Below are 57,025 nucleotides of genomic sequence, written 5' to 3'. Positions count from 1 at the left end.
GATACAATTCAAAAGAAGGCCCCTGTAACATTCCATCTTTGGCAATGTCGGTACAGATCACATATTGCACTCCATTTTCAGAATACTTCTGAATAAATGGCAGCAAATCTTCTTTCGAGTCTTCCAGCCAACCACTCACGGCCACTTTTTCGTCCTTTGCATCTGCCCCTAAAATGATCTTTTCGCTTCCGTACTTTTCCAACCAGGACAAAAATGTCTCGCGATCCTTTACGGCTATACTTCCACCAGTGATTTGAGAAGCTCCACTATTGAAGGCAATCTCAAGATCTTTATCCGATTTTAATCCGCCGCCAAAGTCGATCTGAAGCTCAGTTCCTGAAGCAATTTGCTCAAGAACTTTATAATTCACGATATGTTTCGATTTGGCACCATCTAAATCTACTAGGTGCAGATATTGAATCCCGTGATCCTGGAACTGCTTCGCCACCTCCAACGGATTCTCATTATAAATCTTTTTTGAATTGTAATCACCCTGTGAAAGCCTTACGCATTTCCCGTCAATGATGTCTATGGCAGGTATTATTTTCATAGTAGTTAGTATTTAGTAGTGAGTATTGAGAACAAACCTGTGTCACCTCGAGCGCCCGCCTGCTGGCCGGCCGGGAGTCGAGAGGCCCTCATCTTCAAATTTTTAAAAAGTTCTTCAGAATTTTCTCTCCTGCTTCGCTACTTTTTTCCGGGTGAAACTGTACTCCGTAAAAGTTATTTTTTTGTAGTGCAGAAGAATAATTCACTCCGTAGTCGCATTTGGCAATAGTTTCAGAACAAACGGGAGCGTAGAAGCTGTGCACCAGATAAACGAACTCCTGTTCTGCTATCCCCTCAAAAATATCACTTTTGAGCTCCTTTATCCGGTTCCAGCCTATGTGCGGCACCTTCAGGGTTTTCTCGAAGTGGATCACATCCACATCAAAAATCCCCAGACCCTCCGTATCACCTTCTTCAGACCAGTTGCACATTAACTGCATTCCCAGGCAAATACCCAGTACCGGTTGTTTTAGCTGCGGAATTAATGTATCCAATCCAGTACTTTTCAGCTTTTTCATGGCTGAACTCGCCTCTCCCACTCCCGGAAAAATGACCTTATCTGCCGACTTAATTTCTTCAGCATCGCTGCTCAACACTCCGGTGTAACCGAGTCTTTCCAAAGCAAACTTTATACTCTGAATATTACCAGCGCCGTAGTCAATGATCACAATTTTTTCTGAAGCCTTACTTTTCTCAATACTCATATCTAAAATCTCAATTCTAATTAAAGCATTCCCTTTGTTGACGGCAGGATCATTTTATCGGGATCTCTTTTTACCGCTACCTTAATTGCTTTGGCAAAAGCCTTAAAAATAGCTTCTATTTTGTGGTGTTCATTAGTGCCCTCAGCTTTGATGTTTAGGTTTGCCTTTGCTCCATCGGTAAAGGATTTGAAAAAATGGTAGAACATTTCTGTGGGCATGGCCCCTATCATTTCTCTTTTAAATTCAGTTTCCCAAACCAGCCAGTTTCTTCCGCCAAAGTCAATCGCAACCTGCGCCAGGCAGTCATCCATGGGCAGTGCAAAACCATAGCGTTCTATTCCCAGCTTGTTACCTAAAGCCTTCGAAAAGACCTCACCCAATGCAATCGCCGTGTCTTCTATGGTGTGGTGCTCATCTACCTCAAGATCACCTTTTACAGTAATTTCCAGATCCATTTGCCCATGTCGCGAAATCTGGTCGAGCATGTGATCAAAGAATTTGATTCCGGTATCTATGTTGCTTTGTCCGGTACCGTCGAGGTTCAGATTGATAAAAATATCGGTTTCATTGGTTTTCCTGCTGATGGAAGCAGTGCGAGCCTCCAGTTTTAAAAACTCATAAATGGCCCTCCATGAATTCGTTTCTAACCGGATATCTTTTTGAAGCTCTTCCTTTTTAACTGAAATTTCTCCGCTCCCCAATTCTTCATGACCTGTTATAAAAATCCCTTTTGCACCCAGGTTTTTTGCCAGTTCCATATCTGTAAGGCGATCTCCAAGAACAAATGAGTTTTTTAGATCGTATTTTTCAGTATCAAAATAGGCCTTTAAAAGTCCGGTACCGGGTTTTCTTGTCGGCGCTTTATCTTCAGGAAAAGTGCGATCAATCACTATTTCTGAAAATTTCACACCTTCATTCTCAAAAGCCTTCAGAATAAAATTTTGAACCGGCCAAAAAGTATCTTCAGGAAAGGAATCTGTACCCAAACCATCCTGATTCGTCACCATTACCAGTTCATAATCCAGCTCTTTTGCTATTTTTGACAGGTATTGAAATGCTTCGGGATAAAACTCCAGCTTGGCATAATTGTCCAATTGAAAATCATTGGGTTCTAAAACAATAGTACCGTCGCGGTCTATAAATAATACTTTTTTCATGCTTCAAGTTGCGTTAATTTCTTAATTAATTCCCTGTTTTCTTCAGGCGTTCCCACCGTAAACCTCAGGGTGTTCTCACATAGTTCCTGGTTGCTTCGGTTGCGCACCACCACCCCGGCTTTGAGCAACTGCTCATATTTCCCGGCAGCATCATCTACTCTGGCCAGTAAAAAATTAGCATCTGACGGAAAAATGTCCTTCACAAATGCCATTTTTGAGAGGTTAGTACGCAGCGACTCTCTCTCCTGAAGAATCGCCTCAACCTCCCGGCTCACCTCTTCGGGCCTGGACAATCGATCGTGTGCTCGTTTTTGAGTAAGCTCGTTCACATTATAAGGCGGCTTAATTTTATTTAGTATTCCTATAATTTCTTCGGAAGCATAGCAGATCCCCAACCTTATTCCGGCAAGCCCATAAGCTTTGGATAATGTTTGCGTGATCACCAGGTTCGGAAATTCTTCTAACCGCTGAAGCCAACTTTTTTCGGCTGAAAAATCTATATAAGCTTCATCAATGACCACCAATCCATTAAAATTTTTGAGGATCTTTTCTACGGAAGCTTCCGAAAATGAATTGCCGGTGGGATTGTTCGGAGAGCAAAGGAAAATAAGCTTCGTCTGCCCATCCACTCTTTCAAGAATAGTTTCAACATTGGGCTGAAAGTCGGTTTTAAGAACCACCTCCCTGTCTTCAACTTCATTCAGGCCTGCCAAAACTTTATACATTCCGTAAGTTGGTGGCAGGGTGATCACATTATCTACCTGGGGCTGGCAAAAGGTTCTGAAAATAAGATCCAGCACTTCATCGCTTCCATTCCCTAACAAAATTTTATTCCCAGAAACACCTTTTTGAGAGGCAAGCAGCTGCTTCAGCTTTCCCTGCTGCGGATCGGGATAACGGTTTACGCCATTCTCAAAAGGATTTTCATTGGCATCCAAAAATGTCATTTTTCGGCCGTCAGTTTTGTACTCGTCCCTTGCCGAAGAATAAGGTTTCATTTTCAGGACATTTGCCCGCACCAAACTGTTGAGATCAAAACTATTACTCATTACCCGAAGCTTTTAATTTCTTTAACCTTAGAGTCACAGCATTTTTGTGCGCCTGTAAACCTTCAGCCTCTGCCATTAATTCGATGGAAGGCCCAATCTTCTGGATTCCTTCCGAAGAGATCTTCTGAAAAGTAATGGCTTTGGTGAAACTGTCCAGATTTACACCACTGTACTGTTTCGCATATCCATTGGTTGGAAGCGTGTGATTTGTGCCCGAAGCATAATCTCCGGCACTTTCGGGCGTATAGTTTCCAATAAATACAGAACCTGCATTATTTATACCTTCCACAAATAAATCGGGATTTGAGGTGCAGATAATCAAATGTTCGGGAGCATACTCATCAATAAGTTCGAGTGCTTTCTCTTCAGAATTCATATAAATAAACCTGGAGTGTGCTATTGCTGCCTGTGCAGTCTCCTTCCGCGGAAGTTCTTCGAGCTGCTTTTCAATTTCAGAAGCTACCTCTTCCAGAAGTGCTTTTGAAAGAGATACAAGCACCACCTGACTATCGGTTCCGTGTTCGGCCTGTGAGAGTAAATCGGAAGCTACAAAAGCTGCATCGGCAGACGCATCGGCTACCACAAGTAATTCCGAAGGGCCGGCAGGCATATCTATCGCCACATTATACTTGGTAGCCATTTGTTTAGCGACGGTAACATACTGGTTTCCCGGGCCAAAGATCTTGTAGACCTTATCAATACTCTGTGTGCCAAAGGTCATGGCTGCAACAGCCTGAATTCCTCCCACTTTATAAATCTTCTTTATCCCGCAAAGTTGTGCGGTGTAAAGGATCGCGGGGTTCACAGAACCATCTTTTGCAGGCGGCGTACAAAGAACCACCTCTTTACAGCCTGCAATTTGCGCAGGTACGGCAAGCATCAATATCGTAGAAAACAAAGGCGCTGTACCACCCGGAATATACAAGCCCACTTTCTGGATAGGCCGTTTCTCCTGCCAGCACGCTACCCCCGAAACCGTTTCAACTGAAACAGGTGATGTTTTCTGAGCGGCATGAAACTTCCGGATATTTTCTTTGGCCAGATCTATAGCGGCTTTAAGTTCTTCGGAAACTGCAGCTGATGCTTTCTTTATTTCTTCAGAAGTAACTTCAAAAGCATCAGATTTATACCCGTCAAAAAGTTCGGAATAATTTTTAACGGCTGCGTCACCTCCGGCTTTTACTTCCCTGAAAATCTGTTCGACAATTTGTTCAATATCTGCGACAGTTTTGGTTGGTCGCTCGAGTATTGCTTCCCATTCCTGTCTTTGCGGATTAAAAAATTTCTTCATTATTTCAGATTTAGAGTACCATTTTTTCGATGGGTGCAACAAGAATTCCCTCGGCACCATTTTGCTTTAGCTCATCTATCACTTCCCAGAACCTTTCTTCTGAAATTACTGTGTGCAGTGAACTCCAGCCCTCTTCGGCTAAAGGCAGTACCGTAGGACTTCTCATTCCCGGAAGCAATTTAACTACAGCGTCAAGTTTGCTATTTGGAACGTTCATAAGAATATACTTCGAACTACGGGCGCGTAAAACAGCTTTGATCCTGAACTGCAACTTTTCAAGAACCTCTTTTCTTTCTGAAGAAATTTCGGGCGAAACTGCCAAAACTGCTTCACTTTTCAGCATTACTTCTACTTCCTTCAAGTTGTTCTTAAAGAGCGTGCTCCCACTGGAAACAATATCACAAATAGCATCGGCCAGGCCAATATTTGGTGCAATCTCTACCGAGCCATTAATAATGTGAAGATCGGCTGTAACTCCCTTTTTTGAGAGGTAATCTCTTACCGTGTTAGGATATGAAGTTGCGATCCTGGCGCCCTGTAGATCTTCTACACCCGAATATTTAGCCGATTTAGGTACGGCAAGGGAAACCCGGCATTTTGAGAAACCAAGTTTTTCGGCCACTATAATATCTTCCCCTTTTTCAACAAGTACATTCTCGCCAATAATGGCAGCGTCAACCACCCCATCCCGTAGATATTGCGGAATGTCTCCATTGCGTAAATAAAACACTTCGAGAGGAAAGTTGCCTGAAGTTGCCTTGAGTTGTTCTCTCCCGTTATCAATAGAAATTCCGGCGTCTTTTAAGAGCTTAAGGGAATCATCGTGTAATCTACCCGACTTTTGTACTGCAATTCTAATTCTGTTCATTTTAGTTGATTTTATGTTCAGGCAGACCAAGGGGAATAAAAAAACCCGTTTGAGCTGCTCAAACGGGTTTTTGAAATATGGATTATACACATATCAATCTCACCTCGCAAGAGCGAATGAATGAGAATGATGATGATGTAGTTGTTGTGCTTTCATTGTGTGATACAAAAATATATTTTTATTTCAATTTCAGGAAGCAATTCTTTAAAAAATTTAGTTATCTCCTAAAATCAATGGCATACCGTCGTCTCCCGAACCAATCACCACTACTTTTGCATTAGGCGATTTAGCCAGTTCTACAGTAGCCTGAATACCTTTTTCACGCAATACTAACGGAGTTAAAGATGCATTAAGAATCTCGTTGGCACGAGCCTTACCTTCGGCATCAATACGCTGTCTTTCGGCTTCCTGCTCGGCTTTTGTCAGACGGAACTCATACTCAAGAGATTCCTGTTCCTGGCGTAGCTTTCGCTCAATTGCCTCTTTAATAGTGGCAGGCAGAGAAACATCACGCACTAATACTTCGTTTACCTGCACATATTGGTCCTTAAGTAGTTTTTGAGTTTCTTCAAAAATTTCCTGTTGTATGGCTTCTCTCTTACTGGCGTAAAGCTGCTCCGGATTATATCTACCCACTACAGCCCGTGCTGCAGATCGCACCGCAGGTTGCAATACCCTTTGAACGTAAGCTTCACCCCGTTCTTTATGCAACAATCCAAGATCTTCATAATCTGGCTCAAACCAAATTGAGGCATCCAGTTTTATTTCGAGACCATTTGAAGAAAGTACCTGCATTTTTTCATCAAGAGATTGTTGACGCACCTCATAAACAAAAACCTTGTTCCAGGGTGCTACAAAGTGAAAACCTTCACCAAGCGGGGGTTCATCTGTCACCACACCACCACCAAAAGTCTGGTAAAGCACTCCTGCTTCTCCCGAATTTATAGTGATTGTAGATTTAGCAATTAGAATAACTAAGATAATTCCTGCAAAGAGAATTGGCAGGCCAATTTTGGGCAATCTGTCCATAACTAATAAATAATAAGAATTTATATAAGGCCGTAATATTTTCTTAAGAACCACTCAGCACCAAGGGCTAAAACAATGATTCCCAGTAAATATTTCCAGTCAATCAAAGATACGTTCTTTTCACGGCTTTTCTGGACTGTAGCGTAAGAATCGTTGGATAATAAATCGTTCTTGAGCTGCTGAAATTCCTGCAGAAAATAAACCTGCCCTCCTCTTTGATCTGCAATTTGCTGAAGCCCCTCTATATTCGCTCTTCCAAATTGCTTTTCTACATCAAAATCGAGTATCCTAAAACTGCCCGACTGTGATAAACCTTCACCTGCCGCACTTACCCTGAAGTTGTAATCTCCGGCTGGCAGGCTGCTCAAATCTACTTTGTAAGAGCTACCATTGAGCAATAAGGGAATTTGCCGCTGTTCTCCTGTTTCCGAATTTTCTACCTGAATTTCAAGCCTTGCCCGCCGGTCAAAAATGTAACTTTGATCAAAATAATCTGCTGCAATAATGACTTCTTCGGTGCCACTATAAAGCGGTTCATATTGAACCAGTAACCTGTCCTGCCTGCCTTTTGAAGCGAGGAACTGCACTAATTTTCCAATGAGGTCATCAAATTCCTCAAACGATCCGGTTTCTCTAAAAACCACACTCCGCCAGCGCCAAATATCTGCCCCAAACAAAAATGCAACTTTTGAATCTCCTGCTGTGGTCACCCCCATCAAAGGTGTACCGGTATTCACCCCCTGTACTTCCCTGCCAAGTAAGACGTCCAGATTTTCGGGAGCTTTAAAATCTCCGAAGCTTCCTTCAAGTGGCGGAAAATCAGAAAACCCGATATCTTCTGTCTGAAAAGCTTTAAAATTTTCATTCCAAACCGGGAAAAATTCTTCGGACTGGTTTGTAAGCTCCTGCTTAAAAATATCCTGCTGCCGATTAAGAAAATTCCAATCGGTTTTTGGTCCTGTTATGAGAAAATAATTCTGATTTTGTTCCTGAAGTCCGTCCATCAAAGACTTAAACCTGGAATCGGGTTGATACAGTATTACAAGCTGATAACTTTTGGTATCTGTAACCTGATTTATGGATTGAAGCTCTACTTCCCTTTGCTGATTAGCTTCTATAGCATTTTGAAGTGCTCCAAGATCAGGATGTAAAACGGAATAGGCAATAAGCACTTTTGTACGCTCATCAATGACTTCTACCGCAAATTCGCGGGTATTGTTGAGCAGGTTCTTTTCGGTATCAAGTTTTTCGAGGCGCACCAGGTAATTATGAACTCCCACTGCCCCTGCGGGAAGTTCAACCCTTATTACTTCGGAATTATTTTGGGAAGAAAATGAAAGCTGCTCTGAATGCACCACTGAATTCCCTTCTAAAATCTCCAGCTTTGTTTCTACGGAAGAATTCCCGGAATAATTCAGCATGATCTCCACCGGAAAACGATTGTTCAAAAAGGCATATTTATTAACGTTGATCCTGGAGATATTTAAATCCTGATATTTCACAGTATCTCCCACCACTACCGGAAGTACCGGTTGCCGATAACGTTCAGCAGCAAAGGTAAATTCTTCCCCTATGGTCTGGTTTCCGTCTGTAATAAGCACTGTTGGTGCCACCTGATCTTCGTAGAGGGAAGCAAGACGGTTAAAAACGGCAGGAAGGTTTGTTTGAGGAGCTTCAAAATTCAGGGAATCATGCTGTTCAAGATCTTTTCCGAAGGAAAATATCTTTATATCAAAATTTTCCTTCAACTGCTGGTCCTGACGGATGGCTTCAGCAAAATTTATCACTTCTTCTCCTGCTCCAAATTCCTCAATAGACGAAGAATTGTCTACAGCCAGCACTAAAGCTGGTTTTTGGGTATAATACCGGGTACTGCTAATTTTGGGATTGATAAGTAATACCAGAAGGGCGAATATTGCCAAAAAACGTAAGGTGGCAAAAATGGCATTTTTAGAACCCCGCCTTTTTGTTTTATAAAAATACTGGAACAACGCCACTATCAAAGCAAGCACAAAAGAGAGGAAAATAAGTAAAAATGTTGAAACCGGCATTTAATAGTTTAGAGAAAGAAAAGTACGCAAATAATGCCAAGAGAAAAAGGCTGCTTAAAAGTTCATTTCCAAAAATGCCCTTTTAAGCAGCCTTAATATTAAATATTAAATAGTCAATAGTCAATATTCAATATAAAATTTAGGTAAGCATACCTCCATCTACGTTGATCACCTGCCCGGTGATGTAAGCACTTAGGTCACTGGCAAGGAAAACGCAGGTATTGGCAATATCTTCGGGCGTACCGCCTCTTTTCAACGGAATTGCCTCTCTCCAGCCTTCAACAGTCTTTTCATCGAGCTTTCCGGTCATTTCGGTTTCGATAAAACCAGGAGCTATAACATTGGTCCTGATGTTACGAGATCCCAATTCCAGGGCCATAGATTTAGAGAAGCCTATCATTCCGGCTTTTGAAGCAGCATAGTTTGCCTGGCCGGCATTTCCTTTAACGCCAACCACGCTACTCATATTGATAATGCTTCCCTGGCGCTGCTTTAACATGGTTCTTTGCACTGCTTTGGTCATGTTGAATACCGACTTCAGGTTCACTTCAATTACCTTATCAAAATCTTCCTCGCTCATTCGCATAAGGAGATTATCTTTGGTAATACCGGCATTATTGACCAGAATATCAATACTTCCGAAGTCCTGAAGCACATTTTTCACAAGTTCTTCAGCTTCTTTGAAATCGGCAGCATTAGATTTATATCCTTTTGCTTTAATTCCGAGTTCCTGAAGTTCCTTTTCAAGCTGGTTGGCAGCTTCAGCAGACGAGCTGTAGCTAAAGGCAACATTGGCCCCGTGTTTCGCAAAAACTTCGGCTATTCCTTTCCCAATACCTCTACTGGCACCGGTAATGATAGCATTTTTTCCTTCTAGTAATTTCATGATAAAATATCTGTTTTCCTGGTGTGGATTAATTTCTTCCAAATATAATAAAAGAACCGGTCAAGACTGAAAAACCTCCGAAAACTGCCATTTTTGACAAGTCACGGAGGTTCTTACTTTTTTGACCCGGAATATTGATTATCCCAGAACTTCTTTTACTTTTTTACCAATTTCGGCAGGAGAATCAACAACGTGAATTCCGTTCTCCTTTAAAATGGCTTTTTTAGCCTGGGCTGTATCTTCGCTTCCACCAACAATGGCTCCTGCATGACCCATGGTCCTACCTTTTGGTGCAGTTTCACCGGCGATAAATCCAATTACCGGCTTCTTATTACCATTTTCTTTCACCCACTTCGCTGCATCGGCTTCAAGCTGACCTCCAATTTCACCAATCATTACGATACATTCGGTTTCATCGTCGTTCATCAACAATTCAACAGCCTCTTTGGTAGTGGTACCAATAATTGGATCTCCTCCAATCCCAATGGCAGTAGTAATACCAAGTCCCTGCTTCACAACCTGATCGGCTGCTTCATAGGTAAGGGTACCGGATTTTGAAACGATCCCAACTTTTCCTTTTTTGAAGACAAAACCTGGCATGATACCCACCTTTGCTTCTCCGGGAGTAATCACTCCAGGACAGTTAGGGCCAACAAGACGACAATCTTTATCTTTAATATAATCGGCAGCTTTAATCATATCGGCAACAGGGATACCTTCAGTAATTGCAATAATCACCTTGATACCTGCGTCTGCTGCTTCCATAATAGCATCGGCTGCAAAAGCCGGTGGTACAAAAATAATTGAAACGTCGGCTCCTGTTTCTTTAACAGCATCAGAAACGGTGTTAAAAACAGGCTTTTCAAGATGTTTTTGTCCTCCTTTACCCGGAGTTACACCACCTACCACATTCGTTCCGTACTCGATCATTTGACCAGCGTGAAAAGTACCTTCACTTCCGGTAAATCCTTGTACAATTATTTTTGAATCTTTATTGACTAAAACGCTCATAGTTGATTTTTTGATTTTTCAGTTGCAAAATTAGGTTTTTATAAAAGAAACCTAAAGGGTTTTATTAATTAATTGGAAGGAAAGAATCCAGATTTTCAGGACTGTCATCGGCCTGCTGACTTATTTGATGGCCTTTATACATTTTCCCGTCCTTACATTCCCAAATAGATATAAAATGTGCCATGGGCAGCTCTTCATCGGGGTTCTCTACAGTTCTTACATAGTAAGTGAAGCGAATGGTAACTGTATCCCCATCGCTTAACAAATGACTAATATCGGCCCGCAAATGTTCAAAAGACTGAGAAAGTTCTTTAGACATGCCGGCAATTTCTGAATAGCCTAGCTTGTGAAATCCGCCGCTACTGTTCCAAAACAGCTGTGCGTCGGGGTGTAAATAGTCTTTTACAGAATCAGGATTTCGGTAAAAATCTGAAGAATAGAATTTGGCAACGCAATCTTTAGGTGTTAAGCTCATAATCAACCGTTTATTTTGTCCATCAATTTAGGCAATCGGCGCAAAAGTGCCAACTCTTTAAGCCACTCGCGCGACTCCATTGCCGGATTTCCCGAATATACGGTATTTTCTTTAGTTGATTTTGTAATCCCTGCCTGCCCCATTACCACAGTACCTTTTTTGACCACTATCCCACTGCGGAATCCCGCCTGCCCCCATATAGTCACATCATCTTCAATAACCACTGCACCTGCAATACCTACCTGCGAAGCAATAAGGCAATTTTCTCCAATGACCGTATCGTGGCCCACCTGGATAAGGTTATCCAATTTGGTTCCCTTACCAATGGTGGTATCACCGGTCACGCCTTTGTCTATGGTACAATTAGCGCCAATATCTACATTGTCTTTGATCACCACTCTTCCTCCGGAGATCAACTTGTCATAACCTTCGGGGCGTTTCTTGTAGTAAAAGGCATCACCTCCTAAAACTGAACCTGAATGAATGGTAACATTATCTCCAATTATTGTGTTATCGTAAATACTTACGTTAGCATGAATAAGACAATTCTTACCAATTTTTACATTGTTCCCCACAAAAGCGGTTGGTTGCACTACCGTTCCTTCTCCAATTTCTGCGGAAGAAGCCAGATTTGAAGTAGCCTTTTCAAAAGGCTTAAAGTACCTGGTGAGCTTATTGAAATCCCTGAAGGGATCATCTGAAATTAATAAGGCTTTTCCTTCAGGACATTCTACTTCTTTGTTGATAAGAATAATAGTCGCTGCCGAATTCAAAGCCTTGTCATAATACTTCGGATGATCTACAAATACAATATCTCCCGAAGTCACCACATGGATCTCATTCATTCCCAAAACAGGGAAATCGGCCGGACCTACATATTCCGAAGAAATTATTGTAGCGATCTGCTCGAGGGTATGTTGCTGCGGGAACTTCATGTTAAATATGAGATATTAGATGTGAGATTTGAGATTTTCTAATCTCTAATCACTATTCTTTAATTCTTTCCTTGTAAGTACCTTTATCGGTTTCTATCTTGATCTTATCACCTTCGTTGATAAAAAGAGGAACGTTCACTTCGGCCCCTGTTTCTACTGTTGCAGGTTTGGTAGCATTAGTTGCTGTATTCCCTTTAACTCCCGGTTCTGTATGGGTTACCTCAAGAATCACACTTGCAGGCATCTCAACAGATAGCGGCATTTGATCTTCGGTATTAATTAGAATAGTAACCACTTCTCCCTCTTTTAGAAGTCCCGGTGCATCAAGCGCGTTTTCGGTAAGTCTAATCTGGGTATAATCTTCAGTGTTCATGAAGTGGTAAAATTCGCCATCATTATACAGGAACTGGAACTTATGAGTTTCAACCCTTACGTCTTCGATCTTGTGCCCTGCAGAAAAGGTGTTATCAATCACTTTTCCTGTAGTTACACTTTTCAATTTTGTTCTAACGAAAGCAGGACCTTTTCCCGGCTTCACGTGGAGAAATTCTACAACTTTAAATATGTCATGGTTGTATCTTATACACAATCCATTTCTAATATCACTTGTACTTGCCATTTTTGCGCCTTATTAATTTGTACTTAAATATCCTTTCATGATTCCGCGTTGGGAATTCTTGATAAACTCTAAAATATCATCTCTTTCGGAAGTGGCTTCCATTTCAGCTTCAATGATGGCCACAGCCTGTGTGTTGTTGTAGTTCTTCTGATAGAGAATCCTGTAAATATCCTGGATTTCCCTGATCTTATCCGTAGAAAAACCACGACGTCTTAGTCCGATTGAATTCACTCCTACGTAAGATAAAGGCTCCCTTCCGGCTTTTACGAAAGGAGGAACATCTTTACGTACCAAAGAACCACCGGTTACAAAAGCGTGACTCCCAATACTACAAAACTGTTGAATAGCAGCCATACCTGCAAGCACAACATAGTCTCCTACATTAATATGACCTGCCAGAGTACTGTTATTTGAAAAGATACAATTATCACCCACCACACAATCGTGCGCGATGTGACAATAGGCCATGATCCAGCAGTTCTTACCAATTTTGGTCTTCATCCTGTCGGTAGTTCCACGGTTAATGGTCACACATTCCCTAATTGTAGTATTATCCCCAATTTCGGTAAGTGTATCTTCGTCATTAAATTTTTTGTCCTGAGGAACAGCAGAAATAACGGCACCGGGAAAAATATTACAGTTCTTTCCGATCCTCGCCCCTTCCATGATAGTAACATTCGATCCTATCCAGGTGCCTTCTCCAATCACCACATTGTTATGTATAGTGGTAAAGGGTTCAATCACTACATTTTTTGCAATCTTGGCTCCGGGATGAACGTATGCTAAGGGTTGATTCATAGTTTTTATTTTTGTTTTACAATTTGAGCCATTAAAATGGCTTCAGTCACGAGCTTGCCGTTAGCATAAGCATATCCCTGCATTTGGCATATTCCTCTTCTTATTGGCGCCAGTAGCTCCAATTTAAAAATTAGTGTATCCCCGGGCACCACCTGTCTTTTAAACTTGACATTATCAATCTTCATAAAGAAGGTAAGATAATTTTCGGGGTCGGGCACAGATTTAAGCGCAAGTATACCACCGGTTTGAGCCATAGCTTCTACCTGAAGTACACCCGGCATAACCGGTTTTCCAGGGAAATGTCCTACAAAAAAAGGTTCGTTCATAGTGACATTTTTGACACCCACTACAGTATCACTGGTCAACTCAATGATCTTGTCGACCAAAATAAAAGGAGGCCGGTGAGGCAGAATGTTCATGATCTCATTAACATCCATTAAAGGCTCCTTATCAAGATCATATTTTGGGACATTATTTCGCTTTTCAGCTTTAATGATCTTAGAAAGTTTTTTAGCAAACTGCGTGTTTACATAATGCCCCGGCTTGTTTGCAATTACTTTTCCACGAATGCGGGTTCCCACCAAAGCAAGGTCTCCAATCACATCCAGCAGTTTATGCCTGGCTGCTTCGTTTGGGTAATGTAGCGTGAGGTTATCAAGAATCCCGTTAGGCTTAACTGCAATATTGTCTTTTTTGAAGGCTACCCTGAGTTTATCCATAGTCTCGGGGCTAAGCTCCTTATCTACATAAACAATAGCATTATTAAGGTCTCCCCCTTTTATGAGGCCGTGTTCCAAAAGCGTTTCAATTTCATGTAGGAAACTAAATGTACGTGCATTTGAAATCTCAGTATTAAAATCTGAAATTTTTTGTAGGGATGCATTTTGTGTGCCCAACACCTTTGTACCAAAATCTACCATAGTAGTCACCTGATACTCATCGGCAGGCATCACCAGGATTTCACTGCCCGATTTTTCGTCGTGATAGCGAATAACATCTGTTACCACGTATTCTTCCCTGTCACACTCCTGTTCTTCAATATCTGCCTGCTGAAGCGCTTCTACAAAAAACTTTGAAGACCCGTCCATAATAGGAGGTTCAGCAGCATTAAGCTCAATAATTATATTGTCAATTTCAAGACCAACACAGGCTGCAAGTACGTGCTCTGATGTTTGAATAGTAACGCCATCTTTTTCAAGGTTTGTACCTCTTTGGGTGTTGACTACATAGTTAACATCGGCTTCCACCATAGGATTTCCTTCAATATCTGTTCTTACAAAACAGTAACCGGTATTGTTTGGAGCCGGTTTAAATGTAAGAGTGACTTCATTACCGGTGTGAAGCCCCACTCCCTGTAAAGAAACTTCTTTACTTATGGTGCGTTGTTTAGCCATTATCTGATTGTTTTTTTTCTAGTTTGGTTAAGCGGTCTTCTATTTTGGGTAAATTCTTAAAATGTACGTAAGCTTTATTATATTCACTATAGCCAATGGCAGGAGAACCCTGAATCATTTCTCCATCTTTAATATTACGACCTATTCCTGACTGAGCCTGAATTTTCACTCCGTTACCAATGTGAATATGTCCCGCAATACCAACCTGTCCTCCTATAAGGCAGTTTTTACCTATTTTGGATGAGCCGGCAATTCCAGTCTGGGCGGCAATAGCTGTATTCTCTCCTACTTCAACATTATGTGCTATCTGGATTTGGTTATCCAACTTCACTCCTTTTCTTATAATTGTAGATCCAAGAGTAGCCCTGTCTATTGTAGTACCGGCACCAATATCAACATTATCTTCTATAATAACGTTGCCAATTTGTGGTACTTTTGAATACACACCATCGGCATCTGGTGAAAAGCCGAAACCATCGGCACCAATAACTACCCCGCCGTGCAGTACACAATTATTCCCTATTATGGTTTCAGAATAAACCTTAGCGCCCGAAAAGATCGTAACATTATCTCCAATCTGAACATTATCCCCAATATATGAGTTGGGAAATATTTTGACGTTATTTCCAATTTTTACCTGCTCTCCCAGGTATGAGAAAGCGCCCAGATAAAGGTTCTCCCCATAAGAAACCGATTCAGAAATAAAACTTGGCTGCTCTATCCCAGATTTGTTCAGTTTCACCTGATTGTAGTATTCCAAAAGCTTTGAAAACGCCGTATATGGATCTTTTACCTTTATAAGGGTAGTAGACAGATCATCTTCTGCCTGAAAATTTTCACCTACTATAGTAATAGTAGCTTTGGTGGAATATATAAAAGAGGTATATTTAGGATTAGCCAAAAATGTGATGGAACCGGCAGTCCCTTCCTCAATTTTGGCAAGCCTGTCAACCTCGGCCCCGGGATCTCCTACTACCTCTCCCCCGAGTATTCCTGCTATTTGAGTTGCTGTAAACTTCATTCTGGCAAAAGTAAAAAAAATGAGTTAATCTTTTGGTTTTGGATAACAGATATAAAATTTGGTCACCGGTCTGGAAAGTGCTTTGAGATTAAAATGGTCTGAAGCCTTTATTACATCGGTTATTTTCCCACTTTTAAAGAGGATATGAATTTTTTCATCTTCTCTTTTATAGGCGAGGTTACTTATGTCTCCGCTAAACACAAAATATGCTGCTTCTTCCCTGCTTATACCAAACCGCGAGATCACTTTTTGAAGCTGGCGCTCCATTTTTTCTTCTGAAACAGGTTTTTTCTTCAGCTTAATTTTTAAAAGATCCCTGTTAATGATCATTTGACACAAGCTGCTCAACACAAAATCTTCATCATTCGCCCATTCTTTCATTGCTGAAAGAATATCGTAATCATCAAGTCGCGCAAAGATTTGTAAAGTTTCTTCGGAAAAACTCTCGGCCGTGATCTGTTGTTTTAAAAAGTAAGTGAGCGCAGTGCTCGCAAATAAAGTGCGCCCAGATTGAACAAGTTCCTTGGCACGCTGAAGCACTCTAATTAAAAGCTGCTCTGCCACCACACCGGTTTTGTGCAGGTAAACCTGCCAGTACATGAGGCGGCGGGCAAGCAAAAACTTTTCAATAGAATAGATCCCCTTTTCTTCTACCATCAATTCATTATCTACTACTGTGAGCATACTAATAAGCCTTTCGCTATTGATATTCCCTTCGGCCACCCCGGTATAAAAGCTATCGCGTTTTAAGTAGTCAAGACGATCCATGTCCATTTGACTCGAAATTAACTGGCAAAGAAACTTTCGGGGGTATTTTCCGCGGAAAATTTCTATAGCCATAGTTAATCTTTGGTTAAACTTCCGGTTCATTTCTTCCATAAAAAGGAAAGAAATGGTCTCATGGCTCACCCCTTCAACTATGCTGTGCTCCATAGCATGCGAGAATGGCCCGTGGCCTACATCGTGAAGCAATATGGCAATTTGAAGGGCCTCTTCCTCTTCCGCAGAAATCTCTACACCTTTAAGCCTCAATACCCTCACGGCTTTTTGCATTAAGTGAAGACAACCCAAAGCGTGGTGAAAACGCGTGTGATGCGCACCGGGATAAACCAGGTATGACAAACCCATTTGAGAAATACGCCTTAGTCTTTGAAAGTATTTGTGCTCCATGATATCAAAAAGGAGCTCATTAGGTATAGTAATAAATCCGTAAATTGGATCGTTTAAAATTTTGAGTTTGTTTCCTGGAAGCAAATCTTGTCCTTTAATATTAATCTCAACAAAGATACATATATGAACGATATCAAAATATTATGGGTAGACGACGAGATCGACCTGCTTAAGCCTCACATTCTATTCCTTGAAAGTAAAAATTATAAAGTTTACACCTGCCAAAGCGGGACCGAAGCTTTAGAAGAAATAGAAAAGGAGAATTTTGATATAGTCTTTCTGGATGAGAACATGCCGGGCTTATCTGGACTGGAAACGCTTTCAGAAATCAAGGAAAAACAGGCAAACGTGCCGGTGGTAATGATCACCAAAAGCGAAGAAGAATATATTATGGAGGAAGCTATAGGGTCAAAAATAGCAGATTACCTCATTAAACCTGTCAACCCAAATCAAATTCTTTTGAGTATCAAAAAGAACCTTGATCATTCCCGGCTTATTTCTGAAAAAACAACTTCGAGCTATCAGCAGGAGTTTAGAAAGATCGCGATGGATATGGCCCAGATCAATTCTTTTGAAGGATGGGCAGAACTTTATCAAAAGCTTATTTACTGGGAACTGGAACTCGAAAATATTGAAGACACGGGCATGTTTGAGATTCTTGAATCCCAAAAAACGGAAGCAAATTCACAGTTTTGCAAATTCATAGATAAGAATTATCCTGCATGGTTTGAGAAGAATGCCGATGCCCCCACCATGTCACATACTTTGTTCAGGGAAAAGATACTTCCCGAATTAAGCAAAGAACAGCCTACGCTGCTGGTGGTAATAGATAATTTAAGATATGATCAATGGCGGGCATTTGAACCGGTAGTGAACAACTACTATAAGAAGGAGCTCGAAATCCCCTTTTACAGTATCCTGCCTACAGCAACGCAATACGCCAGAAATGCTATTTTCTCGGGACTTATGCCAAGTGATATGGAAAAGCTCCACCCCAACTTATGGAAGAATGACACAGACGAAGGCGGAAAAAACCTTCATGAAGCCGAATTTCTACAGGCACAGCTAAAGAGACTGGGCAGCGATATTAAACACGAGTATCACAAGATAAGTAGTCTCAAAGCCGGTAAAAAACTGGTTGAAAACTTTAAGAGCCAAAAAGAAAATGATCTTACCGTAGTGGTCTACAACTTTGTTGACATGCTTTCTCACTCTAAGACAGAAATGGAAGTGATCAAAGAACTTGCATCTACTAATAAGTCTTACCGGTCCCTTACCCAAAGCTGGTTTAAGAATTCCCCGCTGCTCGAGATTATCCAGCAAGCTCAAAACCTCGGATTCAAACTTATAGTGACTACAGATCACGGAACTATTAATGTAAAGAATCCCTCAAAAGTGATAGGTGATAAACAAACCAGTCTTAACCTGCGTTACAAAACAGGAAAGAGCCTCACTTACGAGGAAAAAGACGTTTTGGCAGCACCTAATCCAAAGACTATACACCTTCCTGCCATTAACATGAGCAGTTCCTTCATTTTTGCAAAAGGAGACCTCTTCTTTGCATACCCTAATAATTACAACCATTATGTTAGCTACTATAGAAATACTTTTCAGCACGGAGGAGTATCAATGGAAGAAATGATCATCCCTTTTAGCGTCTTATCACCTAGGTAACAAGATTTTAACTATCTTTACAGTCCCAAATCATAATACTTTTGAATGGAAGTAACCTACCTTCTATCTGAAATTGAAACTGTTGCCCGGAAACTTCTGGAAAAATCTGGAAGTAAAACCCTATTGTTCTATGGAGAAATGGGAGCGGGTAAAACAACTTTAATAAAGGCCCTCTTAAAGGCCTTAGGTGCCGTAGATACTGGCAGTAGCCCAACTTTTTCCCTTGTAAACGTTTACGAAACTGAAAATGGAACAGTAAATCACTTTGATTTTTACAGAATCAATGATGAATCTGAAGCCTGGGACATGGGTTTTGAAGAATATCTTGAATCTGGCAACTGGAATTTTATTGAATGGCCTCAAAAAATTCAAAATTTTATTGAAGAAGGGGATCAAAAAGTGGAAATTTTAATACTTGAAAATGATTTAAGGAAGTTAAAGTTTTGTTAATTTAGCGCCAAATTTTTAATAGCAAGTTGAAAATTTTCTGTGAGAATTTTCTTTCATATTTTGCATTTTATTAACATATATGTATTATCTCAGGGTCATTAACCGAATTAATAATTATTTTAACTGTATTAATTAAAATATGATATTTTAAAAGTTTAAAAATAATTTCTCCAAAAAGGCGGCAAAAGTACGAATAATGCACTAATTATTAGCGGGTTAGTTTTTTATAGGTTTGTATCAACAAATCGAAATATACACAACCTTAAAAAACTATATCATGAAAATTAAAGCCCTTTTCTTAGCCGTATCTATCTTTGGAGCAACTTTATTTGTAACTTCTAACACAGATAATGACAATAAAAATGAAGTTAAGAAAACAGCCGTCGATAGAAGGCTCATCCGCGTTCCTACTAACGGGTAGTTTAATCGCATTATTTATAGGGTTTTCCCCATATTTATTTTATTTATATGAAATTTTCCCAAGCAGTCCTGTTTGGGAAAATTCATTTTTTACTTATGAGAGTAAGTATTACCAAGATGTATTGACTGCTGCATGGACTTATTTTAGTAAATTAATTCCATTTCTTTTATTGATAATATGGTTTTTCACCTGCAAACATTGGTGGTATCACGTTATATTAGTTCCAGCATTAATGTATCTTTATCAAATGATCTCTGCTTTCTATGAAGATGCTTACTTAGATGTAATTGATCTAGATAGTGGCGATCTAATTTACTTAGCTCCATTTTTTATCCTGATTCTTTCTATTGTTTACCTCATTAGGATTAAAGTATTTGATCGTATCTATGGTATAGATCTCTCCGAAATTGAACGTGAAAACATCTCCCCCTTCTCCCCGTTTTCCGATAAAGAATATAAAGAGATCAAATCGTTTAGAGAAGATACTTCCCGAGATGGGGAAATTCAGGAAGAGTACTACGTTAAACTCTAATTCTTTCACTCCATAAAAATGTCGTAATTTTATCTTTGTGACCAACAGATTATGACAGAGCAGCTATCTCCCTTTACCAGGGAACAATTAATTCCGCAGGAAGAAACCCTGGAAGTCTATAAACATAAAGGCCAGTTATTTATTGGTATCCCTAAAGAAAACGCTTATCAGGAAAAGAGGGTTTGTCTTAGTCCCGATGCGGTAGCTGCCATGACAGCACATGGCCATCGAGTACTTATAGAATCCAATGCCGGGGAAGGCGCCAAATTCAGTGACAAAGATTATTCTGAGGCAGGAGCCGAAATCACTAAAGATACCAGGAAGGTCTTTTCCTGCCCCATGATCCTTAAGGTAGAACCTCCTACCCTCGAGGAACTTGATATGGTGAATCCGCAGACAACCATTATATCAGCACTTCAGCTAAAAACACAAAAGAAAGCCTATTTTCAAAAGCTGGCTTCCAAGAGAATTACGGCCCTGGCTTTTGAATTTATAAAAGATGACGATGGTTCCTACCCGGCGGTTAGGGCTCTTAGTGAGATTGCCGGTACAGCCTCTATACTTATTGCCTCTGAGATTATGAGCAATAATCCTGCCGGGAACGGACTCATGTTTGGAAACATTAGCGGAGTTCCTCCCATTGAAGTTACCATTCTTGGTGCCGGCACAGTAGGTGAATTTGCCGCCCGCTCTGCACTTGGCCTGGGTGCAAATGTCAAGATTTTTGATAATTCTCTTACCAGATTAAGGGCAGTGCAGGCGAACCTTGGGAGGCCTTTGCATACATCTACAATTCAGCCAAAGAATCTCATCAAAGCTTTAAAAAGAAGTGATGTGGTGATAGGAGCAGTTCGTGGAAAGAACCGTTCCCCTATCCTCGTTACCGAGACCATGGTAGAACACATGAAGAAAGGTGCTGTGGTTATAGATGTGAGTATAGATATGGGAGGTTGCTTTGAGACCAGTGAGATTACCACACACGATAAGCCCACGTTTGTAAAGAACGGAGTGGTTCATTATTGCGTCCCTAACATCCCGTCCCGATATGCCAGAACTGCTTCCCTTTCTATAAGCAACATTTTTACACCCTATCTACTACACATCGCAGAACAGGGTGGCCTTGAAAATACCTTAAGATTTGACAGAGGTCTGCGAAATGGTTTGTACTTTTACCACGGAATTTTAACCAACAAATCTATTGCTGAATGGTTTGATCTTTCTTATAGAGATATCAACCTGCTTATTTTTTAATGCTCCATGAAATTTATTCACAGACTCGGCTATTACCTTGGAGGTTTTGCCATAGGATTGATCATACTTGCGTTTTTTCTTAGCGGAAAAAAAACTTCCTGCGCTTACGGCCCCGATGCACGCGTACTTAAGAATATTAGGAAAAAGGAAAGAGCATATTCCCACGAAGCCATTTCTGAGATTGAGAGGCTGCAAATAGATACAGCCTCTATTACCAGAGTTCTGCATAAAGGAGATGTAGATTTCAGCCGCAGCAATACAGATCCCGATTCCTGTAAAGTTTATATGGTGACAGGAGATTCAGATTCAGGAGAACTGGAAATGCTTTTCGAGAACTGTGATTCTCTTGCCACCCTTCAGAAGATCTGGAAGAAAGAATAACATTCATAATATTATTCCTTATCCATTTAATTTAATCCTTTAAAGGATTTGCCCCGCGTGCTCTTTAGTCTTTACTTTTGAAATCACATCAGCAATTACACCCTGCTCATCAATAACAAAAGTGGTGCGGTGAATTCCGTCGTATTCTTTTCCCATAAATTTCTTTGGACCCCATACCTTAAAGGCATTGATCACTTCTTTGTCTTCATCGGCCAACAATGGAAAAGGCAGGTTATTCTTCTCTTTAAAGTTCTGCTGCCGCTTTGGTGAATCGGCACTTACTCCTAAAATTTCATAACCTTTAGCCTGAAAAGCTTCATAATTGTCTCTCAAATTGCAAGCCTCGGCAGTACAACCTAGAGTACTCGCTTTAGGGTAAAAGAAGATGACTAATTTTTTTCCTTTATAATCTTCCAGAGTATGTTTTTTCCCTTCCTGATCTGTGGCTGAAAAATTGGGCGCTTTATCGCCTGGTTGAAGTGTTGTCATAATTAGTACTTTTGTTTCAAAGTTACACATTAATGACCAAGCAGGAAAAAGTTCAATTTGTCATAGACACTTTAGCAGATATTTACCCAAACGTCCCTATTCCATTAGATCATAAAGATCCTTACACCCTGTTGATTGCCGTGCTGCTTTCAGCGCAAAGTACAGATGTTAGGGTCAATCAAATCACTCCTTTACTCTTCGCGAGGGCAGACAATCCTTATGCGATGGTAAAACTTTCCGAAGAAGAGATCAGGGAGATAATAAAACCTGTAGGCTTATCTCCTATGAAAGCTAAAGGCATCTACGGCCTTTCAAAAATACTTATTGAAAAATACCACGGCGAGGTACCAGAAGATATTGATGCACTCGAAGAGCTTCCTGCCGTTGGGCATAAAACCGCCAGCGTGGTAATGTCTCAGGCATTCAACATCCCGGCATTTCCCGTAGATACACATATCCACCGGCTCATGTACAGATGGAATCTCTCTAACGGGAAAAATGTGGTACAGACAGAGAAGGACGCAAAACGCCTTTTTCCGAAGGAATTATGGAATGAGCTTCACCTTCAAATCATTTGGTACGGCAGGGAATATTCCCCCGCAAGAGGATGGAACCTGGAGAAGGATATCATCACCAAAACCATAGGCCGCAAAACAGTTTTGGAAGAATATCACAAAAAAAAGATCCGCCGTTAGCAGATCTTTTTTTTGTTCAATTAGTTTAAAATTGATTCAAATTCCAGCTTCTTGTAAGTGTTTATTCTTAAAGCTTTAGAATAGCTTAAAAGGAAGCTTATGGTTTCCTTTTTTGGGTTCATGGGTTGCAATTTTTTTCGAGAGTAGAGTTTCGCCATTATTGAACTTTTAAAGTTGTAACATAATAACGGCCAGACGCTAATCTTATTGTGCTAATTAGTTAAAACTAAATTGTGCTTTTCAATAACTTTTCGAAGATTGATCAAAGCATACCTCATTCTCCCCAATGCTGTGTTAATACTTACGCCGGTTCTTTCTGAAATTTCTTTAAAACTCATGTCTTTATAGATCCTCATAACCAGCACTTCCAGTTGATCTTCAGGTAATTCTTTAATTAGCTCCTGAACATCTGCCTCAATCTGATCTTTGATGATCTGTTTTTCGGCATTTAAACCTGAATCGCACAACACAGAAAAAATGTTAAAGTCGCCACTGTTCTCAAACTTGGGCATCCTTTTGTTTTTTCTGAAGTGATCTATCACCAGGTTATGAGCAATACGCATCACCCACGGAAGAAACTTCCCTTCTTCGTTGTATTTTCCTCTTTTCAGGGTTTTGATCACTTTAATGAAGGTATCCTGAAAGATATCTTCAGCAACATCTTTATCAAAGACCTTCGAAAAGATAAAACTGTAAATTCGTTGTTGATGACGGTTGATAAGAATAGAAAGTGACTGCTCGTCTCCTTCCATATAGCTCTTTACGAGCAAAGCATCATTTGCCTCGGCGTTATCCATAAGAGTTACTTTTGCAGGCTGTTGGGGTGGCCTGGGGGTTAGTTATTACAAGTTCAAAGTAACTTTATGCAATAGGCAAAAATGATTTTAGATTATATCAGCAAATATAAAAGGAAAAAATTCACTAATGCAAATAAAAGGTTAATGTTTTTAACATGTTAGCACAGAAACAGTTATTATACCACACACCTTACTCAAAAATTTGAAGTTTGAGTACCTTTGCTGTTACAACACAAAATAAAGTATGCAAGTAGATATCTCAGGAGTAGATCCAAAAGAGAACATAATAATAAAAGGAGCACGCCTTCATAACCTAAAGAATATAAACGTAGTAATTCCCCGGAATAAGCTGGTGGTTCTAACCGGGCTTTCGGGATCGGGAAAATCATCTTTGGCTTTCGATACCTTGTACGCCGAAGGCCAACGCCGGTACGTTGAAAGTTTATCATCTTATGCCCGACAGTTCCTGGGAAGGCTGAACAAGCCACAGGTAGACTCTATAAAAGGGATTGCCCCGGCTATTGCAATCGAACAAAAGGTAAATTCCACCAATCCACGTTCAACCGTTGGAACTTCTACGGAAATATACGATTACCTGAAACTCCTTTTTGCCCGAATTGGAAGAACCTACTCCCCTGTTTCGGGAGAGGAAGTGAAAAAAGACACTGTTACCGATGTAGTGAATTATGTACAATCTTTTCCTGAGGGGTCAAAAATGCTACTTTTGGCACCTGTTCATGTAGAACAAAGTCGCACGCCACAGGAAAAACTGAAAGTTTTGCTACAACAGGGATACAGCCGTATAAAGTACAAAGGTGATGTACTGCGGATCGATGAAGCTGACCTTTCAAAAATAGCAGAAAAAGACCTGTTTCTTGTAGTAGACAGGATTGTGGTGAAAGATGATGAAGATTTTCTAAATCGGCTTGGAGACGCTACTCAAACTGCCTTTTTTGAAGGAAAAGGGGAATTATTCATTGAAAGTTTATCAGACAGTAAGATCAGGCAGTTCAGTAATAAGTTTGAGCTTGACGGCATGACTTTTCTGGAGCCTAACGTGCATTTGTTCAGCTTCAATAATCCTTATGGTGCCTGCCCAAAATGCGAAGGTTATGGAGATGTGATTGGTATTGACGAAGATCTTGTCATTCCCAATACCGGTTTATCGGTGTACGAAAATGCCATTTTTCCGTGGCGTGGTGACAGCATGAGCTGGTACAGGGATCAATTGGTAAATAACAGCCACAAATTCAATTTCCCAATTCACAAGCCTTATTTTGAACTCACACAGGAGCAAAAAGATCTTATCTGGAATGGGAACCAGTATTTTGAAGGATTAAATCAATTCTTTGCTTTCCTGGAATCCAAGGCTTACAAAATTCAGAACCGTGTAATGCTTTCCCGCTATCGCGGAAAAACAAAATGTTCTGTATGTAAAGGAAAAAGGTTGCGCCCCGAAGCTAATTATGTAAAGGTAGGAGGAGCTACAATTACCCAACTGGTAGAAATGCCGGTCAATAAAGTAGCCGACTTCTTTGCAAACTTAGATTTAAATGAATCAGATGCCGCCATTGCAAAAAGGCTGCTTACCGAAATAAACAACAGGCTTGGATTTCTTTTAAAAGTAGGCCTCAATTATTTGACTTTAAACAGAAAATCGAACACCCTCTCGGGAGGAGAATCTCAGCGAATTAACCTCGCCACTTCCCTCGGCAGTAGCCTTGTGGGTTCTATGTATATTCTTGATGAACCTTCTATTGGATTGCATCCCCGCGATACGTTAAAGCTCATTGAAGTCCTTAAATCTCTTCGTGATCTTGGTAATACTGTAATTGTCGTAGAACATGATGAAGATATCATGAAAGCTGCAGACGAGATTATTGACATTGGTCCTGAAGCCGGCACCAACGGCGGAGAAGTCGTTGCTGCCGGGACCTATGCTGATATTCTTATTTCAGATTCTCTCACCGCACAATACCTCAACAACGTTCTTGAGATCAAAGTTCCTTCTAAAAGACGGGATTATAAATACTTTGTTGACATTATAGGCGCCAGGGAGAACAACCTTAAAAATTTGGATGTAAGATTTCCGCTGGGTGTTTTTACAGCAGTAACGGGGGTTTCAGGAAGTGGAAAAAGTACTCTGATCAAAAAAATACTTTATCCTGCCCTGCGCAAGGAAATTGGGGGCTATGGAGAAAAAGCCGGACAGTTTACCCGAATTGAAGGGAAGTTTGGAAATGTTACCACAATTGAATTTGTAGATCAGAATCCTATTGGCCGTTCCTCACGCTCCAACCCCGTGACCTACATTAAAGCCTATGACGATATTAGGAACCTGTTCTCCAATCAAAAGCTAAGTGATATTCGCGGTTACAAACCCAAACATTTTTCGTTCAATGTAGATGGTGGGCGTTGTGAAACCTGTAAAGGCGAAGGAGAAGTAACTATTGAAATGCAGTTCATGGCCGACGTTCACCTGCTTTGTGAAACCTGTAATGGCAAGCGTTTTAAAAAGGAAGTTTTAGAAGTGAACTTCGCCGGAAAAAATATTGATGATGTGCTTAGCATGACCATTGATGATGCCGTTAATTTTTTCAGCGAAAACGGGGAAGACAAGATCACTGCAAAGCTAAAACCACTGCAGGATGTGGGTCTTGGCTATGTCCAACTCGGGCAAAGCTCTTCTACCCTGTCGGGCGGGGAAGCCCAAAGGATTAAACTTGCGTCTTTCCTGGTAAAAGGAAGTTCAAAAGAAAAAGCGTTGTTTATTTTTGATGAACCCACCACAGGTTTACATTTTCACGATATTCAAAAGCTACTCAAATCATTTAATGCACTTTTAGCAAAAGGGCATTCGGTAATTGTAATTGAGCACAATATGGATCTTGTAAAATGTGCCGATCATGTTATTGACCTGGGACCTGAAGGTGGTGACACAGGCGGCCAACTTATTGCTGCGGGAACCCCTGAAGAAGTAGCAAAGAACAAAAAATCCTATACGGCTCCTTTTCTCAAGGAAAAATTATAGAAGCATATATTCCAGCTTAGAATTTAACACTATAAAAGATCAAATTTAGAATCTTGGCACAGCCTTTGAATCAGAATTAATAATTGCAAGAGTAATGTTTACATAATTAGATTGTAATTAATAATTTTTGGTTGGTTAGTTTGGAAACCCCGTTGAGCTTAATGTTCGCGGGGTTTTCTAATTTGTGGCACGTAGTTTGAATATAAGTTAATGTACTTTTTTTAACGAGTACACAGGTCTTAACCTCAAATCCATTTATCATGAAAAAAATTTACCTCTTATTGACAATGATGCTTGTAGGTGTTACCTCCAATGCCTCTCCTGAAGCACAGGGAAATTTTGATCGCAGGGCTGATGAAGAAGCTTTCATTTTTGTGGAAAGAGGGGTTGAATTTGCCGTTTTTCCAGATGGGCAGTTTGATTTCTTCTTTCATCCACAGGCAAATTTCCAGAGGGTTTCTCCTCATATTAATTACAGCTATAATTCCGGTTATAACTACGGTCCCTTTGTACAGTATGACGATTACGGTGCTGTAATTCAAATTGAGAATGTCCCGGTTTATTATGATTACTACGGAAGAATTGTTCAGGCCGGACGGGTTCAGATAAGGTATAATGCTTTTGGAATGGTGAACAGGGTTGGGAACCTCTTTGTGCATTACGATCCTTACCACAGGTATAGTCATACTTCAGGTTTTATAAACAATAGAAATGTAAATTACGTTTATAGGCCATGGCATGATTACTACATGAGGCCTACAAACTTCTCTGTGGTTTACAATCAGCCTTACCGCCTGCATTATGAACCTTACAGAATGAAGTACAACAGCTATAAAAAGTACTATTATAATAATCATTTTGACAGGAACTCTTTTCAGAAGAGCTACTACAAACCGGGCGACAGGGTTACCTCCTATCACCGTGGAAGAAGGACAGAAGCACAGAAGCAGGAAAGAATTGAAAATGCTACTGCTACAAATGCCCCAGTATCTGTGCCGCAGGCAAGAAATAATTACAGGGATTCTCAGCAGATGTTACCTTCAAGAGAAAAAGCAGTACAAAGAACAAGGACTTCAAGAGCTCAAACTCCTGCAGTTCACCAACAGGAAGCCCGACAAAGCCGCACAGAAAATCGTTCTGTACGGAATGAACAACGAAGTACAAATAGAAATAACACTTCAATAAACACTTTCCCGCAAAGAAGCGTACAGGCAGAGAGCAGAACAAGAAGGTCGGCAGAGACGGTTAATCCCGCTACCAAAACTTCAACTCCTGCAAGAGAGACCAGAAGTTCTCGAGGAAGAGATTAAATAATTAGTTTGGTTGGTTAGTTGGTAAATCTCCGGTTGCATTAGCGCCGGAGATTTTTATTTTAATACCCCTGCTGCCTTAAAATCTATCTCTGCGGAAGTCTCAAGGTCTTTTCAATGATCTTGTTTATTTCGGGAGATAATTTTAGCACATAGATCACCAGGACGTATAGCACTCCGATGATGCCCGATTTAAGCACTATATTGATCACCGGGTGCCATGAAAATTCCCAAAAGTAAAATCCTAATCCAAATATCAGGATGAGAAGCAGACTGTAAGCTGTCTCTTTTGAAAATGGATGAATTTTAAATTTCCTGAGCACAATGATCAACTTTACTGTATTGTAACAGGCAAACGCTAAAAAGGTTGCCAGCGCCGCTCCTAAAAGTCCGAGAACGGGAATAAGCAAAATATTGAGAACAAACGCCAGCACAGCCAGAAAAACACCAATGGCCAGCACCAGGCGGTAATAATCTGAATTAAAAAGAATACTATTGTTGTTCCCCAGCAGGTTATCGTAAAGCTTCACAGCACTAATCAAAATTACAATCACATAGCTAATCTGGTATTCGTCGGGAATGAGGGCGTAAAGCTGGGAAATATTAGTAATGATCACTAAAAAGATAAGTCCGCTTATTATCAGTAAATTCAGGGAACTTTTTTCATAGAGCTCTAAAAGTCCTTTTTTATCTTTTTTATTGAGCAGCGTAGCCGTCATTGGATACGTTATTTGGTGCATCGCCCGCGAAGGAACAGCGATTACAGAAGAAATATAAACCGCAATCCCATACACCGCAACCATTTCAATAGGAAGAAACCTTTCAATCATCACTTTATCAAGATCGAGTAAAACCATTGCTACTGAACCTGCTATGAGAATTAAAGCAGAATACTTCAGGATAAAACTTTTATTCTTCGGAAATGAAAAACTAAGTTTCGGAAAGTACAAATTGAAGGCATAAAACATCATTAGAACCAGTCTTAACACAAAAACTGCACCCACGGCATAAACAAATTCTTCCACCGAAAGATATCCGAAGTAAACCGCAAGAAGAAGCAGAGAAATACATCCCCTGTGAAAAACTTCCTTCATAAAATTTCCGAAGACACTTTTATAGGCCACCTTTGCCCACGAAAAGAAAATCTCAAAATATGAAGTCGCCAGGGCAATGACAAAAATGAGCCAGATATAAGGTTTTACAAGCCCCTCCCCGTCTGAAAAATAATCGAGTAGCAAGTCATATGAGAAGTAACCGATCAACCCTAAAATCAGGGAAATTCCCAGCGGCAAAAGCAGGATTACACTCAGCAGCCTGTCTTTTTCTTCTTTGGAATCGTAAAAAGTATAAAACTTCACCAGGGTATTGTGCACTCCAAAAGCCATTAACGGCCAAATAAGACTAGCAGCCGATAATAGAAAACCAACGAGCCCATAATACTCGGGCGTAAGAAAATTGGTGTAGAGAAATAAAGTATTGATGGCACCAATTCCAAAACCAACATAAGTGGTAGCAAGGTTTTTGGCCGATTGGCTTACAATAATTCCCATTACAACTGCTTTATAAGATTTGCCAATCTCTTTGCAAGGGCACTCCTGCTGTACTGCTGCAAACCTATGGGATACGACCTCAATTCGCCTTTTTTGAAGAGTTCATACTTCTCTAAAATGTAAGCCTTAATTTCCCCTTTTTGAGGGTACAGAAAATAAGACCCTGTATTGGTTTCTCTAATGATCTTTTCAATATCGGCATCTACAGGCCCTACCGCAAGAATGGGACGTTCACTCACCATATACTCAAACAATTTCCCAGGAATTATTCCCTTTGTTTCCTCACTATCTATTTCAATTAGCAGGAGCAACTGCGAACTTTTCTGCAATTGTAAAGCTTCTGAATGAGACACGTAATTCTTTAAAACCAACCACTCTTCCAAATGCCATTTTTGAATACTCTCCAAAACCGGATCTCCCACTGCTCCCACAAGCTTAAGCTGAAAATCTTTTGCAAAATCTTCATTTTCGGTAATTAACTCTGAAATCGCCTGCCATAGATTCTCCGGATTTCTTCCTGAAAGCAACGAGCCTATATGCGAAATACTAAACTTTTCGTCCATTGGAAGTTTTTCTACCTTCTCAACATCATATCCGTTAGTAATTACTTCAACAGGCCTCTTCGTTTTTGAAAGAAATTCCGCTTTAGTGGTAAAACTGGTGGTTATAATTTTTTCGGCGCTCTGCAGCACCTCTTTTTCCAGTTCCTGGTGTTTTTTACGGGAAGCGGGAAGCAGTTTTAACTTGCTGTGGTACCCAATCTGCGTCCAGGGATCGCGAAAATCGGCCAGCCACTTTACACCCATTGTTTTTTTAAGCTCCATACCAATAAGGTGCATACTGTGGGGCGGCCCTGTAGTAATTATCGTATCAATTTCATGCTCCTTCAGGTAGCTTGTAAGATATTTTACTGAAGGTTTTATCCAGAACTTCCGCGCATCGGGAATAAAGAAGTTACCCCGAATGAAAAGCATGAACTTCTGCAAAAAGCCCTGCTTTTGTTCCTTCGGAATAATTCCGGAGCTAATCTTTTCCGTATCCTTTTTTGACAGCATTCCGGCGACAGCATAGGGTTCAAAAATGGCATTTTTAAGCACCTTTATTTCTGAAGGAATTTCGGCTTCAAGACTGGTATCTTTCAGAGGGTAATGAGGATTTTCGGGGGTATAAACTATAGGTTCTATTCCATTTTCAGGAAGATATTTTACAAATTTAAGCCACCGCTGCACCCCGGGGCCACCGGCCGGGGGCCAGTAATAAGTAACTATAAGTACTTTTTTCATAGCCCTGCTTAAAATGTCAAATTACTTACGTCGTATCTTCCAGAAAAGACCACCAATCAACAAGAGCCCTAAAACTATAGAACTGGCTAACGCAATTGAACTTCCCGTCTTTACTACTTCTGGCTCAAACCTAAAGGTGATCTCGTGTTCTCCTACAGGCACCATCATTGCCCGCAGCACGTAATTTGCTCTAAAATGCGGAACTTTCTCACCGTCAATATAAGCTTGCCACCCGTGCGGGTAATAAATTTCGGAAAAAACCGCCATACGATCGCTTTCTGCAGAAGCACGGTAAATCAATTCATTCGGCTGATAAGAAACTAATTCAATACTCGCTGTACTATCGGCTTCAAACTGCTTTTTTGGAAGGAATTCAGCAAAATCATCGTCTACAACCGCCACTCTTTTGGTGTTGATACCATCGAGCGCCTGAATAGCTTCATTCGCGTTCTCTACCATTTTCACTTCCTGAATGAACCATGCATTGCCATTAGTTTCAGGATTTGCCTGAGCTACAGCACCCTCTTCCGTAGGAATAATGAAGTATTTGGTGTTGAGCATATTGAGCACCTGCAGATTGTTTTGTGACAAATAGAAGTCATAAAGCTCCTGCATCCTGCCCGGCTTTGCGGCATGGTAACCTCCTATAGAATTGTGGAAAAATGATGTGCGGGCCGTATTAAAAGGACTGCCGGTAAGGTCAAAAACCCTGTAGTGGCTCTCATCCCTAATAATCTCCCTATCGGCTTCAGTAGCCTGGAAAGGCCTGTTCACCACACTTGATCTTACAAAATCTTCGCTATCAACGTATCTTTTATCAACGCCAACTAAATCAACAAGAATGAGCAACCCAAGTCCCAAAAATGTCAAATTCCGGTTAAGTTTTTGTTTCACAAAAAACCAGAGTACTGCGGCAGTGAGCAGCACATACACCAGGGAACGAATGGCGTCAGCCGTAAAGACGGCTTTGCGATCTTCCTTTAATGCCCTCACAAACTCGGGCCCCAGCTGCTGAATTAGCACTCCGTCGCTTGCGCCTGTAAAACTGAAAGCTCCCCTAAACAGCAGGAACAATAAGGCAATACCGCCCGTAATTATTGTGGCCCATTTTATTGAATAAACTTTTCTTTCCACACTTTCTTCTTTAAAGAACAACCGGGAAAGCCCGGCGATAGCAAGCACCGGAATACACAATTCTAAAATCACCTGAATTGAAGACACCGCCCTGAATTTGTTGTAAAGCGGCACATATTCAATAAAAAAGCGGGTTATAAATTCAAAAGGATAGTTTTTACCAAATGAGAGTATCAGGGCCAACAGGGAACCTCCAACCACCCACCATTTCAGTTTTCCCCGCACCAGAAAAAGTGCAAAGACAAACAAGAAAAGTACCGTGGCGCCAACATAGGCCGGGGCACCCACAAAAGGTTGATCTCCCCAGTAAGTGGGGGCTGCTTCTGCAAATTGTGCCGCCTGTATTGGGTTTGCACCCAACTGCAGCAACTGCGAATAAACGGCAGAATCTGTCCCCAGGTTTTCTGCGCTCGAACCTCCCATAAAACGCGGTATGAAAAGGTTAAAGCTTTCCAGAACTCCATAACTGTATTCGGTGATATAATTGTAATCAAGTCCGCTAGACTTCTCTGGAGTACCTTCGGGGTTAATAGTAAGTCCGGTATCTCCACGAGTACTAAAGTCGGCATATTCCTGGGTGGCCAAAAGATTGGTAGCATTCGTGCCTATTGCCAACACTACTGCAACTACCATCACAGCAAGTGCCTTAAAGAATTCGGGTAACGTCTTTTTCCTGAAGGCTTCGATCAAATACACTATTCCTATTACGATCACCAGCAGGAGTAGGTAAAAAGTCATCTGGAAGTGATTAGCACTTATTTCCAGTGCCATTCCGAAGGCCAGCAGTAAAAATCCTATAATATATTTTTGCCTGAAGCACAGCAAAATACCGCCTATCACCCACGGCATATAGGCAATGGCATGAGCTTTTGCGTTGTGCCCTACTCCAAGTATAATAATGAGATAGGTAGAAAACCCAAAAGCCAGTGCTCCCAAAAAGGCCAGCCTGTAATCAATTTTTAGGACCAGAAGTAAAATATAGATCCCCAGGAAGTACAGAAATAGATAATCGGCTGGGCGGGGTAAAAAACGCAGGGTTCTGTCCAGTTCTTTAATGTAGTTATGAGGATAATTTGCACCCAGTTGGTACGTGGGCATCCCACCAAAAGCAGCATCGGTCCAGTACGGCTCCTCGCCTGTCTCGGCCCTAAAATCATTTTGTTGACGGGACATCCCTATATACTGGGCAATATCACTCTGGTAGATTTCCTTCCCCTGAAGTACAGGATAGAAGTAGGCAAGAGAAATTATAATAAATCCCAGGAAAACAAAAATGTGAGGCAGTACTTTCTTTAGGGAAAAATTCATACGAAGAGAGTTTTGGAGCGGAAATTAGTCAATTTCTTCATAATCGATATACTCTCCCACGTCATTCTTTGATTTAGGGGTGCTTTTAGGCTTTTTTTCAATGCTCACCTCACCCTGTTGCCGTTGTTGCCCTCTGCCAGGATCAAACTGGCTAAAACGCTGTTCAAACTTCTTTCCAATCTTCTTTAAGACCCAACGAAGTAGTATGGGGCCAAACCAGCGTATTAATAATTTTAAACCAAAGTAAACAAGAAGGACTATAAGTAACACCCTCAATACCTCGGTCAATGAAGCTTCGTGCATTCTAAAAGTTTTGGTAAAATTACTATTCTACTCAAAGAAAACCATTGCTGCAACCAAAAAAAATGAGAAAAACTCTATATTTGATCATCACCAATCAGCTCTAATATGAGGATCTACCTGACTTTTTTTCTCTTTTGTTTCTTCGGAAGTTTTAATGCCACTGCTCAATATACAGAAACCATTAATTCAAACAGGCCCGGAAATTCCCAGGGGGCTTTTGCTGTAGGGCCCATGGTGCTTCAGGTAGAAACCGGGGCAAAATTAGGGAACGACACTCATGAGCTGCTACAGACGGATACCGATCTTTGGGGAATAGATTACGCCATAAGATTTGGGTTCCTCTTTGAAGAGCTCGAGATCAACCTGATGGGGTCTTACCTCAATCAAACCACCAATTACGTGGTTGGAGCCAACAACGAGGCTTACGAAATATCCAATTTCGATGCTAATGCCATAGGAGTAAAATACCTGGTATACGACCCCAATAAAGATGCAAAAGAGAAGAAACCCAATCTTTACAGCTGGAAGGCCAATCAACGCTTTGACTGGAGTACCCTGGTACCCGCAGTATCTTTGTATGCCGGCGCCAATTTTTCATTCGGTGACAACCCGTTTCTCTATGAGGGGCAGTCAAAATTCTCACCTCGTGCCGCTGTAATTTCTCAAAACAACTGGGGTCCCTGGGTCCTGGTCCTTAACATTATTGCCGACAGGATTGGAGATGATTCTCCAACTTATTCGGGTATAGGTACGCTCACCCACTCTTTCTCAAAGAAGTTTGCAGTGTTTGGAGAATTCCAGACATTGATCAGCGATATCTACAGCGATGAGATTGTTCGTGGCGGTTTTGCTTACCTCTTTCACAAAAACTTCCAGGCAGATATCTCAGGGCTTATCAATTTCAAAGACACACCTTCGAGATGGCAGGTTGCTACCGGAGTTTCTTACAGGTTTGACTGGCACAAGCAAGACCAGTACCTTGAAGCGCAACAAGAACTCTAATTATTCTAAACAGAACATAAATTTAAAGCATCTGGCATGATAGATATAAGCGGTACTTACACAGATCAGTACCAGCTCACAATGGGACAGGTATACTTCAGCAAAGGAGAAGCAGAAGAGACTGCCATTTTCGATTATTTTTTCAGGAAATTACCTTTTGAAGGGGGCTTTGCAATATTCGCCGGGCTCGAAACCCTCCTGGATTACCTTCAGGATTTTAAATTTTCAGATAAAGACCTGGAGTTTCTCAGCACTCAAAACTTCTCTAAAGAATACCTCGACTACCTTAAAGATTTTCGCTTCCGCGGAAAGATCTTCAGCATGAAAGAAGGAGACGTGGTATTTCCCGGTGCTCCCGTGGTGAGAGTAGAGGCAAATATCATTGAAGCCCAGATCATTGAAACCCTACTTTTGAATGTGCTGAATTTCCAGACGCTCATTGCTACAAAAGCAGCAAGAATGGCTATTCAGGCTAAAGGCAGTACGTTGATAGATTTCGGACTTAGAAGAGCACAGGGGTTTGGGGGCTATCACGCGAGCAGGGCAGCTATTATCGGCGGCTTTGAAGCCACAAGTAATACCCGTGCCGGAAGGGATTTTCACTTTCCGGTTTCAGGCACCATGGCGCATTCCTTTATTCAGAGTTATGAAAACGAGCTGGATGCATTCAGGGATTTTGCTGAAATTCATCCCAAAAATGCCATTTTACTGGTAGACACTTACGATACCTTGAAGAGCGGAATTCCTAATGCCATACAGGTTGGTAAAGAGATGGAAAGCCGTGGCGAAAAGCTCAAGGGAATTAGGCTCGATAGCGGTGACCTTGCTTATTTAGCAAGAAAATCTCGTGAGATGTTGGACAAAGCGGGGCTGGATTACGTAAAAATATCAGTTTCCAATCAGCTGGACGAGCATCTTATCAAGAGTTTGCTCGATCAGGAAGCGCCTATAGATATTTTTGGGGTGGGAACAAACCTGGTTACAGGAAAGCCCGATGCCGCCCTGGATGGCGTCTATAAACTATCTCTTTTTAAGAACAAGCCCAGGATCAAACTTTCGGAAACTATTGCTAAAGTAACCCTGCCACATCGCAAGCAAGTGTATAGATTGCTTGATGATTCAGGTAACTTTTTGGGTGCCGACGTGGTTTGTGTGGCAGGTGAAGGAAATCCTGAAATGATGTACCATCCCTACGATCCTTTAAAATTCCGGTTTGTTGGCGATGTAGAAAAAGAAGAACTTTTGAGCCTGGTCATGGAAGATCAAAAGAGGGTTCACAAAGAGACCAGTATCAAAGAAATAAAGGAATTCAGCAAAAAGAGACTGGAACAACTTCCTACGGAATACAAGAGGTTCTTTAATCCGCATATCTATAAAGTAGGTATAAGTGGAAAACTCAAGGATGAAAGAAATTCCCTGATCGAAGAACACAAAAATAAGAGATCATGAAAACACTCATCATAGTAGATGCCCAAATAGATTTTATGCCGGGCGGTGCACTTGAAGTTAAAGATGGAGACAGGATCATCCCGGTGATCAATCAAATTCTTCCGAAATTTGAACTCGTAATAGCCACCCAGGACTGGCACCCAAAAGAGCATAAAAGCTTTGCCGTAAATCATCCCGGAAAAAACGAGTTTGAGGTAATTGACCTTAATGGACTGGAACAAAAGCTTTGGCCGGTGCACTGTGTGCAGGGCACAAAAGGAGCCGATTTTCATCCCAACCTGGAAACAAAACCCATAGAAGCCATTTTTAGAAAAGGAATGGACCCTGAAATAGACAGTTATAGTGGCTTTTTTGATAACGGCCACAAGAAGATCACTGGGCTTGGCGGATATTTAAAGGAAAGAGGAGCTGTTGAACTCTATTTTTGCGGACTTGCTGCAGATATTTGTGTTTATTTCAGCTTACTTGATGCCCTTAAAGCAGGTTTTAAAGCAACGCTGATCGAAGACGCAGCCGTGCCCCTTCTTCCGGAAGAATTTGATAAAATTAGAGAAGATATTATTAGAAATGGCGGAAGAATAACTCATTCAAAAGAGCTTTGAAAAATGCCATTTTTGACACCCATAGCTCAAAACTCTTACTCATAACTAACGCCGGTGCCACCTTCGGGTAAACCACCATACTGCGGCTTGCAAAAAGCCAGTGAGCACCACAGAGCTTATAATGTGCTGCAATGCATGAAGTACCCCAAAAGAATAACCGTCCATAAATTTGTTGGGTAGGTCATATTGGGTCACTAATTTTTGACCCAAATATCCAAGAAAGCCAAAAGCCACCAAAACGAAAGCATAAGTAAAGAAGAAAAAGAAATTCTTTTGCTTGTTCCATTTGAAATACACCGAAGCCACAACCAGCACAAGCCAGCTCACCCAGATGCTTATTTGGTAATTTAATACCGACTCATGAGCCTCCTGCAGCCCAACATCTCCTAAATTTCCAACAGCACTAAACAGTGTGAATAAAGGATAAAACAGAACTACCAGAAAAAGGAATTTTAAGATGTTTTTCTTTTTCATAACGGCTTTTGGTTATAGTCTTAAGTTACAAAAAGATTACTGTTACCAATAAAAAAACTCCCGACTCTTTTAAGAACCGGGAGTTTTTGAAATAAAGGTTTTCTTCTATTATTTGGCGATATTCACCGCACGGGTTTCGCGTATTACGGTAATTTTCACCTGCCCCGGATAGGTCATGTCTGTCTGGATCTTTTGAGAGATCTCAAAAGAAAGATTGGATGCTTTTTCATCGCTAACCTTTTCGCTTTCCACGATCACCCTCAATTCTCTTCCTGCCTGTATTGCATAGGCTTTTTTCACTCCGCCAAAACCAAAAGCGATATCTTCAAGATCTTTCAACCTTTGAATGTAAGAATCCAATACCTGTCTTCTCGCACCCGGCCTGGCTCCGCTTATAGCATCACAAACCTGTATGATTGGAGATAATAGGGACGTCATTTCAATTTCATCGTGGTGGGCTCCAATAGCGTTGCAAACTTCAGGTTTCTCTCCGTATTTTTCAGCCCATTGCATACCAAGGATTGCGTGAGGTACTTCAGTCTCTGCATCTGGCACTTTACCAATATCGTGAAGTAATCCTGCGCGTTTGGCCATTTTTGCATTTAAACCGAGCTCAGCAGCCATAACTCCGCATAACTTCGCAACTTCTCTTGAGTGTTGCAGCAGGTTTTGACCGTAAGAAGAACGATACTTCATTCGTCCTACAATCCGTATCAATTCTGGATGCAATCCGTGTATTCCAAGATCTATCACAGTGCGTTTTCCAACTTCAATGATCTCCTCTTCTATTTGTTTGGTAGTTTTCTTGACCACTTCTTCAATACGTGCCGGGTGAATCCTTCCGTCGGTTACAAGTTTGTGGAGCGACAGGCGGGCTACTTCCCTTCTTACCGAATCAAAACAGGAAAGAATGATTGCTTCCGGGGTATCGTCAACAATGATCTCCACTCCTGTCGCAGCTTCAATAGCGCGAATGTTTCGACCTTCCCTACCAATAATTCGTCCTTTTACATCGTCACTTTCAAGGTTAAATACCGAGACGCAGTTGTCTATGGCTTCTTCGGTACCAATGCGCTGTATAGTGTTTACAATGATTTTTTTCGCCTCCTGCTGCGCAGTAAGTTTAGCCTCCTCAATGGTATCCTGAATAAGGGCCATGGCATCGGCTTTTGCAGTATCCTTTAATGACTCTACAAGTTGTGCCCGGGCATCTTCGGCTGAAAGCCCGGAGATGACCTCCAGTTGCTGAACTTTGCTGGAATGAAGTTTATCTACTTCTTCCTGCTTTTTCTCCAGAACATCGTTTCGGTGATTATAATCGGCAATTTTTTCTTCCAGATCCTTGTTCAGGTTTTTATTCCTGGCAAGTTCGCTGGAAACCTGGGATTCTTTATCCCTTACCCTCTTTTCGGCATCAGCAATTTTCTTGTCCCTCGAAAGAATAACCTTTTCGTGTTCGGACTTTAATTCGATGAATTTTTCTTTAGCCTGTAGGATCTTGTCTTTCTTGATCCCTTCAGCTTCCTGTTTGGCTTCTTTTAAAATCCCGGCTGCCGATTTTTTAGCTCTTTGAATAATTTTGGAAGCGTTCTTCTTCTCCAGGTACTTTGCCAGTCCAAATCCAATTGCCAGTCCCAGGACAAGTGAAATAATAGTGATCGCTATAGTTAGTGTATCCATTAGTTAGTTTTTATGTAAAAAAAAAGCCTGTACTAGTCGTTGATTTGTATAAACTCTCTAAATCAAGTTTAGGGCTAACAAGCTGATCAAGGATCCGCTCAAAGGCGGCTTGCTTTTACAACTTAAACTCACCCTTTTTAAAGAATTGGTGTTGAGTTTATCAAAATAAATTAACTAATACAGGCAGTAACCTTTATTTTCTAATTCAAAGAACAGTTAAACCAAGTGTTTGTCAAGCAGGTCATTGAGCGCTTTCAATTTATCTTCAGCCAAAAGTACTTCACTGCTGCGGTCAATTGATTTTTGCTCGGTTTGGGCAGCAAACTGTAAGGCACACATTGCCAGCACATCCTGCTTATCCCTAACGGCATAACTCTGTTCAAATTGCTTAATCATGAACTCTATTTTTTTTGCAGCCTTTCGAAGCCCCTCTTCCTGCTCAGGAAGAATGGTCATGGGATATACCCTGTCTGCAATAGAGATCTTTATTTTAAGCTGATTCGACATTTTTTTATTCTTCTATTCAGAGAGGTGAACAATACATTGATCTATTTCCCTGATCAAGCTATTTATTTTAAGCTTGGTTTCTTTTTTATAATCATTACTGCCCAGCAAGGCGTTGGCAGCTTTAAGAGTTTTTACCCTGTTTTCTGAAGACTCCAGGCTTTCCTGTAATCTTTGTTTTTCGGATCTTAAAGAAGTTAATTCCTCCTGAAGGCTTTGTTGTTTCTGCTCCAGTTTTTTATAATTCTGAAGCAACTTCTCAACCCTACCTTCAAGAATATCAATTATTTCTGTTAAATCACTCATTAAAGCTAAACCTGCTGCTTACCCTCACAAAGTTAATATACCTGCCGAAATATCCCAATATTTTGAACTCTATTTTGAGTTGCGCTTTAAAATAATTTTAACTTCCTCAAAAATAAGGGTTTAATTTTATGCCCGGGTTTTGGTATCTTTAACCCGCTATTAAAAAGTAAAAATTCCCTTACATGAAAAGAATACTTGCCCCTCTCCTATTCTTAACCGGTTTTGTTGTGTCGGCACAGGTTACCAACGTTCCCACAAGCTATTTTGATGATCCGCTTCAGGTACCCCTGGCTCTTGCCGGCACGTTTGGAGAATTGAGATCCAATCATTTTCACAGTGGGCTCGATATTAAGACACAGCAACGGGAAGGGTTACCGGTGTATGCTTCTGCTGAAGGTTATGTAAGCCGAATAAATGTTTCTCACTATGGTTACGGAAAAGCACTTTACATTCAGCACCCCAATGGATACACTACAGTATACGGCCACCTGAAGAACTTTTCTCCAGAGATTGAAGCCTATATTAAGAAGCTGCAATATCAAAATGAAAGCTATGAGGTAGAAGTTTATCCAACTGCTTCCGAAATTTCTGTAGAAAGAGGGGAACTTATTGCCAATAGCGGAAATACCGGTGGCAGCGGCGGCCCGCACCTGCACTTCGAGATAAGGGATGGCGAGCAGCGCCCAATGAACCCGCTCATGTTTGGAATAGAACTCGAAGACACCCGCGCGCCAATCGTGTCGGCCTTGTTTGTTTACCCGGCGGGAGAAGAAGCACATGTAAATGGTTCGGCCACTAGACAGAAACTTAGGCTTATACCACAGCAGGATGGTTCTTTTAGAGCTGAAAAAATTGATGCCTGCGGGGAGATAGGTTTTGGGATTACTGCAGTAGATCAACTTAATGCAGCCCCAAATCAAAACGGCGTTTATAAAATTGAAAGCAGTGCTAATGGCGAAAAACTCCTGCAGGTCAATTTTGAAAAATTCTCATTTGCAGAAACCCGCCACCTCAACCAGTTGATAGATTACGGATATTATACCCAGAACAATAGCAGGATCCAGAAGCTTTTCGTAGAACCTTCCAATCCATTAAGCATTTACAGTGACGTGAAAAATGAAGGCTATCTTAATGTGCAGGACAGCCTTTCGTATAACTATACGATAAAAGTAAGTGATTTTGCAGGCAATGAGCGTATAGTTCACGTGCCTATAGAAGGAAAACATCGCAATGACATTAAAGAAGACCCTTCCAAAATCACCGATTTTTTTGTCCCTGCAAGTACAGGAGCTCAGTTTGAAAGCAATGGTATAGACATTTATATTCCCGAAAACAGTCTCTATCAGGATGCTTACCTTGATGTTAGCTTTGAAGATGAAAAGGTAAGCCTGCACGAAGACGTAATTCCCATTCATTCGAACATCAGCATAGGCTTTGATGTTAGCAAGTATACCCCTGAAGACAGGGAGCAAATGTTTATTGCCAGACTCAACAAATGGGGAAATCCTCAATATTCAGGCACTACCAAAGACGGGGAAAGATTTACCACCAAAACCCGCACTTTTGGCACCTACACTTTAGGCAGGGACGTGAAAGCGCCTACCGTAACACCTGTTAACTTTAGGGACGGACAGTGGATCTCAGGCAATAAAGACCTGAAAATCAATATCTCCGATGATCTTTCAGGCATTAAAAGCTACCGGGCAACAGTGAATGGAAAGTTTATCCTGATGGAATATGAATATAAAAGGAATTTACTCACTCACGATTTTGTCGATGGGGTAGTCACTGACACCGAAAATCACCTGAAGCTGGAAGTAATTGATAACGTAGGAAATACAACTGTTTTTGAAAGCACGTTCTTTAGAAAATAGGTTTTCAGCTGAAGTATTTATCCAGCTTTTCCTGCATTAGCGGCCTTTAGCAGAAATTCAAAGCTAACGGTTAGACCTGTTGGTTCCAAAAATGTCATTTTTTAAGTTCCTTTAAAATTCTGAAAAGAACTTTTTTCAATCCAAAGTTGTGAAAGTGAATGGAAGAATCAGGTGCAAATAATTATCCCCCAGAAGTAGCACAACTTTCAGCAGGAAATTTTAGCGCAACTAATATCAGTGCGAATTTAATCCTGCTAAAAAGAAGAGTTGTAAATGTTATTTCTGAAGCGAAAAGTCTCAAAAATTAGGGCTAGTGTCGATAATTTCCGAATTGTCGGCCCTATATGAAACCCTAAAAATGAAAGTTGGATAAATATTCTCTTCCTATTTTTCCAGGAATTCTTTCAGCACATTTACCACGTATTCAATGTCTTCTTTAGTATTGTACCTGGAAAAAGAAAACCGCAAAGAAGGCTTTTTCAGATCTTCGGCAGGCAAAAAGGCGTTTAGCACGTGGCTTCCCTTATCGCTTCCGCTTTGGCAGGCACTACCTTTAGAGCACGCAATCCCGTGAAGGTCCAGCTGGAACAACAGCATTAGCGCTTTTTCCTGAGACATGGGCAGGCATACGTTGATAAGCGTATAAGTACTATTCTCAAAGTCACCGCAGTCGCCGTTGAATTTTACTCCGGGAATTTCCTTTTTTAAGAGGTCTGTAAAATGCCTTTTTAGAGAGGTGATATATTCCCTCTCTTCGTGTAAATTTTGGTAAGCTAACTTCAATGCTTCCTCCAGCCCTACAATATTATGGACGGCTTCGGTCCCGGCGCGAAATCCCCGCTCCTGCTCGCCTCCAAAAATAAGTGGCTGCAAACCGCTGTTTTTTCGGATATAAGCAAAACCAACACCTTTGGGTCCGTGGAATTTATGGGCACTTACAGCGGTAAAGTCAACTTTCACCTGAGAAAGGTCAAGTTCGTAATGCCCAATGGACTGCACGGTATCTGAATGAAACAAAGCATTGTGAGCACTACATAACTCCCCTACTTTTGCAATGTCCAGTAAATTACCTACTTCATTATTCACATGCATTAGGCTCACCAGGGTCTTTTCATCTGAAGATTTCAGGATTTCTTCCAGGTGCTTTAGATCAACTCTTCCGCAGTCATCAAGGTTCACGTAAATAATTTCGGTCCCAAAAACATCGTGAAGCTTATCAATGGTATGAAGCACGGCATGGTGTTCAATTTTTGAAGTAATGATGCGCTTTACGCCCAGGTCCCGAACGGCCGAATTGAGAATAAGATTATCGGCTTCTGTACCGCCCGAGGTGAAAATAATTTCTGAGGCCGCAACATTGAGGATCTTTGCCACTGTTTTGCGAGCCTGTTCTATTAGAGTTTTTGCACTGCGGCCAAAGGTGTGAGTTGAGGAAGGATTTCCATATACATCACGCATTACCTGGGCCATTCGCTCTACCACTTCTTCGCGAATCTGCGTAGTTGCGGCATTATCAAAGTAGACTTTTTTCATGGTCTACAAAAATAACAGATTTAAAATAATTTAAGCTTGTCTCGGTTAAATTATATATTACTTTTAATTTTGCCGAAAACCCGTCTTATGAAAAAAGTGTTTAGTTTATTTTTTGCAGCCGCGCTGCTTACCGCATGCAATGACGGGGAAATTATTGTGACCGATTTTAATTTTGAAGACCCCGACCTTAGCTGGTGTGGAGATAACCAGTCACAGGTATTGTATAAAATCAACAATACCGATGTAAATGAGGCAATTGCGTTTCGTTTTAACCTCGATACTGAAACCGAAAAGCTTTTCCTTTCGGAAGAAGGCCGCCTCAGCATTGCTTTGAACGGCACCACTAATGAAATTGTGTATCGGGTTTTTGACGGGGAAGTAACCGGCAGCTATTTTTGTAATGAAATTCCGCCCGTTTCCCCAAAAGTGGTGCGGGAATTTAAAAGTACCACGGGAGGTGAGGTCATCATCACTTCTACTATTGCCAATGCGACCGATCATGATGGAGATGGTATACCTTCAGCCAGTGAAGGAATGGATTCTAATTTAGATACCGACGGAGACGGAATTCCCAATTACCTCGATATTGATGATGATGGGGATAACATCCTTACCCGAATTGAAAGACAGGTAGAAGCTGAAAATTCAGTGAACTCCTATCCAGATTCCGACAATGACGGGATCCATGACTATCTCGATGCCGATGATGATAACGACGGTGTACCTACCAGGAATGAAGACTGGAACCTAAATTTGAATCCCGCCGATGACCAGGATGAGGATGGGCTGCCTTATTATTTAAACCCTGATATCATAGATTCTTTTGAAGTTGAAGGTTCGAGAGAAAATACTATTTCAAGAAGCTATAGATACCTCCTTACTGTTAATAACCTGACACTGGTTAACCAGGGAGGAGACGGGGAACAAATTCGCCTTGAGAACTATGAATTGGGCGTAATCACCTCACCTTCACAAAATATCACAATTCAGCCTACAAACGGTGAAGATGAGAACGGCGAAGAGGAAGGAGAAGATCAGTAATTCTGAAAAATATAAACTTCGGTAGCTCCCAGCCCATACTTTTGATAATCGGCATCATAAAATTTGATGTTATCATACCTGTGAAAGAGGGTTTCGAGTTCAGCTCTTAATACGCCCTCTCCTACTCCATGAATAAATACAATTTTTTGGATGCGTTTACTTATGGCAAATTCGAGTTGCCGCCGGGCAGTATCCATTTGAATGTTGAGGATTTCATAATTTGAGAGTCCGCCGGTCTTAGGCACGAGTTTGCCAATGTGAAGGTCAACCTCCATGGGCGGCTGATTTCGCTCTTTTGGTTTCACTCTTGAAGATCTACGCTTTTTTGAAGATTCTTTTTCCCTGATGACTTCTGAAAAACTTTCAACTTCTGGAGGAAGCATATCGGGTAATACATCTTCAACTTTAACTAAATCCCGAACATTAAAAGACAATAGAAAACCTTCAGAAGTTTCTATGTCCACATCAGCGCCGGTAATTGAAAGAACCCTACCTTCCAAATCTTCGTCAAGTACAGCTACTTTATCTCCCGGTTTCAGCATCACTAAAGAGAATTATTATTTTCACCTTCTTCATCTTTTTTATGGTCGTCTTTAGTCTCAACCCAATAATTGGTAGCTCTATATAGCCCAAACATCAACATCACCAGCCCAATAATCATCACATATACATTTCTCTCTTCTCCCGAAATTTCAAAAATGAGAAGCACGCCACCTATTATTATGACCGCGGAATTGATAAACTGAGAAGAAGGCTTTTTCATAATTATTTGTTTGCCAGTTGATTAAAATCAAAAAAGAGTAGTAACTTGAATCGTCAAAGCTACAAATTTCGGGAAAATGAGAAGATTTCTACTGGTTACGGCATTTTTATTTGCTTTTCACCCAATTTTCGGCCAGTTGAACATCGCTCCTTCAGGCAATGGACAAAACAGAAATTACGTTTATGTAGAAAAATCTTTCCTGTTTATTGAAAATGATATCAGGTTAGTTAAAAACCCTTCCGCAGTAAATGAAGCTTCACTATACCTGCGAGATAATGCCGAATTACTACAGGGAGAGCAACAAAACAAAGAAAATTCCGGAACCGGGAGCATCTCAGTTTTTGCTGAAGGAACCACCAATGCTTACGACTATAATTACTGGAGTTCTCCCATAATATCTCCCGAAAATGGCCTTTTTGGCATCTCACTTTTACAGGTTCCCGTTTCAACCATTGTAAGCCGGCAACCCCAACTCACCACTGTCCCAAACGGCACCGCAAACCCGCTCGCTATCTCTACCCGCTGGATCTACACCTACCAGGGCAACGGGTACTCCAGCTGGAAATTTGTTGGCGGCAACACGGTAATCCCGCCCGGTTATGGTTTTACCATGAAGGGCACAGAGGGAAAAGATTTGGTGGTTGTTAACGGAAGAGCAAATAACCCGGGAAATTCACAGCGGTACGACTTTCGTGGAAAACCGGTCTCCGGCACTTTAGACATCCCGGTAACGCCAGATGCTTTTGTGCTGGTAGGTAATCCATACCCATCAACTTTCAACCTGAGTCTTTTCCTGCTCGAAAATTCTGGCAGCGGCACTTTGAGCACAAATTGCTACGGAAGCATCCAACGCCAAAATATTACTACCGGTGTCGCCTACTTTTGGGATTCTAAAGAGAATGGTTCCTCACATAATCTCGAAGATTATATGGGCGGCTACGGAGTTTTTAGTCCGGTAGATCCCTGCACTGACGGAATTTATGAACCGCCGGTTTTCAAAACGGTAAAAAATGTGGAAGACGGCAGCACAGGCAAACCTTCTCAAAAGAAATTCCTGCCTGTAAGCCAGGGCTTTATGGTAAAGGGTGCCCAGGCAGGCAACATCACTTTTAAAAATTCTCACAGAACACCATCAAAAAATGCATTGGGAACAAATACCCCGGCACCCGAAGCAGTTAAGAAAGATCACCAACACACTTCTGAAAAGAACAGCCTTGCCCGGGTACAACTTAAGGTTACTGTGAACGACCTTTACGAAAGAAGCCTGAGCCTGGCCTTTTGGCCCGCTGCAACACCAAAAATAGACGCAGGTATGGATGCCGGGGCTTTTGAACTTGCGCCTACCGATGTGGGCTGGCTCCAGGGTGAAGAAAGCTATATAATTGATGTACGCCCTTTTGATATTTCTGAAGAAATCCCGCTGTTTGTAAAAGTTGAAACCGGGCATCAAAAAATGACATTTTCACAGGGAATTATTGAAAATGCCGCAATTCATGAACTTTTTATTCTAGATACTCTTACAGATGAATATTTTTCTATTAAAAAAGAACCCTTAACTTTAGAGCTGCAACCGGGAATTTATCACGGGCGTTACAAGCTTGCTTTTGCTGAAAAAGTAGCTAAAGAAGACCTGCCACAGGTGATTTTTGAGGAAGAGGCGTATTTAAAATTCAGCATTCATCAAAATAACCGCCTGGGAGCACTGCAAATAATAAGCAACGATCTTTTCCCGATAAAGGCTGTAGAAATTTTTGACCTGCAGGGGAAAAAAATGTGGTACCGCAGTAACTTTGACAACCGAAGGTCTGTAGAGATTTCAACCCGGCCGTGGGGAAACGGCGTTTATATTGTAAAGGTAATTGATATGAATAATCGCAAAACCGTTAAAAAAATATCAGTTTATAACCATTGACCTATATGGAAGAATTCATGCTCCCTTGTTTGAACAAACAGTTGTTTGGCATAGATTGCCTGGGTTGCGGTGCACAGCGGGCACTGGTACTGGTACTTCAGGGAGAATTTAGCGCTGCTTTTAAGATGTTTCCCGCAATTTACCCTATCCTCATCCTGTTACTTTTTCTTGTCACCAACTTATTCTACAAGTTTAAAGGTGACTGGTATATTAAAGCCGGCCTTATTGTAGTGAGTGCCGCCGTGATAATAGGTGCTTATATTTATAAAATGAGTTTTTTGATCAACTAACCAATAATAATTATGGAAAAACAAACTTTACCAAATTCAACACTTATCCTGGTTTTCGGAATCCTTTCTATCGTAACTTGCTGCTGCTATGGGATCCTCGGCCTTATCTTTGGGATTGTAGCCCTGGTATTGGCAAAGACTGCTAAACAAACCTACATGGCTCAACCGGATATTTACGAAGGTTATAACAATGTAAAAACCGGAAGAATTCTTGCTATTATAGGAGTTATACTTTCGGGACTGTACCTGCTTCTAAATATTGTACTTGTGGCTATCTACGGATGGGATGGGATGCAGGAAATGGTCATGGAATCTATGGAAGTTTACCAAAACCAGTAGTTTTAAGTGATCAATATTCGGTGCTCAGTGTTCAGAAACCTGAACCTGGAACTTTGAACTTTGAAAAAAAAGGAGGGCGAAAAATGTCATTTTTCGCCCTCCTTTTTTATTCACTTCCTAAATTACTTTTCGAATTCCTGAAGTGTTTTAGTTATAATACCTACACAATCCATAAGTTGTTCTTCGTTCATCACCAACGGTGGTGCAAATCGTATGATATTGCCGTGAGTTGGTTTAGCCAGAAGTCCGTTTTCCTTCAGTTTCATGCAAATATCCCAGGCTGTAGAGCTATCTTCAGAATCATTGATCACAATGGCATTTAGTAGACCTTTACCTCTCACCAGGTTTACAATGTTGGACTTTCTAATATAATCATCCAGTTTTCTTCGGAAAAGGTTCCCGAGTTTTTCAGCATTTTCAGCAAGATTTTCATCTTTAATCACATCAAGGGCAGCCATTGCTACGGCACAGGCTACGGGATTTCCGCCAAAAGTGGAACCGTGTTGTCCCGGTTTAATAACGTTCATAACCTCGTCATTGGCTAGTACTGCCGAAACTGGATATACCCCGCCAGAAATGGCTTTTCCGAGGATCAATACATCAGGCTTAACGTTCTCATGCTCTACTGCCAAAAGTTTCCCGGTACGTGCAATTCCCGTTTGCACTTCATCAGCAATAAAAAGCACATTATGTTGCTCGCACAATTCTTTAGCCCGAGCCAGGTAACCTTCAGAAGGTACGTATACCCCGGCTTCTCCCTGAATTGGTTCTACAAGGAATCCGGCAATGTTACTGTTATTTTTTAAAGCTTCTTCAAGAGCTTCAGTATCGTTGTATGGTATTTTGACAAATCCCGGGGTGTAGGGGCCAAAATTCTTTCGGGCACCTTCATCATTAGAAAAAGAAATGATCGTGGTAGTTCTTCCGTGGAAGTTATTCTCACAAACAATGATTTGAGCTTCAGTCTCCTCTACTCCTTTTTTCTCATATGCCCATTTTCGTGCAATTTTTATTGCAGTCTCAACCGCCTCGGCACCGGTATTCATTGGCAACAGCTTGTCAAAACCAAAATATTCTGTTGCATACTTCTCATACCTTCCTAAAATGTCATTATGGAAGGCCCTTGAGGTAAGGGTTAGTTTTTGAGCCTGTTCTGTCATGGCTCCCACAATTCTTGGGTGACAATGCCCCTGGTTTACTGCGGAATAAGCCGAAAGGAAATCGTAATATTTCTTACCTTCAACATCCCAAACGTGAACACCTTCTCCTTTTTCAAGCACAACCGGAAGCGGGTGATAATTATGAGCCCCATATTTATCTTCAAGTTGAATAGCCTCCTGGGAAGAAATTTTTTCTGAAATCTTCATTTTCATTTTTGTTTTCAATTACTAAATAAGCAATTCCTACTTTCCGGAAATACCAGCAAATACGGTATTTTGAGGAGAGAAATCATCCTGAATTCAGAAGTCGCAAATTACTAAATGTTTCCTGATTTTTTAAGGCCTGCGCCCAATAATTCTTGGCATTTATCCTATTTTTGCCACATGGCGAGAAAGAACAAAAACAAAGAATTTAAAAACCTCGAAGTCATTGATGCCGGGGCAAAAGGGAAAAGTATAGCCAAAGCCCCCGATGGCAAAGTGATATTTATTGGAAATGCAGTGCCCGGTGACGTGGTAGATGTGCAGACTACTAAAAAGAAACGCGCTTTTTACGAGGGTACAGCAACCAAAATACATGAATTTTCAGATAAACGGGTAGAGCCACCCTGCATACATTTTAGCGTTTGCGGGGGCTGCAAGTGGCAGTTCATGGGCTATGAACACCAATTGTTTTACAAGCAAAAAGAAGTAACAAATAACCTTACCCGACTTGGCAAAATTGAATTGCCCGAAGTCACTCCTATTCTGGGAAGTAAGGAAATTTATTTTTACCGCAATAAGATGGAGTTCTCTTTTAGTGACAGCCGCTGGCTAACACAGGAAGAAATTCAGAGCGGCAAAGATATTCAAGACCGAAATGCACTTGGTTTTCACATTCCGGGAATGTGGGACAAGATCCTGGATATTAAGGAGTGCCACCTTCAGCAGGCACCCAGCAATGGAATCAGGAATGGCATAAAACAATTTGCCATTAAAAATAATATTCCTTTTTTCAATACAAGAGATCAAAAAGGAATGCTGCGCACGTTGATGATAAGAACTTCTTCTACGGGAGAGATCATGGTGCTGCTTCAGTTCTTTGAAGACAATAAAGCACAACGGGAATTACTTCTGAATTTTGTTGCTGAAGAATTTCCGGAGATAACAAGCCTTCAGTATGTGATCAATTCAAAAGGTAATGACACCATTTATGATCAGGAAGTAGTTTGTTACAAAGGCCAGGACCACATTTTTGAAGAAATGGAAGGCCTGAAGTTTAAGATCAATGCAAAATCTTTTTATCAAACCAACTCGGCACAGGCTTACGAACTGTATAAAATTACGCGCGACTTTGCAGGTCTAACCGGAGATGAAGTGGTTTACGACCTGTACACCGGTACCGGAACAATTGCCCAATTTGTGGCTGCCAAAGCTAAAAAGGTTATAGGCGTAGAAGCAGTACCCGAAGCTATTGAAGACGCCAAACAAAATGCCAGAAACAACAACATCACAAATACCGAATTTTACGTTGGAGACATGAAAAAGGTGTTTACCAGTGAATTTGTGAAAACTCATGGAGAACCCGATGTTCTCATTACCGATCCTCCACGAGATGGAATGCACAAGGATGTGGTTGCGCAAATAATTGGTATCTTGCCACAAAGAATTGTGTATGTTAGTTGTAATTCGGCAACCCAGGCAAGAGATCTTGCGCTGCTCGACGAGCACTACAAGGTAACAAGAACACAGGCGGTTGACATGTTTCCACAAACGTTTCACGTAGAAAATGTTGTTTGTTTAGAACGAAGACAATGAACAGGTTCCAAAAATGGCTTTTTTTAGCAGGTTTTATTTTCCTCACCCTTGGGTGCCAGCGAGACGATATTTGTCCTGAAGGAACTGAGACCACTTCGCTACTGGTAATTGAATTTTATGATCCGCTTGACCCTACACGTTTAAAAGCAGTACCAAACCTAATGGTTCGCGCCAGTGGTAAGGAAGAAATTTTGATGGGGCCAACCACTGTAAATACTGTTAGCCTGCCACTTAGAACCGATGAAAACTTCACAGAATATATTTTCACTATCAATTCTGGCAGCGAGGAAGAAAATGCAGATACAGTAACTTTTACTTATTCTCCAGACCTTGAATATCTCAATCGCGCCTGTGGTTATAAAGTAAATTACAACAGCCTTGATGTTGCAATTCATGAAGATGAGAATAACTGGATACTTTCAGAAACTATTATACAAGAAAGCGTTGAAAATGAAACAGAGGCTCATATTTATTTTACTCACTAGTTTTTGGTTTCATTCTTCAGCAGTCTTTGCCCAGCAAGCGGTAACAGACACTGTTGATGTACGTGAAAAATATGGGCTGCGTGTGGGGATCGACCTGTCTAAGCCCATCAAGATGCTTATTGAAGAGGATTATCAGGGCCTGGAGGTCAAAGCCGATTACCGGTTGTATGAAAACATTTACCTGGCGGGAGAAATTGGAAATGAACAGAACGTGATCTCGCAGCCAAATGTGACGGCTTCTGCAAAAGGAAGCTACGTTAAACTTGGGGGAGATTACAATTTCTACCATAACTGGACCGGGATGCAAAACCTAATTTACATCGGATTGCGTTATGGTTTCGCCTCATTTTCCACCGAACTGGAGGAATACTCCATATACGACCGGAACCCTTATTTTGAACCAGATATAAGAGCTGAAGGCCGTGAATTCAATAATCTTACTGCAGGATGGCTTGAAGTAAAATTAGGCACAAAAGTGGAAGTTTTGAACAACCTTTATCTTGGGGTGCATGTAGAGCTCAAGAAAAAGATCAATGAGACTAAACCGGGGAATTTTGACAATCTCTACATCCCCGGATTTAACAGAACCTATGATGGGAGTAGCCTTGGCGTTGGTTACGGCTACTCCATTTCTTATTTGATCCCTCTCTACAGGCAGTAGCCTAATTTTCTTGTTTTTTAGCTTTTTTGGATCCTTCGTAGATCTCGTATTTAAGCAGCTTTGATTCAAGGGCTCCATTAAATAATTTGATTTTTCGGGAAGGCCTTAAACCTACATGTTTAATAGCTTCAAGATTAGAAGTTATAAACCAGGCATGGGTGCCAGGATAACTCTGCTTAAGCGTGTCACCAATAGATTTGTAGAATACAGGCATATCTATACTAAGACGTTCTCCATAAGGCGGATTAAACACCATATGCAAATGTCTTTCTGTTTGCTTTTCAGTCTTGAAAAAATCTTCGTGTTCTACCGCAATGAATTCCGCAAGATTAGCATTGTCAACATTATCTTTGGCTTTATGAACTGCAGATGGTGCCTTGTCGTAGCCTTTGATGGTGAAATGAAAATCCCGCATTTTCTTTAGTACCGACTCCTGAATTTTTTCAAAAAGATCTTCATCCCAATCTTTCCACTTTTCAAAGCCAAATTCCTTTCTATTCAAATTGGGAGGAATATTACAGGCAATCATGGCAGCCTCTATAAGAATAGTACCACTACCACACATGGGATCAATAAAGTCACACTGCCCATCCCAGCCTGAATGTAAGAGCATCCCCGCTGCTAAAACTTCATTTATGGGTGCAATATTGGTAGACGATTTATAGCCACGTTTGTGCAACGATTGTCCCGAACTATCGAGTGAAACTGTACAATACTCTTTCTCAATGTGAATGTTGATGCGCAAGGAAGGGAAATCAAGGTCAATCCCGGGGCGTTCTCCGGTCCTGTCCCTGAATCTATCAACAATAGCATCTTTTGATTTAAGAGCTACATATTTAGAATGAGTGAATTTATCAGAATGTACAGTAGCATCAATTGCCAGAGTCTGATTTGAATCCATGTATTTTTCCCACGCAATTTTGTTAACCTCATTGTAAAGGTCATCTTCAGAAAAAACCCTGAAGGTCGCAATTGGTTTCAGCACTTTTATGGCGGTGCGCAGGGAAAGGTTGGCTTTATACATGAAACCTTTGTCCCCATAGAATGAAACAGAACGTACTCCTTCCCGTACATCTATAGCTCCCAGGTTTCTCAATTCTTTGGCAAGTAATGGTTCAAAACCAAAAAGTGTTTTGGCAACCATTTGATAATTATTTCCCATTTGTTATTTTCTGTGAGAGACAAAAATACACTAATTTTGCAGGATATGGAATTAGCAGCAAATAGATGGTTTTCTTCGTGGTTTGACACTCCATACTACCATATTTTATATAAGAATCGGGGTGATGAAGAAGCACAGCAGTTCATGCAGAACCTCATTACCTTTTTAAAACTTCCTCAAGGGGCAAGTATACTTGACCTGGCCTGCGGTAAAGGAAGACATTCTGTTTATCTCAACAAGCTAGGGTTTGATGTTACTGGTGTAGATCTCTCTGTTAACAGCATTGCGTACGCCAAACAGTTTGAAAATGAAAATTTGCACTTTCATACCCACTGCATGTGCAAGCCAATGGACGAACAATATGATGCTGTTTTTAATCTTTTCACCAGCCTTGGCTATTTTGAAGATGAAAAAGAAAACCGGGAGAGTATTTTATCTATAAAAAAGGAGATCAAAGAAGGTGGCTGGGGAGTCATTGATTTTATGAACGTGGTTAAAGTGATCGATAACCTCGTGCCTTCTGAAGTAAAAACAGTGCAGGGAATTACTTTTAATATTACCAGAAAGGTTGAAAACGGATATATAGTTAAAGATATAGAATTTGAAGACGAAGGAGAAGAATATGCCTATTCAGAAAAGGTGAAAGCTTTTACTTTGGAAAATTTTCTTTACTACTTTGAAAAAGCAGGAATTGAACTGGTTCACACGTTTGGGAACTACAACCTACAGCCATACGATAAAATTAAATCTGACCGATTAATACTTGTATTTAAATAATGCTGTATATACTGCCATTAATAGCGGTGGTAATAGGGTATTTAATATCTCTATTCTTAAAACCGTCCTCCTCCACCGGCTTTCAGCTATTACTTTCTTTTAGCGGTGCTTTTCTCCTTTCGGTAACAGTATTCGAAATGCTACCCGAAGTCTACAGCTCCGGATTTGATAAGGTTGGATTGTTCATCATGGCCGGGCTCCTCTTACAGATTTTCCTGGAATTTCTCTCTAAAGGTGTAGAACATGGGCACATGCACCACAGCGGTAATTCGGTAAAATTTCCTTATCTCCTGCTCCTGAGTCTATCACTTCACGCCCTTCTTGAAGGTTTTCCATTAAATCAAAGCAGCGATTTACTTCATGGGGTAGTGATCCATAAGATCCCAGTCGCCGCAATACTGGCTGCTTTTTTATTCCATTCAAAAATAGCAAAATACAAAGCCTTTCTTTTTCTTGCGGTCTTCGGATTAATGACGCCACTGGGCAGCTGGATGCATGCAAATTTTATTATCTCTGAAGAATATTCAGCTTACATCAATGCAATGGTCATAGGGATTTTTCTTCACGTTTCTACAACCATACTATTTGAAGCCTCAAAAAACCATAGTTTTAATGCTACAAAACTAGCTGTGGTCATTTCCGGAATTTTATTGGCTTATTTTCTCTAGAACATGTACAGTCGTGCTGAAAGTAAAAAGATTCGCCAGGAATTCTGGACCAGCTTCGGAAAAAATTACGTCCGAAAGTGGCTTTTATACAACACCAGAATTAAAGACCTCTCTTTAAAATTCACTTTTACCCGCGATACTGCTGAAGTTTCTATAGATCTCGATGCTAATGATGAGATCATGCGACTTTACTATTTTGAGAAATTCGAAAGCCTGAAGGTGATTCTTAAAGATGAGTTTTTACCTGAAGCAGTTTTTGACAAATCTTATCAGCTGGACGATGGGAAAATAATTTCCCGCATCTACGTCACTCTACCCGGTGTTGATATCCACAATAAAAAAGACTGGTCAAAGGTTCAGTTATGGCTCGATAAAAACATGGATGCCATGGAGCGCTTTTTCCTGGAGTACAGGGATTTTATTGAACAGTAGAAATCCGCGCCAACGGTTTCCGAAATAGTATTTTTTACAAACTCTACCCTCCTCTCTTTGTTGGGGTGGCTGCAGGCCGTGAATATTTCCAGGAAGTTGTTTTGGTTAACCCGGCACGGATTACAAATCCGCGCCAGCCACATTTCGGAAGCGAGACCCTTCCCATCCGCCACAGGCAGATTGCCCCTCCCTAGAAGGTAGGGGTGCTGAAAGTCGTTTTCTACAGAAGCTTCTCGCTTAAATGTTCCCCTCCTCAGCTGAGGAGGGGTGGATCCGCCGGGAGACGGAGACGGGGTGGTGCATGGGGACCGGGATGCTTGTTGGGTGACAGAGCACGGATTACAAATCCGCGCCAGCGGGGTAAATTCTTCGTTTATGTTTCCTGAAGAAATTTTGAGAAAAGAAGACCCTCCCCATCCGCCTGCGGCGGATTGCCCCTCCCTGGAAGGGAGGGGTGCTGAGATTTGGTTCCAGATTAAGCTTTTCTACTGCAATCCCCCTCCTCTCTGAGGAGTGGTTAGGGATCATTCCTAAATGTTGTGGAGGAATTGGAGTAAATCTCGATCTTTGCAGAAAAATTACTGTAGGTGGATAATAATTACCTGGACCTGATTAAGCTTGTACTTCCACAATTCTTGGTGGAGAATTTTGACTTAGAAAAGAGTAGAAAAGAAAAAGAAGTACTTCATCTTTATTTTGAAGAACGCAATATCCCTCCTGACGAACATTCTTCAAAGATTTTAGTATCTAAAGGTTTCCACAAAGAAATTACTATTCAAGACTTTCCGCTCCGGGGAAACACCGTTTATCTTCATGTGAAACGCCGTCGATGGTTGGATAAAGATACCGGACAGGTAGTGCAAAGAGACTGGAACTTAGTAGCACAGGGAACACGTATGACCAACGAGTTCGCTGCTTTTTTAAAAGAAATTAGTCGATACTAAGGCTTCTGACTGCCATACTATTGGAAGTTTCTACAGTGTCAATGGAAAGAAACTGCAGCGCCAGTACAAAGACTTTCTGAGTGATTTTAAGCAGTGGAAAGAAAAGAAGCACGCCAGAAAGTGGCTTATCTTTCCAGAGAATATGGGACCTTACCTCTCCATTGATGAGACTGCTCTATCCAAAGGAGAGCTCTACACGATCATCACCAATAAGAAGGCTAAAGGTAAAAAAGGAGCACTTGTAGCTATTATTGCCGGTACTAAAGCTGAAGCTATCATTGAGCAATTACTAAAGATCCCTTCTTATCAACGCAATAAAGTGAAGGAGATAAGCTTAGATATGGCTCATTCCATGAAGCTTATCGTGCAGAAATGTTTTCCAAAAGCAATAAAAGTCACAGATCGATTCCACGTCCAGAAGCTGGCTATTGAAGCCCTTCAGAACCTCCGGATCAAGCATCGATGGGAAGCAATTGATTATGAAAACGAGCAGATACAGAAGAGAAAATTAAAAGGCCAAAGTTATACTCCAGAGACCTTTACCAATGGAGATACCAGGAAACAGTTATTGGCCAGGAGTAGATATCTGCTATACAAAGCTCCATCGAAATGGACAGAAAGTCAATCTAAAAGAGCTAAAATCTTGTTCCATGAATATACAGACATTGATAAAGCCTATGCACTTGTCAATAGCCTTAGAAATGTATTTAACCAGACAAAATCTATTGAAGCAGGATATACAAGATTAGCCCATTGGTATAAAGAAGTAGAAGAATCCGGATTTAAATCATTTAACACCGTTGCCACAACAATAAGTCTCAACTACAGATCGATCTTAAACTACTTTAGAAATAGAAGCACAAATGCTTCAGCAGAATCATTCAATGCAAAAATTAAAGCTTTTAGAAGTCAATTTAGAGGGGTGAAAAATGTAGAATTTTTCCTGTACAGATTAACTACATTATTTAGCTAGTCCACAACTTTTGTTCTTGATCCCTCCCCATCCACCTGCGGCAGATTGCCCCTCCCTGGAAGGGAGGGGTGCTGAGATTTGGTTCCAGATTAAGCTTTTGTACTGCAATCCCCCTCCTGCTTAATCTCTAACTTTTGTTCTTGATCCTCCCTCCACTCTGAAGAAGCGTGGCTACAGGCCTTGCTAATTTTAGGGCATAAAAAAACCCTTCATCAAATAAATGATGAAGGGTTTAAAAGAAAGGCGGCGACATACTCTCCCACAAATAGCAGTACCATCTGCGCTAACGGGCTTAACTTCTCTGTTCGGAATGGGAAGAGGTGAGCCCCGTTGCTATAACCACCTTAAATCGTTAGTATGCAGTGTTCAGTGATCAGTTGGCAGTAGCCATGATTACTTACTAGATATCATACCTAATAACTTTGACATAGTTGGAAAATAATAATATAAGAAAACACTTTGAGCAGTATATTAAGCTTCAGGTTATCCTCCCCGGCCCTTGCAGGCCGGGAAGCGCACTAAGCTATACGGATTATTAGTATCACTCGGCTATGACATTACTGCCTTTACACCTGTGACCT

The 57,025-nt window shown here is 41.0% G+C and carries 58 protein-coding genes, 1 rRNA gene and 1 other RNA gene (1 of these 60 cut by a window edge); 26 read left to right on the top strand and 34 right to left on the bottom strand.

The genetic code is table 11. From position 1 onward, the window contains the following. From hisA to OQ279_RS04095, 17 genes are all read right to left on the bottom strand, one after another. Positions 1-550 carry the 5' portion of a 1-(5-phosphoribosyl)-5-[(5-phosphoribosylamino)methylideneamino]imidazole-4-carboxamide isomerase gene (hisA, locus tag OQ279_RS04175; RefSeq protein WP_266068561.1) on the bottom strand. Its footprint begins 170 nt before the window's first position, so the window shows 550 of its 720 coding nt (coding positions 1-550); the start codon lies at positions 548-550; its stop codon lies off the left edge, out of view. 94 nt (positions 551-644) lie between these two features. Then, positions 645-1,253, bottom strand: a complete 609-nt coding sequence (hisH, locus tag OQ279_RS04170) for an imidazole glycerol phosphate synthase subunit HisH (protein ID WP_266068560.1) — start codon at positions 1,251-1,253, stop codon at positions 645-647. 20 nt (positions 1,254-1,273) lie between these two features. Continuing rightward, positions 1,274-2,410 (bottom strand): bifunctional histidinol-phosphatase/imidazoleglycerol-phosphate dehydratase HisB, encoded by a 1,137-nt coding sequence (gene hisB, locus OQ279_RS04165; protein WP_266068559.1) that lies wholly within the window; start codon positions 2,408-2,410, stop codon positions 1,274-1,276. Beyond that, entirely contained in the window at positions 2,407-3,459 is a 1,053-nt protein-coding gene (hisC, locus tag OQ279_RS04160; RefSeq protein ID WP_266068558.1) for a histidinol-phosphate transaminase, read from the bottom strand. The genes hisB and hisC overlap by 4 nt, the downstream gene beginning before the upstream one ends. After that, positions 3,452-4,750 carry a histidinol dehydrogenase gene (gene hisD / locus OQ279_RS04155; RefSeq protein ID WP_266068557.1) on the bottom strand — a complete coding sequence of 433 codons (1,299 nt, stop codon included), beginning with the start codon at positions 4,748-4,750 and terminating at the stop codon, positions 3,452-3,454. The genes hisC and hisD overlap by 8 nt, the downstream gene beginning before the upstream one ends. 10 nt (positions 4,751-4,760) lie before the next feature. Continuing rightward, a complete protein-coding gene (hisG, locus tag OQ279_RS04150) occupies positions 4,761-5,618 on the bottom strand; it encodes an ATP phosphoribosyltransferase (protein ID WP_266068556.1) in 858 nt (285 codons plus the stop codon). A gap of 213 nt (positions 5,619-5,831) precedes the next feature. After that, positions 5,832-6,647, bottom strand: a complete 816-nt coding sequence (locus tag OQ279_RS04145) for a prohibitin family protein (protein ID WP_266068555.1) — start codon at positions 6,645-6,647, stop codon at positions 5,832-5,834. 20 nt (positions 6,648-6,667) lie between these two features. Beyond that, positions 6,668-8,698, bottom strand: coding sequence for a VWA domain-containing protein (locus OQ279_RS04140; protein WP_266068554.1), 2,031 nt, complete (start codon positions 8,696-8,698; stop codon positions 6,668-6,670). A 139-nt stretch (positions 8,699-8,837) separates the two neighbouring features. Next, positions 8,838-9,584 (bottom strand): 3-oxoacyl-[acyl-carrier-protein] reductase, encoded by a 747-nt coding sequence (gene fabG, locus OQ279_RS04135; protein WP_266068553.1) that lies wholly within the window; start codon positions 9,582-9,584, stop codon positions 8,838-8,840. A 138-nt stretch (positions 9,585-9,722) separates the two neighbouring features. After that, positions 9,723-10,595 carry a succinate--CoA ligase subunit alpha gene (gene sucD / locus OQ279_RS04130; RefSeq protein ID WP_266068552.1) on the bottom strand — a complete coding sequence of 291 codons (873 nt, stop codon included), beginning with the start codon at positions 10,593-10,595 and terminating at the stop codon, positions 9,723-9,725. 64 nt (positions 10,596-10,659) lie between these two features. Beyond that, positions 10,660-11,070 carry a nuclear transport factor 2 family protein gene (locus tag OQ279_RS04125; RefSeq protein ID WP_266068551.1) on the bottom strand — a complete coding sequence of 137 codons (411 nt, stop codon included), beginning with the start codon at positions 11,068-11,070 and terminating at the stop codon, positions 10,660-10,662. Between the two features lie 2 nt (positions 11,071-11,072). Next, positions 11,073-12,005, bottom strand: coding sequence for a UDP-3-O-(3-hydroxymyristoyl)glucosamine N-acyltransferase (locus tag OQ279_RS04120; RefSeq protein WP_266068550.1), 933 nt, complete (start codon positions 12,003-12,005; stop codon positions 11,073-11,075). Between the two features lie 52 nt (positions 12,006-12,057). Then, positions 12,058-12,624 (bottom strand): elongation factor P, encoded by a 567-nt coding sequence (gene efp, locus OQ279_RS04115; protein ID WP_266068549.1) that lies wholly within the window; start codon positions 12,622-12,624, stop codon positions 12,058-12,060. A gap of 12 nt (positions 12,625-12,636) precedes the next feature. Beyond that, on the bottom strand, positions 12,637-13,422 hold the full coding sequence (gene lpxA, locus OQ279_RS04110; RefSeq protein WP_266068548.1) for an acyl-ACP--UDP-N-acetylglucosamine O-acyltransferase: 786 nt from the start codon (positions 13,420-13,422) through the stop codon (positions 12,637-12,639). A 5-nt stretch (positions 13,423-13,427) separates the two neighbouring features. Continuing rightward, entirely contained in the window at positions 13,428-14,816 is a 1,389-nt protein-coding gene (locus OQ279_RS04105) for a bifunctional UDP-3-O-[3-hydroxymyristoyl] N-acetylglucosamine deacetylase/3-hydroxyacyl-ACP dehydratase (protein ID WP_266068547.1), read from the bottom strand. Beyond that, positions 14,809-15,837, bottom strand: coding sequence for a UDP-3-O-(3-hydroxymyristoyl)glucosamine N-acyltransferase (gene lpxD, locus OQ279_RS04100; RefSeq protein WP_266068546.1), 1,029 nt, complete (start codon positions 15,835-15,837; stop codon positions 14,809-14,811). Before lpxD ends, OQ279_RS04105 begins: the two co-directional genes overlap by 8 nt. 24 nt (positions 15,838-15,861) lie before the next feature. After that, positions 15,862-17,091, bottom strand: coding sequence for an HD domain-containing protein (locus OQ279_RS04095; RefSeq protein WP_266068545.1), 1,230 nt, complete (start codon positions 17,089-17,091; stop codon positions 15,862-15,864). Between the two features lie 39 nt (positions 17,092-17,130). Between OQ279_RS04095 and porX the strand changes: the two genes are divergently transcribed. The 6 genes from porX (at position 17,131) to OQ279_RS04065 (ending at position 21,716) form a co-directional block, all read left to right on the top strand. Further along, a complete protein-coding gene (gene porX / locus OQ279_RS04090; RefSeq protein ID WP_266068544.1) occupies positions 17,131-18,681 on the top strand; it encodes a T9SS response regulator signal transducer PorX in 1,551 nt (516 codons plus the stop codon). Positions 18,682-18,726: 45 nt separating this feature from the next. Further along, positions 18,727-19,131 (top strand): tRNA (adenosine(37)-N6)-threonylcarbamoyltransferase complex ATPase subunit type 1 TsaE, encoded by a 405-nt coding sequence (tsaE, locus tag OQ279_RS04085; RefSeq protein ID WP_266068543.1) that lies wholly within the window; start codon positions 18,727-18,729, stop codon positions 19,129-19,131. A 277-nt stretch (positions 19,132-19,408) separates the two neighbouring features. After that, positions 19,409-19,552 carry a hypothetical protein gene (locus OQ279_RS04080; protein ID WP_266068542.1) on the top strand — a complete coding sequence of 48 codons (144 nt, stop codon included), beginning with the start codon at positions 19,409-19,411 and terminating at the stop codon, positions 19,550-19,552. 232 nt (positions 19,553-19,784) lie between these two features. Continuing rightward, entirely contained in the window at positions 19,785-20,084 is a 300-nt protein-coding gene (locus OQ279_RS04075; protein ID WP_266068541.1) for a hypothetical protein, read from the top strand. 51 nt (positions 20,085-20,135) lie between these two features. Next, positions 20,136-21,335, top strand: a complete 1,200-nt coding sequence (locus OQ279_RS04070; RefSeq protein ID WP_266068540.1) for an alanine dehydrogenase — start codon at positions 20,136-20,138, stop codon at positions 21,333-21,335. A gap of 6 nt (positions 21,336-21,341) precedes the next feature. Then, positions 21,342-21,716 carry a hypothetical protein gene (locus tag OQ279_RS04065; RefSeq protein ID WP_266068538.1) on the top strand — a complete coding sequence of 125 codons (375 nt, stop codon included), beginning with the start codon at positions 21,342-21,344 and terminating at the stop codon, positions 21,714-21,716. 39 nt (positions 21,717-21,755) lie between these two features. On the opposite strand, the gene bcp is transcribed toward OQ279_RS04065, so the two are convergent. Beyond that, positions 21,756-22,205, bottom strand: a complete 450-nt coding sequence (gene bcp / locus OQ279_RS04060) for a thioredoxin-dependent thiol peroxidase (RefSeq protein ID WP_266068537.1) — start codon at positions 22,203-22,205, stop codon at positions 21,756-21,758. A gap of 32 nt (positions 22,206-22,237) precedes the next feature. Between bcp and OQ279_RS04055 the strand changes: the two genes are divergently transcribed. Then, complete coding sequence (locus OQ279_RS04055; protein ID WP_266068535.1) at positions 22,238-22,900, top strand: endonuclease III domain-containing protein; 663 nt, start codon at positions 22,238-22,240, stop codon at positions 22,898-22,900. 212 nt (positions 22,901-23,112) lie between these two features. Here the strand turns inward: OQ279_RS04055 and OQ279_RS04050 are convergent, their stop codons facing one another. After that, positions 23,113-23,697, bottom strand: a complete 585-nt coding sequence (locus OQ279_RS04050; protein WP_266068534.1) for an RNA polymerase sigma factor — start codon at positions 23,695-23,697, stop codon at positions 23,113-23,115. Positions 23,698-23,941: 244 nt separating this feature from the next. On the opposite strand from OQ279_RS04050, the gene uvrA reads away from it, so the two are divergent. Together uvrA and OQ279_RS04040 are read left to right on the top strand one after the other, a co-directional pair. Then, complete coding sequence (gene uvrA / locus OQ279_RS04045; RefSeq protein ID WP_266068533.1) at positions 23,942-26,728, top strand: excinuclease ABC subunit UvrA; 2,787 nt, start codon at positions 23,942-23,944, stop codon at positions 26,726-26,728. Between the two features lie 260 nt (positions 26,729-26,988). Beyond that, positions 26,989-28,038 (top strand): hypothetical protein, encoded by a 1,050-nt coding sequence (locus OQ279_RS04040; RefSeq protein ID WP_266068532.1) that lies wholly within the window; start codon positions 26,989-26,991, stop codon positions 28,036-28,038. 86 nt (positions 28,039-28,124) lie between these two features. On the opposite strand, the gene OQ279_RS04035 is transcribed toward OQ279_RS04040, so the two are convergent. The 4 genes from OQ279_RS04035 to OQ279_RS04020 are packed head-to-tail and all read right to left on the bottom strand — an operon-like array spanning position 28,125 to position 33,616. Next, a complete protein-coding gene (locus OQ279_RS04035; RefSeq protein ID WP_266068530.1) occupies positions 28,125-29,588 on the bottom strand; it encodes a lipopolysaccharide biosynthesis protein in 1,464 nt (487 codons plus the stop codon). Continuing rightward, positions 29,588-30,871, bottom strand: coding sequence for a glycosyltransferase (locus tag OQ279_RS04030; protein WP_266068528.1), 1,284 nt, complete (start codon positions 30,869-30,871; stop codon positions 29,588-29,590). Before OQ279_RS04030 ends, OQ279_RS04035 begins: the two co-directional genes overlap by 1 nt. A 21-nt stretch (positions 30,872-30,892) precedes the next feature. Beyond that, positions 30,893-33,313 (bottom strand): YfhO family protein, encoded by a 2,421-nt coding sequence (locus OQ279_RS04025; RefSeq protein WP_266068527.1) that lies wholly within the window; start codon positions 33,311-33,313, stop codon positions 30,893-30,895. 24 nt (positions 33,314-33,337) lie between these two features. Beyond that, positions 33,338-33,616, bottom strand: coding sequence for a DUF4834 domain-containing protein (locus OQ279_RS04020; RefSeq protein WP_266068526.1), 279 nt, complete (start codon positions 33,614-33,616; stop codon positions 33,338-33,340). Positions 33,617-33,721: 105 nt separating this feature from the next. Here OQ279_RS04020 and OQ279_RS04015 point away from each other — a divergent pair, with 105 nt between their 5' ends. The 3 genes from OQ279_RS04015 to pncA are packed head-to-tail and all read left to right on the top strand — an operon-like array spanning position 33,722 to position 36,669. After that, positions 33,722-34,618: a transporter gene (locus tag OQ279_RS04015; RefSeq protein WP_266068524.1), complete on the top strand. Its 897-nt coding sequence runs from the start codon at positions 33,722-33,724 to the stop codon at positions 34,616-34,618. Between the two features lie 36 nt (positions 34,619-34,654). Continuing rightward, positions 34,655-36,067 carry a nicotinate phosphoribosyltransferase gene (locus OQ279_RS04010; protein ID WP_266068522.1) on the top strand — a complete coding sequence of 471 codons (1,413 nt, stop codon included), beginning with the start codon at positions 34,655-34,657 and terminating at the stop codon, positions 36,065-36,067. Next, positions 36,064-36,669, top strand: a complete 606-nt coding sequence (pncA, locus tag OQ279_RS04005; RefSeq protein ID WP_266068521.1) for a bifunctional nicotinamidase/pyrazinamidase — start codon at positions 36,064-36,066, stop codon at positions 36,667-36,669. Before OQ279_RS04010 ends, pncA begins: the two co-directional genes overlap by 4 nt. Positions 36,670-36,714: 45 nt before the next feature. Here pncA and OQ279_RS04000 read toward each other — a convergent pair whose 3' ends face one another. The 5 genes from OQ279_RS04000 to OQ279_RS03980 all read right to left on the bottom strand — a co-directional run bounded on the left by OQ279_RS04000 (position 36,715) and on the right by OQ279_RS03980 (position 39,633). Continuing rightward, on the bottom strand, positions 36,715-37,143 hold the full coding sequence (locus tag OQ279_RS04000; protein WP_266068520.1) for a hypothetical protein: 429 nt from the start codon (positions 37,141-37,143) through the stop codon (positions 36,715-36,717). Positions 37,144-37,251: 108 nt separating this feature from the next. Further along, on the bottom strand, positions 37,252-38,823 hold the full coding sequence (gene rny, locus OQ279_RS03995; protein WP_266068519.1) for a ribonuclease Y: 1,572 nt from the start codon (positions 38,821-38,823) through the stop codon (positions 37,252-37,254). Positions 38,824-38,873: 50 nt separating this feature from the next. Then, positions 38,874-38,980: non-coding RNA, 6S RNA (gene ssrS / locus OQ279_RS03990), on the bottom strand. A 59-nt stretch (positions 38,981-39,039) separates the two neighbouring features. Beyond that, positions 39,040-39,330, bottom strand: a complete 291-nt coding sequence (locus OQ279_RS03985; protein ID WP_265163332.1) for a cell division protein ZapA — start codon at positions 39,328-39,330, stop codon at positions 39,040-39,042. Between the two features lie 12 nt (positions 39,331-39,342). After that, on the bottom strand, positions 39,343-39,633 hold the full coding sequence (locus tag OQ279_RS03980; protein WP_266068518.1) for a coiled-coil domain-containing protein: 291 nt from the start codon (positions 39,631-39,633) through the stop codon (positions 39,343-39,345). Positions 39,634-39,815: 182 nt separating this feature from the next. On the opposite strand from OQ279_RS03980, the gene OQ279_RS03975 reads away from it, so the two are divergent. Beyond that, positions 39,816-41,507: a M23 family metallopeptidase gene (locus OQ279_RS03975; protein WP_266068516.1), complete on the top strand. Its 1,692-nt coding sequence runs from the start codon at positions 39,816-39,818 to the stop codon at positions 41,505-41,507. A 158-nt stretch (positions 41,508-41,665) separates the two neighbouring features. Continuing rightward, positions 41,666-41,815 (top strand): hypothetical protein, encoded by a 150-nt coding sequence (locus OQ279_RS03970; protein WP_266068515.1) that lies wholly within the window; start codon positions 41,666-41,668, stop codon positions 41,813-41,815. A gap of 76 nt (positions 41,816-41,891) precedes the next feature. Here the strand turns inward: OQ279_RS03970 and OQ279_RS03965 are convergent, their stop codons facing one another. After that, positions 41,892-43,040, bottom strand: coding sequence for a cysteine desulfurase family protein (locus OQ279_RS03965; protein WP_266068514.1), 1,149 nt, complete (start codon positions 43,038-43,040; stop codon positions 41,892-41,894). Positions 43,041-43,127: 87 nt separating this feature from the next. Here OQ279_RS03965 and OQ279_RS03960 point away from each other — a divergent pair, with 87 nt between their 5' ends. Continuing rightward, positions 43,128-44,081, top strand: a complete 954-nt coding sequence (locus OQ279_RS03960; protein WP_266068513.1) for a lipoprotein — start codon at positions 43,128-43,130, stop codon at positions 44,079-44,081. On the opposite strand, the gene OQ279_RS03955 is transcribed toward OQ279_RS03960, so the two are convergent. Together OQ279_RS03955 and OQ279_RS03950 are read right to left on the bottom strand one after the other, a co-directional pair. After that, a complete protein-coding gene (locus tag OQ279_RS03955) occupies positions 44,075-44,623 on the bottom strand; it encodes a DUF8465 domain-containing protein (protein ID WP_266068650.1) in 549 nt (182 codons plus the stop codon). The two genes, OQ279_RS03960 and OQ279_RS03955, sit on opposite strands and share 7 nt — an antisense overlap. 2 nt (positions 44,624-44,625) lie before the next feature. Further along, complete coding sequence (locus tag OQ279_RS03950) at positions 44,626-44,844, bottom strand: hypothetical protein (protein WP_266068511.1); 219 nt, start codon at positions 44,842-44,844, stop codon at positions 44,626-44,628. 76 nt (positions 44,845-44,920) lie between these two features. Between OQ279_RS03950 and OQ279_RS03945 the strand changes: the two genes are divergently transcribed. Genes OQ279_RS03945 through OQ279_RS03935 form a run of 3 tightly spaced genes read left to right on the top strand, consistent with a single transcriptional unit; the run spans position 44,921 to position 47,385 of the window. After that, positions 44,921-46,756: a DUF8693 domain-containing protein gene (locus OQ279_RS03945; RefSeq protein ID WP_266068509.1), complete on the top strand. Its 1,836-nt coding sequence runs from the start codon at positions 44,921-44,923 to the stop codon at positions 46,754-46,756. Between the two features lie 5 nt (positions 46,757-46,761). Further along, on the top strand, positions 46,762-47,046 hold the full coding sequence (locus OQ279_RS03940; protein WP_266068508.1) for a DUF2752 domain-containing protein: 285 nt from the start codon (positions 46,762-46,764) through the stop codon (positions 47,044-47,046). 12 nt (positions 47,047-47,058) lie between these two features. Continuing rightward, positions 47,059-47,385 (top strand): CCC motif membrane protein, encoded by a 327-nt coding sequence (locus OQ279_RS03935; RefSeq protein WP_266068507.1) that lies wholly within the window; start codon positions 47,059-47,061, stop codon positions 47,383-47,385. A gap of 122 nt (positions 47,386-47,507) precedes the next feature. On the opposite strand, the gene rocD is transcribed toward OQ279_RS03935, so the two are convergent. Continuing rightward, positions 47,508-48,752, bottom strand: coding sequence for an ornithine--oxo-acid transaminase (rocD, locus tag OQ279_RS03930; protein WP_266068506.1), 1,245 nt, complete (start codon positions 48,750-48,752; stop codon positions 47,508-47,510). A gap of 177 nt (positions 48,753-48,929) precedes the next feature. Between rocD and rlmD the strand changes: the two genes are divergently transcribed. From rlmD to OQ279_RS03915, 3 genes are read left to right on the top strand one after another with little or no spacing between them, the layout of a single operon-like run. Next, positions 48,930-50,342 carry a 23S rRNA (uracil(1939)-C(5))-methyltransferase RlmD gene (gene rlmD / locus OQ279_RS03925; RefSeq protein ID WP_266068505.1) on the top strand — a complete coding sequence of 471 codons (1,413 nt, stop codon included), beginning with the start codon at positions 48,930-48,932 and terminating at the stop codon, positions 50,340-50,342. Beyond that, positions 50,339-50,827 (top strand): DUF6452 family protein, encoded by a 489-nt coding sequence (locus OQ279_RS03920; protein WP_266068503.1) that lies wholly within the window; start codon positions 50,339-50,341, stop codon positions 50,825-50,827. Before rlmD ends, OQ279_RS03920 begins: the two co-directional genes overlap by 4 nt. Continuing rightward, complete coding sequence (locus tag OQ279_RS03915; RefSeq protein ID WP_266068501.1) at positions 50,793-51,488, top strand: DUF6048 family protein; 696 nt, start codon at positions 50,793-50,795, stop codon at positions 51,486-51,488. The genes OQ279_RS03920 and OQ279_RS03915 overlap by 35 nt, the downstream gene beginning before the upstream one ends. A 1-nt stretch (position 51,489) precedes the next feature. Here OQ279_RS03915 and OQ279_RS03910 read toward each other — a convergent pair whose 3' ends face one another. Then, the gene (locus OQ279_RS03910; RefSeq protein WP_266068499.1) at positions 51,490-52,650 is read right to left on the bottom strand and encodes a THUMP domain-containing class I SAM-dependent RNA methyltransferase; all 1,161 of its coding nucleotides are present in this window, start codon (positions 52,648-52,650) and stop codon (positions 51,490-51,492) included. A gap of 45 nt (positions 52,651-52,695) precedes the next feature. Here OQ279_RS03910 and OQ279_RS03905 point away from each other — a divergent pair, with 45 nt between their 5' ends. From OQ279_RS03905 to OQ279_RS03885, 5 genes are all read left to right on the top strand, one after another. Continuing rightward, entirely contained in the window at positions 52,696-53,427 is a 732-nt protein-coding gene (locus tag OQ279_RS03905; protein ID WP_266068498.1) for a class I SAM-dependent methyltransferase, read from the top strand. After that, positions 53,427-54,095, top strand: coding sequence for a ZIP family metal transporter (locus OQ279_RS03900; RefSeq protein ID WP_266068497.1), 669 nt, complete (start codon positions 53,427-53,429; stop codon positions 54,093-54,095). Before OQ279_RS03905 ends, OQ279_RS03900 begins: the two co-directional genes overlap by 1 nt. Before the next feature lie 3 nt (positions 54,096-54,098). Next, entirely contained in the window at positions 54,099-54,527 is a 429-nt protein-coding gene (locus OQ279_RS03895; protein WP_266068496.1) for a DUF4268 domain-containing protein, read from the top strand. Between the two features lie 587 nt (positions 54,528-55,114). Then, positions 55,115-55,471 (top strand): ISAon1 family transposase N-terminal region protein, encoded by a 357-nt coding sequence (locus tag OQ279_RS03890; RefSeq protein WP_266068495.1) that lies wholly within the window; start codon positions 55,115-55,117, stop codon positions 55,469-55,471. A 19-nt stretch (positions 55,472-55,490) separates the two neighbouring features. Further along, positions 55,491-56,444, top strand: a complete 954-nt coding sequence (locus tag OQ279_RS03885; RefSeq protein WP_442476009.1) for an ISAon1 family transposase — start codon at positions 55,491-55,493, stop codon at positions 56,442-56,444. Positions 56,445-56,682: 238 nt separating this feature from the next. Here OQ279_RS03885 and rrf read toward each other — a convergent pair. Beyond that, a 5S ribosomal RNA gene (rrf, locus tag OQ279_RS03880) occupies positions 56,683-56,791 on the bottom strand. Positions 56,792-57,025 lie beyond the last annotated feature (234 nt).

It is taken from the genome of Salinimicrobium profundisediminis (genome assembly GCF_026241755.1).
GTDB lineage: Bacteria > Bacteroidota > Bacteroidia > Flavobacteriales > Flavobacteriaceae > Salinimicrobium > Salinimicrobium profundisediminis.
This window is presented reverse-complemented; position numbering and strand designations above follow the sequence as displayed.

Excerpts from the sequence above, each read along its gene's own strand:
- porX (WP_266068544.1), top strand. The coding sequence starts at position 17,131 with ATGAACGATATCAAAATATTATGGGTAGACGACGAGATCGACCTGCTT.
- OQ279_RS03980 (WP_266068518.1), bottom strand. The coding sequence starts at position 39,633 with ATGAGTGATTTAACAGAAATAATTGATATTCTTGAAGGTAGGGTTGAG.
- OQ279_RS03940 (WP_266068508.1), top strand. The coding sequence starts at position 46,762 with ATGGAAGAATTCATGCTCCCTTGTTTGAACAAACAGTTGTTTGGCATA.
- lpxD (WP_266068546.1), bottom strand. The coding sequence starts at position 15,837 with ATGAAGTTTACAGCAACTCAAATAGCAGGAATACTCGGGGGAGAGGTA.
- OQ279_RS04125 (WP_266068551.1), bottom strand. The coding sequence starts at position 11,070 with ATGAGCTTAACACCTAAAGATTGCGTTGCCAAATTCTATTCTTCAGAT.
- pncA (WP_266068521.1), top strand. The coding sequence starts at position 36,064 with ATGAAAACACTCATCATAGTAGATGCCCAAATAGATTTTATGCCGGGC.
- rlmD (WP_266068505.1), top strand. The coding sequence starts at position 48,930 with ATGGCGAGAAAGAACAAAAACAAAGAATTTAAAAACCTCGAAGTCATT.
- OQ279_RS03965 (WP_266068514.1), bottom strand. The coding sequence starts at position 43,040 with ATGAAAAAAGTCTACTTTGATAATGCCGCAACTACGCAGATTCGCGAA.
- OQ279_RS04075 (WP_266068541.1), top strand. The coding sequence starts at position 19,785 with ATGTATCTTTATCAAATGATCTCTGCTTTCTATGAAGATGCTTACTTA.
- tsaE (WP_266068543.1), top strand. The coding sequence starts at position 18,727 with ATGGAAGTAACCTACCTTCTATCTGAAATTGAAACTGTTGCCCGGAAA.
- OQ279_RS03910 (WP_266068499.1), bottom strand. The coding sequence starts at position 52,650 with ATGGGAAATAATTATCAAATGGTTGCCAAAACACTTTTTGGTTTTGAA.
- OQ279_RS04025 (WP_266068527.1), bottom strand. The coding sequence starts at position 33,313 with ATGAATTTTTCCCTAAAGAAAGTACTGCCTCACATTTTTGTTTTCCTG.
- OQ279_RS03945 (WP_266068509.1), top strand. The coding sequence starts at position 44,921 with ATGAGAAGATTTCTACTGGTTACGGCATTTTTATTTGCTTTTCACCCA.
- OQ279_RS04055 (WP_266068535.1), top strand. The coding sequence starts at position 22,238 with ATGACCAAGCAGGAAAAAGTTCAATTTGTCATAGACACTTTAGCAGAT.
- OQ279_RS03975 (WP_266068516.1), top strand. The coding sequence starts at position 39,816 with ATGAAAAGAATACTTGCCCCTCTCCTATTCTTAACCGGTTTTGTTGTG.
- hisH (WP_266068560.1), bottom strand. The coding sequence starts at position 1,253 with ATGAGTATTGAGAAAAGTAAGGCTTCAGAAAAAATTGTGATCATTGAC.
- bcp (WP_266068537.1), bottom strand. The coding sequence starts at position 22,205 with ATGACAACACTTCAACCAGGCGATAAAGCGCCCAATTTTTCAGCCACA.
- rny (WP_266068519.1), bottom strand. The coding sequence starts at position 38,823 with ATGGATACACTAACTATAGCGATCACTATTATTTCACTTGTCCTGGGA.
- OQ279_RS04040 (WP_266068532.1), top strand. The coding sequence starts at position 26,989 with ATGAAAAAAATTTACCTCTTATTGACAATGATGCTTGTAGGTGTTACC.
- OQ279_RS04105 (WP_266068547.1), bottom strand. The coding sequence starts at position 14,816 with ATGGCTAAACAACGCACCATAAGTAAAGAAGTTTCTTTACAGGGAGTG.
- OQ279_RS04120 (WP_266068550.1), bottom strand. The coding sequence starts at position 12,005 with ATGAAGTTCCCGCAGCAACATACCCTCGAGCAGATCGCTACAATAATT.
- OQ279_RS03920 (WP_266068503.1), top strand. The coding sequence starts at position 50,339 with ATGAACAGGTTCCAAAAATGGCTTTTTTTAGCAGGTTTTATTTTCCTC.
- hisC (WP_266068558.1), bottom strand. The coding sequence starts at position 3,459 with ATGAGTAATAGTTTTGATCTCAACAGTTTGGTGCGGGCAAATGTCCTG.
- OQ279_RS04080 (WP_266068542.1), top strand. The coding sequence starts at position 19,409 with ATGAAAATTAAAGCCCTTTTCTTAGCCGTATCTATCTTTGGAGCAACT.
- uvrA (WP_266068533.1), top strand. The coding sequence starts at position 23,942 with ATGCAAGTAGATATCTCAGGAGTAGATCCAAAAGAGAACATAATAATA.
- efp (WP_266068549.1), bottom strand. The coding sequence starts at position 12,624 with ATGGCAAGTACAAGTGATATTAGAAATGGATTGTGTATAAGATACAAC.
- OQ279_RS04140 (WP_266068554.1), bottom strand. The coding sequence starts at position 8,698 with ATGCCGGTTTCAACATTTTTACTTATTTTCCTCTCTTTTGTGCTTGCT.
- OQ279_RS04020 (WP_266068526.1), bottom strand. The coding sequence starts at position 33,616 with ATGCACGAAGCTTCATTGACCGAGGTATTGAGGGTGTTACTTATAGTC.
- OQ279_RS03955 (WP_266068650.1), bottom strand. The coding sequence starts at position 44,623 with ATGCTGAAACCGGGAGATAAAGTAGCTGTACTTGACGAAGATTTGGAA.
- lpxA (WP_266068548.1), bottom strand. The coding sequence starts at position 13,422 with ATGAATCAACCCTTAGCATACGTTCATCCCGGAGCCAAGATTGCAAAA.
- rocD (WP_266068506.1), bottom strand. The coding sequence starts at position 48,752 with ATGAAGATTTCAGAAAAAATTTCTTCCCAGGAGGCTATTCAACTTGAA.
- OQ279_RS03970 (WP_266068515.1), top strand. The coding sequence starts at position 41,666 with ATGGAAGAATCAGGTGCAAATAATTATCCCCCAGAAGTAGCACAACTT.
- hisD (WP_266068557.1), bottom strand. The coding sequence starts at position 4,750 with ATGAAGAAATTTTTTAATCCGCAAAGACAGGAATGGGAAGCAATACTC.
- OQ279_RS04050 (WP_266068534.1), bottom strand. The coding sequence starts at position 23,697 with ATGGATAACGCCGAGGCAAATGATGCTTTGCTCGTAAAGAGCTATATG.
- OQ279_RS04000 (WP_266068520.1), bottom strand. The coding sequence starts at position 37,143 with ATGAAAAAGAAAAACATCTTAAAATTCCTTTTTCTGGTAGTTCTGTTT.
- OQ279_RS03935 (WP_266068507.1), top strand. The coding sequence starts at position 47,059 with ATGGAAAAACAAACTTTACCAAATTCAACACTTATCCTGGTTTTCGGA.
- OQ279_RS04015 (WP_266068524.1), top strand. The coding sequence starts at position 33,722 with ATGAGGATCTACCTGACTTTTTTTCTCTTTTGTTTCTTCGGAAGTTTT.
- fabG (WP_266068553.1), bottom strand. The coding sequence starts at position 9,584 with ATGAAATTACTAGAAGGAAAAAATGCTATCATTACCGGTGCCAGTAGA.
- OQ279_RS03985 (WP_265163332.1), bottom strand. The coding sequence starts at position 39,330 with ATGTCGAATCAGCTTAAAATAAAGATCTCTATTGCAGACAGGGTATAT.
- hisB (WP_266068559.1), bottom strand. The coding sequence starts at position 2,410 with ATGAAAAAAGTATTATTTATAGACCGCGACGGTACTATTGTTTTAGAA.
- hisG (WP_266068556.1), bottom strand. The coding sequence starts at position 5,618 with ATGAACAGAATTAGAATTGCAGTACAAAAGTCGGGTAGATTACACGAT.
- OQ279_RS04065 (WP_266068538.1), top strand. The coding sequence starts at position 21,342 with ATGAAATTTATTCACAGACTCGGCTATTACCTTGGAGGTTTTGCCATA.
- OQ279_RS03950 (WP_266068511.1), bottom strand. The coding sequence starts at position 44,844 with ATGAAAAAGCCTTCTTCTCAGTTTATCAATTCCGCGGTCATAATAATA.
- OQ279_RS03905 (WP_266068498.1), top strand. The coding sequence starts at position 52,696 with ATGGAATTAGCAGCAAATAGATGGTTTTCTTCGTGGTTTGACACTCCA.
- OQ279_RS03960 (WP_266068513.1), top strand. The coding sequence starts at position 43,128 with ATGAAAAAAGTGTTTAGTTTATTTTTTGCAGCCGCGCTGCTTACCGCA.
- OQ279_RS04010 (WP_266068522.1), top strand. The coding sequence starts at position 34,655 with ATGATAGATATAAGCGGTACTTACACAGATCAGTACCAGCTCACAATG.
- OQ279_RS04030 (WP_266068528.1), bottom strand. The coding sequence starts at position 30,871 with ATGAAAAAAGTACTTATAGTTACTTATTACTGGCCCCCGGCCGGTGGC.
- OQ279_RS04070 (WP_266068540.1), top strand. The coding sequence starts at position 20,136 with ATGACAGAGCAGCTATCTCCCTTTACCAGGGAACAATTAATTCCGCAG.
- OQ279_RS04035 (WP_266068530.1), bottom strand. The coding sequence starts at position 29,588 with ATGGGAATTATTGTAAGCCAATCGGCCAAAAACCTTGCTACCACTTAT.
- OQ279_RS03895 (WP_266068496.1), top strand. The coding sequence starts at position 54,099 with ATGTACAGTCGTGCTGAAAGTAAAAAGATTCGCCAGGAATTCTGGACC.
- sucD (WP_266068552.1), bottom strand. The coding sequence starts at position 10,595 with ATGAGCGTTTTAGTCAATAAAGATTCAAAAATAATTGTACAAGGATTT.
- OQ279_RS04145 (WP_266068555.1), bottom strand. The coding sequence starts at position 6,647 with ATGGACAGATTGCCCAAAATTGGCCTGCCAATTCTCTTTGCAGGAATT.
- OQ279_RS03915 (WP_266068501.1), top strand. The coding sequence starts at position 50,793 with ATGAAACAGAGGCTCATATTTATTTTACTCACTAGTTTTTGGTTTCAT.
- OQ279_RS03900 (WP_266068497.1), top strand. The coding sequence starts at position 53,427 with ATGCTGTATATACTGCCATTAATAGCGGTGGTAATAGGGTATTTAATA.